Source organism: Microbacterium sp. S308A+ (genome assembly GCF_049800815.1).
Lineage (GTDB): Bacteria > Actinomycetota > Actinomycetes > Actinomycetales > Microbacteriaceae > Microbacterium.
In genome coordinates, this window is the sequence record NZ_JBNAFT010000001.1 from 631199 (window position 1) to 687702 (window position 56504).

The 56504-nt window shown below is 69.7% G+C and carries 49 protein-coding genes, 2 tRNA genes and 1 other RNA gene (2 of these 52 running past the window's edge); 19 read left to right on the plus strand and 33 right to left on the minus strand.

The features are described 5' to 3' along the window. The 3 genes from ACP15J_RS02995 to ACP15J_RS03005 all read right to left on the minus strand — a co-directional run. Positions 1-446, minus strand: partial view of a hypothetical protein gene (locus ACP15J_RS02995; RefSeq protein ID WP_424935532.1) — the 5' portion only. Its footprint begins 316 nt before the window's first position; only the first 446 of its 762 coding nucleotides appear in the window; its start codon is at positions 444-446; its stop codon lies beyond the left edge, outside the window. 14 nt (positions 447-460) lie between these two features. Beyond that, positions 461-1024, minus strand: a complete 564-nt coding sequence (locus tag ACP15J_RS03000) for an ECF transporter S component (RefSeq protein ID WP_424935531.1) — start codon at positions 1022-1024, stop codon at positions 461-463. Positions 1025-1098: 74 nt separating this feature from the next. Further along, entirely contained in the window at positions 1099-1878 is a 780-nt protein-coding gene (locus ACP15J_RS03005) for a GntR family transcriptional regulator (protein ID WP_424935530.1), read from the minus strand. A gap of 297 nt (positions 1879-2175) precedes the next feature. Here ACP15J_RS03005 and ACP15J_RS03010 point away from each other — a divergent pair, with 297 nt between their 5' ends. After that, positions 2176-2526 carry an L-rhamnose mutarotase gene (locus tag ACP15J_RS03010; RefSeq protein ID WP_424935529.1) on the plus strand — a complete coding sequence of 117 codons (351 nt, stop codon included), beginning with the start codon at positions 2176-2178 and terminating at the stop codon, positions 2524-2526. Here the strand turns inward: ACP15J_RS03010 and ACP15J_RS03015 are convergent. Beyond that, positions 2523-3650, minus strand: coding sequence for a LacI family DNA-binding transcriptional regulator (locus ACP15J_RS03015; protein ID WP_424935528.1), 1128 nt, complete (start codon positions 3648-3650; stop codon positions 2523-2525). The two genes, ACP15J_RS03010 and ACP15J_RS03015, sit on opposite strands and share 4 nt — an antisense overlap. Before the next feature lie 220 nt (positions 3651-3870). Here ACP15J_RS03015 and ACP15J_RS03020 point away from each other — a divergent pair, with 220 nt between their 5' ends. Genes ACP15J_RS03020 through ACP15J_RS03030 form a run of 3 tightly spaced genes read left to right on the plus strand, consistent with a single transcriptional unit; the run spans position 3871 to position 6794 of the window. After that, positions 3871-4812: a carbohydrate ABC transporter permease gene (locus ACP15J_RS03020; protein ID WP_424935527.1), complete on the plus strand. Its 942-nt coding sequence runs from the start codon at positions 3871-3873 to the stop codon at positions 4810-4812. After that, the gene (locus tag ACP15J_RS03025; protein ID WP_197220331.1) at positions 4809-5681 is read left to right on the plus strand and encodes a carbohydrate ABC transporter permease; all 873 of its coding nucleotides are present in this window, start codon (positions 4809-4811) and stop codon (positions 5679-5681) included. Before ACP15J_RS03020 ends, ACP15J_RS03025 begins: the two co-directional genes overlap by 4 nt. Positions 5682-5711: 30 nt before the next feature. Continuing rightward, positions 5712-6794 (plus strand): hypothetical protein, encoded by a 1083-nt coding sequence (locus ACP15J_RS03030; protein WP_424935526.1) that lies wholly within the window; start codon positions 5712-5714, stop codon positions 6792-6794. A gap of 98 nt (positions 6795-6892) precedes the next feature. Here ACP15J_RS03030 and ACP15J_RS03035 read toward each other — a convergent pair whose 3' ends face one another. The 3 genes from ACP15J_RS03035 to ACP15J_RS03045 all read right to left on the minus strand — a co-directional run bounded on the left by ACP15J_RS03035 (position 6893) and on the right by ACP15J_RS03045 (position 15806). After that, positions 6893-11416, minus strand: a complete 4524-nt coding sequence (locus ACP15J_RS03035; protein WP_424980834.1) for a discoidin domain-containing protein — start codon at positions 11414-11416, stop codon at positions 6893-6895. Between the two features lie 173 nt (positions 11417-11589). Continuing rightward, positions 11590-12888 carry an ABC transporter substrate-binding protein gene (locus ACP15J_RS03040; RefSeq protein ID WP_424935524.1) on the minus strand — a complete coding sequence of 433 codons (1299 nt, stop codon included), beginning with the start codon at positions 12886-12888 and terminating at the stop codon, positions 11590-11592. A 383-nt stretch (positions 12889-13271) separates the two neighbouring features. Further along, positions 13272-15806, minus strand: coding sequence for a lamin tail domain-containing protein (locus ACP15J_RS03045; RefSeq protein ID WP_424935523.1), 2535 nt, complete (start codon positions 15804-15806; stop codon positions 13272-13274). A 315-nt stretch (positions 15807-16121) separates the two neighbouring features. On the opposite strand from ACP15J_RS03045, the gene ACP15J_RS03050 reads away from it, so the two are divergent. Further along, entirely contained in the window at positions 16122-17342 is a 1221-nt protein-coding gene (locus tag ACP15J_RS03050) for a twin-arginine translocation signal domain-containing protein (protein ID WP_424935522.1), read from the plus strand. Beyond that, on the plus strand, positions 17282-17581 hold the full coding sequence (locus ACP15J_RS03055) for a hypothetical protein (RefSeq protein WP_424935521.1): 300 nt from the start codon (positions 17282-17284) through the stop codon (positions 17579-17581). The genes ACP15J_RS03050 and ACP15J_RS03055 overlap by 61 nt, the downstream gene beginning before the upstream one ends. A gap of 119 nt (positions 17582-17700) precedes the next feature. Here the strand turns inward: ACP15J_RS03055 and ACP15J_RS03060 are convergent. The 4 genes from ACP15J_RS03060 to ACP15J_RS03075 all read right to left on the minus strand — a co-directional run bounded on the left by ACP15J_RS03060 (position 17701) and on the right by ACP15J_RS03075 (position 21563). Beyond that, a tRNA-Gln gene (locus ACP15J_RS03060) sits at positions 17701-17775 on the minus strand. Between the two features lie 141 nt (positions 17776-17916). Further along, the gene (gltX, locus tag ACP15J_RS03065) at positions 17917-19422 is read right to left on the minus strand and encodes a glutamate--tRNA ligase (RefSeq protein WP_424935520.1); all 1506 of its coding nucleotides are present in this window, start codon (positions 19420-19422) and stop codon (positions 17917-17919) included. 120 nt (positions 19423-19542) lie between these two features. Beyond that, entirely contained in the window at positions 19543-20790 is a 1248-nt protein-coding gene (locus ACP15J_RS03070; RefSeq protein WP_424935519.1) for an MFS transporter, read from the minus strand. Continuing rightward, the gene (locus ACP15J_RS03075) at positions 20787-21563 is read right to left on the minus strand and encodes a fumarylacetoacetate hydrolase family protein (RefSeq protein WP_424935518.1); all 777 of its coding nucleotides are present in this window, start codon (positions 21561-21563) and stop codon (positions 20787-20789) included. Before ACP15J_RS03075 ends, ACP15J_RS03070 begins: the two co-directional genes overlap by 4 nt. A gap of 146 nt (positions 21564-21709) precedes the next feature. Here ACP15J_RS03075 and ACP15J_RS03080 point away from each other — a divergent pair, with 146 nt between their 5' ends. Further along, entirely contained in the window at positions 21710-23083 is a 1374-nt protein-coding gene (locus tag ACP15J_RS03080) for a DUF222 domain-containing protein (protein WP_424935517.1), read from the plus strand. Between the two features lie 62 nt (positions 23084-23145). On the opposite strand, the gene ACP15J_RS03085 is transcribed toward ACP15J_RS03080, so the two are convergent. The 3 genes from ACP15J_RS03085 to ACP15J_RS03095 all read right to left on the minus strand — a co-directional run bounded on the left by ACP15J_RS03085 (position 23146) and on the right by ACP15J_RS03095 (position 27027). Next, a complete protein-coding gene (locus ACP15J_RS03085) occupies positions 23146-24234 on the minus strand; it encodes a branched-chain amino acid aminotransferase (RefSeq protein WP_424935516.1) in 1089 nt (362 codons plus the stop codon). Positions 24235-24299: 65 nt separating this feature from the next. Continuing rightward, positions 24300-25355 (minus strand): 3-isopropylmalate dehydrogenase, encoded by a 1056-nt coding sequence (locus ACP15J_RS03090; protein ID WP_424935515.1) that lies wholly within the window; start codon positions 25353-25355, stop codon positions 24300-24302. A 121-nt stretch (positions 25356-25476) separates the two neighbouring features. Further along, the gene (locus ACP15J_RS03095) at positions 25477-27027 is read right to left on the minus strand and encodes an MFS transporter (protein ID WP_424935514.1); all 1551 of its coding nucleotides are present in this window, start codon (positions 27025-27027) and stop codon (positions 25477-25479) included. Between the two features lie 115 nt (positions 27028-27142). Between ACP15J_RS03095 and ACP15J_RS03100 the strand changes: the two genes are divergently transcribed. After that, the gene (locus tag ACP15J_RS03100; RefSeq protein ID WP_424935513.1) at positions 27143-27691 is read left to right on the plus strand and encodes a TetR/AcrR family transcriptional regulator; all 549 of its coding nucleotides are present in this window, start codon (positions 27143-27145) and stop codon (positions 27689-27691) included. Between the two features lie 28 nt (positions 27692-27719). Here the strand turns inward: ACP15J_RS03100 and serA are convergent, their stop codons facing one another. The 3 genes from serA to ACP15J_RS03115 form a co-directional block, all read right to left on the minus strand. Continuing rightward, positions 27720-29324: a phosphoglycerate dehydrogenase gene (gene serA, locus ACP15J_RS03105; RefSeq protein WP_424935512.1), complete on the minus strand. Its 1605-nt coding sequence runs from the start codon at positions 29322-29324 to the stop codon at positions 27720-27722. Between the two features lie 202 nt (positions 29325-29526). Next, positions 29527-29907 (minus strand): hypothetical protein, encoded by a 381-nt coding sequence (locus tag ACP15J_RS03110; RefSeq protein ID WP_424935511.1) that lies wholly within the window; start codon positions 29905-29907, stop codon positions 29527-29529. Beyond that, entirely contained in the window at positions 29904-30473 is a 570-nt protein-coding gene (locus tag ACP15J_RS03115) for a hypothetical protein (RefSeq protein WP_424935510.1), read from the minus strand. Before ACP15J_RS03115 ends, ACP15J_RS03110 begins: the two co-directional genes overlap by 4 nt. Positions 30474-30580: 107 nt before the next feature. Between ACP15J_RS03115 and ACP15J_RS03120 the strand changes: the two genes are divergently transcribed. Continuing rightward, positions 30581-31516 (plus strand): hypothetical protein, encoded by a 936-nt coding sequence (locus ACP15J_RS03120; protein WP_424935509.1) that lies wholly within the window; start codon positions 30581-30583, stop codon positions 31514-31516. Positions 31517-31762: 246 nt separating this feature from the next. On the opposite strand, the gene ACP15J_RS03125 is transcribed toward ACP15J_RS03120, so the two are convergent. The 8 genes from ACP15J_RS03125 to ACP15J_RS03160 all read right to left on the minus strand — a co-directional run bounded on the left by ACP15J_RS03125 (position 31763) and on the right by ACP15J_RS03160 (position 42061). Beyond that, complete coding sequence (locus ACP15J_RS03125; protein WP_424980835.1) at positions 31763-33025, minus strand: alpha-L-fucosidase; 1263 nt, start codon at positions 33023-33025, stop codon at positions 31763-31765. A gap of 125 nt (positions 33026-33150) precedes the next feature. Next, positions 33151-34179: a ketol-acid reductoisomerase gene (gene ilvC / locus ACP15J_RS03130; protein WP_424935507.1), complete on the minus strand. Its 1029-nt coding sequence runs from the start codon at positions 34177-34179 to the stop codon at positions 33151-33153. Positions 34180-34210: 31 nt separating this feature from the next. Beyond that, a complete protein-coding gene (gene ilvN / locus ACP15J_RS03135; RefSeq protein WP_197220435.1) occupies positions 34211-34720 on the minus strand; it encodes an acetolactate synthase small subunit in 510 nt (169 codons plus the stop codon). Positions 34721-34723: 3 nt separating this feature from the next. Further along, positions 34724-36526 (minus strand): acetolactate synthase large subunit, encoded by a 1803-nt coding sequence (locus tag ACP15J_RS03140; protein WP_424935506.1) that lies wholly within the window; start codon positions 36524-36526, stop codon positions 34724-34726. A 90-nt stretch (positions 36527-36616) separates the two neighbouring features. Continuing rightward, complete coding sequence (gene ilvD / locus ACP15J_RS03145) at positions 36617-38350, minus strand: dihydroxy-acid dehydratase (protein WP_424935505.1); 1734 nt, start codon at positions 38348-38350, stop codon at positions 36617-36619. A gap of 9 nt (positions 38351-38359) precedes the next feature. Beyond that, positions 38360-39229 (minus strand): trehalose-phosphatase, encoded by an 870-nt coding sequence (otsB, locus tag ACP15J_RS03150; protein ID WP_424935504.1) that lies wholly within the window; start codon positions 39227-39229, stop codon positions 38360-38362. Positions 39230-39254: 25 nt separating this feature from the next. After that, positions 39255-40691, minus strand: a complete 1437-nt coding sequence (locus ACP15J_RS03155) for an alpha,alpha-trehalose-phosphate synthase (UDP-forming) (protein ID WP_424935503.1) — start codon at positions 40689-40691, stop codon at positions 39255-39257. A 131-nt stretch (positions 40692-40822) separates the two neighbouring features. Continuing rightward, a complete protein-coding gene (locus tag ACP15J_RS03160; protein ID WP_424935502.1) occupies positions 40823-42061 on the minus strand; it encodes an MFS transporter in 1239 nt (412 codons plus the stop codon). A 136-nt stretch (positions 42062-42197) separates the two neighbouring features. Here ACP15J_RS03160 and ACP15J_RS03165 point away from each other — a divergent pair, with 136 nt between their 5' ends. Continuing rightward, positions 42198-42467 (plus strand): hypothetical protein, encoded by a 270-nt coding sequence (locus ACP15J_RS03165; protein ID WP_424935501.1) that lies wholly within the window; start codon positions 42198-42200, stop codon positions 42465-42467. 37 nt (positions 42468-42504) lie between these two features. Here ACP15J_RS03165 and ACP15J_RS03170 read toward each other — a convergent pair whose 3' ends face one another. Genes ACP15J_RS03170 through ACP15J_RS03180 form a run of 3 tightly spaced genes read right to left on the minus strand, consistent with a single transcriptional unit; the run spans position 42505 to position 45198 of the window. Beyond that, the gene (locus tag ACP15J_RS03170) at positions 42505-43719 is read right to left on the minus strand and encodes an acetyl-CoA C-acetyltransferase (protein WP_424935500.1); all 1215 of its coding nucleotides are present in this window, start codon (positions 43717-43719) and stop codon (positions 42505-42507) included. Then, positions 43716-44387, minus strand: a complete 672-nt coding sequence (locus ACP15J_RS03175; RefSeq protein ID WP_424935499.1) for a 3-oxoacid CoA-transferase subunit B — start codon at positions 44385-44387, stop codon at positions 43716-43718. The genes ACP15J_RS03170 and ACP15J_RS03175 overlap by 4 nt, the downstream gene beginning before the upstream one ends. Before the next feature lies 1 nt (position 44388). Continuing rightward, positions 44389-45198, minus strand: coding sequence for a CoA transferase subunit A (locus tag ACP15J_RS03180; protein ID WP_424980837.1), 810 nt, complete (start codon positions 45196-45198; stop codon positions 44389-44391). Positions 45199-45318: 120 nt separating this feature from the next. Here ACP15J_RS03180 and ACP15J_RS03185 point away from each other — a divergent pair, with 120 nt between their 5' ends. From ACP15J_RS03185 to ACP15J_RS03200, 4 genes are all read left to right on the plus strand, one after another. Beyond that, on the plus strand, positions 45319-46113 hold the full coding sequence (locus ACP15J_RS03185) for an IclR family transcriptional regulator (RefSeq protein WP_424935498.1): 795 nt from the start codon (positions 45319-45321) through the stop codon (positions 46111-46113). A 45-nt stretch (positions 46114-46158) separates the two neighbouring features. Then, positions 46159-46590, plus strand: coding sequence for a MarR family winged helix-turn-helix transcriptional regulator (locus ACP15J_RS03190; protein WP_424935497.1), 432 nt, complete (start codon positions 46159-46161; stop codon positions 46588-46590). 80 nt (positions 46591-46670) lie between these two features. Next, positions 46671-47873, plus strand: a complete 1203-nt coding sequence (locus tag ACP15J_RS03195; RefSeq protein WP_424980873.1) for an MFS transporter — start codon at positions 46671-46673, stop codon at positions 47871-47873. 29 nt (positions 47874-47902) lie between these two features. Continuing rightward, on the plus strand, positions 47903-48178 hold the full coding sequence (locus tag ACP15J_RS03200) for a hypothetical protein (RefSeq protein ID WP_424935495.1): 276 nt from the start codon (positions 47903-47905) through the stop codon (positions 48176-48178). 70 nt (positions 48179-48248) lie between these two features. Here ACP15J_RS03200 and ACP15J_RS03205 read toward each other — a convergent pair whose 3' ends face one another. Further along, positions 48249-48914 (minus strand): SIMPL domain-containing protein, encoded by a 666-nt coding sequence (locus tag ACP15J_RS03205; RefSeq protein ID WP_424935494.1) that lies wholly within the window; start codon positions 48912-48914, stop codon positions 48249-48251. 142 nt (positions 48915-49056) lie between these two features. Between ACP15J_RS03205 and ssrA the strand changes: the two genes are divergently transcribed. Further along, positions 49057-49426: a transfer-messenger RNA gene (ssrA, locus tag ACP15J_RS03210) on the plus strand. 376 nt (positions 49427-49802) lie between these two features. On the opposite strand, the gene ACP15J_RS03215 is transcribed toward ssrA, so the two are convergent. Together ACP15J_RS03215 and ACP15J_RS03220 are read right to left on the minus strand one after the other, a co-directional pair. Then, positions 49803-50348: a hypothetical protein gene (locus ACP15J_RS03215; RefSeq protein ID WP_424935493.1), complete on the minus strand. Its 546-nt coding sequence runs from the start codon at positions 50346-50348 to the stop codon at positions 49803-49805. Position 50349: 1 nt separating this feature from the next. Next, on the minus strand, positions 50350-51216 hold the full coding sequence (locus ACP15J_RS03220; RefSeq protein ID WP_424935492.1) for an inositol monophosphatase family protein: 867 nt from the start codon (positions 51214-51216) through the stop codon (positions 50350-50352). Positions 51217-51312: 96 nt separating this feature from the next. Here ACP15J_RS03220 and ACP15J_RS03225 point away from each other — a divergent pair. From ACP15J_RS03225 to ACP15J_RS03235, 3 genes are all read left to right on the plus strand, one after another. Beyond that, a tRNA-Lys gene (locus tag ACP15J_RS03225) sits at positions 51313-51388 on the plus strand. Positions 51389-51635: 247 nt separating this feature from the next. Continuing rightward, on the plus strand, positions 51636-52841 hold the full coding sequence (locus ACP15J_RS03230) for an acyltransferase family protein (RefSeq protein WP_424935491.1): 1206 nt from the start codon (positions 51636-51638) through the stop codon (positions 52839-52841). Positions 52842-53006: 165 nt separating this feature from the next. Next, the gene (locus ACP15J_RS03235) at positions 53007-54059 is read left to right on the plus strand and encodes a hypothetical protein (protein WP_424935490.1); all 1053 of its coding nucleotides are present in this window, start codon (positions 53007-53009) and stop codon (positions 54057-54059) included. Between the two features lie 67 nt (positions 54060-54126). Here ACP15J_RS03235 and hflX read toward each other — a convergent pair whose 3' ends face one another. Beyond that, the gene (gene hflX / locus ACP15J_RS03240) at positions 54127-55632 is read right to left on the minus strand and encodes a GTPase HflX (protein WP_424935489.1); all 1506 of its coding nucleotides are present in this window, start codon (positions 55630-55632) and stop codon (positions 54127-54129) included. 64 nt (positions 55633-55696) lie between these two features. Between hflX and ACP15J_RS03245 the strand changes: the two genes are divergently transcribed. Continuing rightward, positions 55697-56338, plus strand: coding sequence for a class I SAM-dependent methyltransferase (locus ACP15J_RS03245; RefSeq protein WP_424935488.1), 642 nt, complete (start codon positions 55697-55699; stop codon positions 56336-56338). A gap of 24 nt (positions 56339-56362) precedes the next feature. Here the strand turns inward: ACP15J_RS03245 and dapF are convergent, their stop codons facing one another. Then, positions 56363-56504, minus strand: the final stretch of a protein-coding gene (dapF, locus tag ACP15J_RS03250) for a diaminopimelate epimerase (RefSeq protein WP_424935487.1). It continues 731 nt past the right edge of the window; only the last 142 of its 873 coding nucleotides appear in the window; its start codon lies beyond the right edge, outside the window — the gene reads right to left on this strand; its stop codon occupies positions 56363-56365.

The following is a 56504-nucleotide window of genomic DNA, read 5'->3' on the forward strand; positions in this document are numbered from 1 at the left end:
GTGGGCTGCCCGAGGAGGAGGACACGCTCGCCGGACGATGCGGTGCCCGCACGCAGCGCGCCCGCCGTCGCAAGCACCGTGACACCGATGCCGGTGGCCGCGGAGGGCACGTTGTCCTCGGTGCTTCCGGTCACACGTTCGGGACCGAGACCGAGCGACGCCGCCAGGGCGAGCAGCTCGGCGATCATCTCGGCGCCCGTCGGGTCGAGCTCCACGCTCAGGGTGTCGACGATGATCTCCGGTGTCGCGCCGGCGGCCATCGCCTCGACGAGGGGAACGCGCGCCGCGAAGTGGGCGACCGTGCGCGCGTCGGCCGCGTAGGCGTCGGCGCTCTTCGGTCCGATCGAGCCCACGGAGTCGCAGGCGATGACCCAGGTGGGGCCTTCCGCAGCGTCCACGACGGTGAGGTCGCGGACCCTGCGCACGGTGAGGGAGGTCTGGGACATCGCTCTGTGGCCCGTCAGGCGGCCGGGGGCGCGTCGAGCTGCGCGGCCTTGTCGCGCTTGCGCCGGGAGTTCTCGGACAGGCCGGTGGCGTCGAGCACCTTCACCACCGCGACGGCGATCACCACGTTGATCGCGGAGCCCACCAGCAGGGGGAGCACGAGGGTCGCGAAGATCCCCACACCGTAGATGGGGATGAGCAGTGCCGCACCGCCGACGCCGTTGAGGATGATCCCCACGGGAATCGCCACCCACACGTTGATCCGGCGGGCCACGAACCCGAAGATCCAGATGAAGACGATCATCGAGACGGCGACGAGGAGGTGGATCGGGAGCCCCAGGGGGAAGCCGGTCACGAGCGCGGAGAAGAGGTGCCCGATCGCGCCGACGATCGCGCCCTCCCCCGGGCTGAACGCGGCCGCGGCGACGAACGCGGGAGCCGAGTCGAGGGCGACCGTGCCGGTCGGACTCGGGATCTTGATGAACGCGCCGACCGCGCTCAGCGCGATGAGGATCGCGACGCGCGCGATCCTCCGCGGGGTGAAGAACGGCTGACGGGGTGACGGGGTAGAACGGGACATACCGGGTTCCTCCTTTGGAACATCGGGCGAGGAGAGCATTGCGGGGAGGGAGCGGGTGACGAGTCGGGTTCTCGTCACCCGCCGCTTTGTTCGAGATCGAGGTCGGTGGAGAACGAGAAACGGTCGGCTCGCAGAAGGCTCTTGACGGCCTCGATCGGCCGGCCTTCGACGTCCCGTGTGCTGCGTTCGACCAGGAGCGCGGGATCCCCGGGACGCCGGTCGAGCTCGCTCGCCTCGAACTCGTCGAGGAGCGTGGCGGAGAGCCGTTCCGTCGCCCTGTGCGGGAAGACGCCGAGGGCGTCGCGCAGGACGACATAGAGCGAGCGGTCCTCCATCCGCATCTGCAGGAGCGGCGCGCAACGGTCCGCCGGAAGCCAGACGGTCTCGAGGGCGGCAGGCGTGCCGTCCAGAGACCGCACCCGGCGCAGCATCACGGCGCTCTCGCCTGCGGACGGCAGTTCCAGCTGGGCGGCGATCGTCGCGGAGGGCGTCACGAGGCGCAGGTCCAGCACCCGGGAGCGCACTCGCATCCCGCGCTGGGAGAGCTCAGAGGTGAAGCCGCTCAGATGGCGGAGCGATCCCTCGACCCTCGGCTGGGACACGTAGGTGCCGTCCCCCTGACGCCGGAAGACCAGACCCTCGCGCTCCAGCCGGCCGAGCGCGTGCCGGACGGTCTGCCGGCTGACCCCGAGCTCTTCCGCGATGGTCCGTTCGGTGGGGAGCTTCGCTCCGGGGGCGAACGGGGCGAGGCCGAGAAGCGCCCGGATCGCCTCGAACAGCTGGTAGTAGGCGGGGACGGGGCTGGACGTGTCGATCTCGATCGCGCGGAGCCTCTCCACCGTCTCATCCGTCATCACGTCGTCACCTCCCCATCGAGCCAGCCACCTTATTGGGCCTTGATTGGGTTCAATGAAAGACCATTAAGAACCCAATGTCAAGGATCACGCCAGAATCTTTTCCCGGCCTCTCCGCGAACGCGGAGCGACCCTCACTGCGAGGTCCCGCCGGTGCGAGGCGGTTCCCCGGCCGTGTAGCGTGAGCATCATCGGATCGACCGGGGCACAATCCGGACGAGCCAGTCAGCCCCGTCCGCGCGTCCCGACAGCGGAGGCACGACGGGGACGCCCGCTCGCGACGAAGGAGACGCACCGATGCGCTACGCCTTGCATTCGACTCTCATCCCGGGCCAGGAGAGCGCCTACGAACGGGCCCACGCCCGCATACCGGCAGACCTCGAGGAGAGCTTCGACCGCCTCGGGATCCACGACTGGACGATCTGGCGCAGCGGCTCGCACCTCTTCCACCTCGTCGAGGCCGACGACCTCGACGAGGCGATGAGGGCGCTGGAGAACGACCCCGCCAACGTCCGTTGGCAGAGGTCGATCGGCGTCCACCTCACCCCCGCCGACGTCGACGCGCGAACCGGCCGCCCGGCGACCCCCGCCCCGCTCGGCCGGGTGTGGCGGCTTGCCGACCAGTCAGACGAGACCACGGACTCTTAGGAGACTCCTCGGCCCTCCGCGACGGAGGGCGCGTCCTCACGACGGGAGACCGGGCCGGTGCTCCCCCGAACGACGAACTCCACCGGCGGCAGACGGTTCGGCGCCGGCTCCTCCTCCTCGACGATCGAGACCAGCGTCCGCGCGCAGGCGCTCCCCCACTGGAAGACATCCTGGCGCACCGTCGTCAGCGGCGGGATGACGTAGGGAGCCAGCGGGATGTCGTCGAAGCCGACGATGGAGAGGTCGTGCGGAACACGGATCCCCCGGTCGATCGCCGCGGAGATCCCCGCGATGGCCATGATGTCGTTGGCATAGATGATCGCGGTCGGCGGGTGGGGATGGTCGAGCAGCTCATGCGTCGCCTTCGCCCCCGCCGCGCCGGTGAAGTCGGCGAGGGCGATCGGTCCGGCCTCCAGCCCCAGCCGCTCCATCTCATCCGCCCACGCGTCTCTGCGCACACGGGAGTGCACATAGCCGTCGGCGCCGGAGACATGGGCGATCCGCTGGTGCCCGAGCGCATGCAGGTGCCTCACCGCGCGCCGGATCCCCGCCGCGTCGTCCAGGCCGATCAGTGGCGGGCCGCCCCCTTCACCGGAGCCGAGCAGCACGCACGGCAGGCCGAGGTGCGCGAGCTCGGCCGGACGCTCGTCGTCGACCCGCATGTCGGTGAGGAAGACGCCGTCCACACGGGCCTCATGCGCGAACCGGGAATAGGCCTCGCGCTCCGCCTGCGGACCGTCGACGACCTGCAGCACGAGCGCGTAGCCGACCCCGGACAGGGTGCTCTCGACACCTGCGACGAACTGGGGGAAGAACGGGTCGGTGCTCAGCAGCTCCGCCTCCCGCCTGATCACGAGCCCGAGGGCCTGCGCCCTGCTGCGGGACAAGGCCCGCGCTCGCGCGTCCGGCCGCCAGTCCAGTTCCCTGGCCGCCTCGAGGATCCGCTGCCGGGCGGTCTCACCGACTCCGGGGCGGCCATTGAAGACGAAGGAGACGGCACTCTTGGACACCCCCGCACGGGAAGCCACGTCCCCGATGGTGACCTTGCGATCCCGCGGAGCGCCCTTCGAGCCGGAGGACACAGCGGGCGCGGCGTTCCCGTCGCCGGGGCGTGTGGCAGTCATGCGCCCGAGTATAGCGGACTGTTTAGCACGATTTAGCTTCGATAGCATCCTCGATGATCCCGCCCGAGGCCCGCCCCTGGCGCATAAGCCGGACAACCCACCCCGACGAGTTGACCCTTCGAGTCAAAACCGGTTTACTAAAGGGGTCGTCACCGGCGGGAGCAGCCGCCGGACCGGAGGCGCAGGCCGCCAGCCGGTCGGATCAACGAGGAGCAGAGCGATGGGCAGGGCCGCAACGGCGCACGATTCCACGAGAGCCCTCCCCCGGCGTGCGGGCGGCACCCTGCGACGCTGGCTCGGGGAGAATCCCCTCGGCATTCTGCTGAGCGCTCCCTACACCGCGTTCGTCGTCGTGGTCTTCCTCATCCCCTTCGCGTTCGGGGTCTGGATGTCGTTCCACGATTTCTTCTTCACCGCACCCGGCGTCGTGGTCTCCCACCCCTTCGTGGGCTTCGAGAACTTCGCTGTCGTCCTTGGCGATCCCGTGGTACAGCGCGCCTTCCTGAACCTGCTCTTCTTCCTCGTCATCAACGTGCCCCTCACCGTCGTGCTGGGGCTCCTCCTCTCCTCCGGGCTGGACGCCGTGGTGCATTGGCGAGGCTTCTTCCGGGTCTCGTACTACATCCCGTACGTCACGGCGTCCGTCGCGACCGTCTCGGTCTGGATCTTCCTGTTCAACGGCAACGGCGTCGTGAACGCGCTGCTGGGCGGCCTCGCCCCCGAGCCCTCGTGGCTGGCGAATCCCGCACTGATCATGCCGCTGATCGCCGTCTACGTGACCTGGAAGAACCTCGGGTTCTACATCCTGCTGTACCTCGCCGCGCTGCAGAACGTGCCGAAGGAACTGCACGAGGCCGCACAGCTCGACGGCGCGGGGCGCTGGCAGCGGTTCCGATCGGTCACCCTGCCCGCCGTCCGCCCCGTGACCTCGCTGGTCGTGCTGCTGTCGATCATCACCACCGGGCAGATCTTCACCGAGCCTTACCTGCTCACCGGCGGCGGCCCCAACGGCGCGTCCATGACGCCGGCTCTGCTCATGTACCAGCAAGGCATTCAGCAAGGGAAGCCCGACATCGCCGCCGCGATCGGGATGATCCTCGTCGTCGCCGTGATGATCGTCTCCCTTGTCTCACGCCGCCTCACGGAAGGCAAGTCCCGATGACCGCCTCGACCGCTCGTCCTCACGATCGCGCGCGCGGAGGACGCACGCTCGCCACCCTGCGCTTCGTCCTGTTGCTCCTCGGAGCGCTCGCCGCCCTCGCGCCCTTCTACTACATGGTCGTCGGAGCCCTCCAGCGCAGACGCGACACCAGTCCGATTGGCCTCCTGCCGTTGCCCGGCAACCTGACGCTGAACAACTTCGCCGAGATCAACGAGTCGGTGAACCTCCTCGGCTCCCTGATGAACTCGCTCGTCTTCACGGCGGGAGTGGTCGGCTGCACGCTGGTATTCGGCCTGCTGGTCGGCTATGCGCTGGCCGTGCTGTCGTTCCGCGGGCGCGGCGTCGTCTTCGCACTGGTGCTCCTGGTCCAGGCCATCCCGTTCCAGCTGCTCATGATCCCGCTCTACGTCATGGTCGTACGCTACTTCGGCCTGGCTGACAACTTCCTCGGGATGATACTGCCGTTCGCCATCAACTCCGTCGCCGTCCTCATCTTCCGGCAGTACTTCCTGCAGATCCCCCGGGACGTGTTCGACGCGGCGCGGATCGACGGCGCGAGCGAGCTCCGCATCCTGATCTCCATCGCCGTCCCCCTGGTGCGCCCCGCCGTGCTGACCGCGATGTTGGTGACTTTCATCGGTCCCTGGAACGAGTTCCTCTGGCCCTTCCTGGTCACCAAGGACGCGTCGATGCAGACCCTGGCGGTGAGCCTGGCGAACTTCTCGCAGACCAACGGCGCGTTCCTGGACAACCCGATGGGCGCGGTCCTCGCCGGCGCGTGCGTGCTCGCCGTCCCGGTGGTCGTCCTTTTCCTCCTGTTCCAACGGCACTTCACGTCCGCGAACCTCGGCTCCGCCATCAAGGGCTGAGCCTCCACCCCGCACACAAGGCAAAGGCTGATGACCGCACTCCCGCAGACCGCTCCCCTGATCCCGATCCCCTACGCCATGACCCGCAGAGGGACGATCATGACCGCGCGGCCTGGCGACCCGTTCGAGGCCGAAGGCGTGCTCAACCCCGGGACGGCCTGGGGCCAGGACGGCGATCTCTATCTGTATCCGCGCGTGGTCGCCGAGGGGAACGTCTCGCGCATCGCGCGGGCCAAGGTGATCGTCGAGGACGGGGTCCCCGTCGCCGTGGAACGGCTCGGCATCGTGCTCTCCCCCGACGAGAGATGGGAGCACGGCCGACGCAACGCCGGCGTGGAGGATCCTCGCATCACCTTCCTCGAGCCGCTCGGCCTGCACGTGATGACCTACATCGCCTACGGCCCCCTGGGACCGAGGCCCGCACTGGCGATCTCCCACGACACCGTCACATGGGAACGGCTCGGGCCGATCCACTTCGCCTATCAGCCCGAACTGGCGAGCGATCTGAACCTCTTCCCGAACAAGGACATCGTGTTCTTCCCCGAACTCATCCCCGGCCCGGACGGCGCCCCGAGCATTGCGCTGCTGCATCGCCCGATGTGGGACCTCGACTGGCTCCGACCCGGCGAAGGCGCGCGCACGCCCGCCGGTATCGACGACGACCGCCCGTCGATCTGGATCGGCTATGTCGACGCCCGCGCCGCTGCCGCAGATCCCTCGGCGCTGACCCTGGTACGCGACTCGTCGATGATCGCCGGCCCCGAGATGTCCTATGAGTCGGCGAAGATCGGCGCCGGCCCCTCACCCCTTCGGGTGCCGGAGGGGTGGCTCATTCTGCATCACGGGGTGTCCGGTGCGACGCCGAAGGGCTTCGAGCTGGCGCACGGCTCCCAGTACTCCGCCGGGGCCATCCTTCTCGACGCCGACGATCCCCGCCGTGTCCTCGCCCGCACCCCCGAACCCCTCCTCGCCCCGGAGACCGTCGAGGAGACCGAGGGCACGTTAGCCAACGTCGTCTTCCCCACGGCGATCGAGGAGATCGATGGCCGGCGTTTCGTCTTCTACGGAATGGCCGACTCCTCGATCGGGGTCGCAGAGCTCAGCCGGCTCTGATCCGCACGAGCCCTTCGTCCCCGCCGACACCCCGTCGGCGGGGACGTCTCCGCGGGCAGAAGCGCCGCCCCGTCGGGGGCGGCGCGTCAGCCGGCGAGTCAGCCGGCGCGGCGCCAGCCGCAGCGCACGAGGATACCTCCCACGCCCAGGAGGAGCAACGCCGTGCCCGCCGCCCACGGGAGCCAGCCCAGACCGCCTCCGGTGGCCGGAAGAGCGCCCTCTCCCCTCCCCGTTCCCGGCTCGGAACCTCCCGGTCCGTCGCCGGCGGCCGCGATCCTCACGTGCGTCGAGGCGATGTCCCGCCCGTCCTGTGTCGCGACCACGGTGTGCTCACCCACGGCATCCGCCGGGAGCCGGCCCTCGAGGAGGAAGGAGCCGTCAGCACCGGCGGTGATCTTGCCCAGCTCGACCGGCCTCGATCGCAGCTCGATACGGTACTCGACCCCGGCGGTGAAACCGGTGCCGGAGACCTCGATCCCGCCGCCTGCCCTCAGCCCGTCGGCGACGTGCAGCTCGGGGAGCGGCGAGACCACGGGGTCGACGAGGACAGTGACCGGCTCTGATGCGACGGACCATCCGCCCGCGTTCTTGGCTCGGACGCTGACGGCATGCTCACCCGGCTCGACACCGGGAATGCGGACGTGCAGCACGGCCCCCTCGGTCTGGACGACGAGGCGCTCGCCGACGGCGACCTCGTAGCCGACCACGGCGGACCCTCCCTCGCTCTCCGGCGGCGACCACCGCGCCTCGACCGTGTCACCGGTGGCCGACGCGCTCACCCCGAGCGGGGCGGAGGGCACCGCGTCGAGTCGGACGAGAGCCGCCAGGACGGCGGCCAGAGCGGCCTCGGCCGCATCCACCTGTTCCTGGGACGAAGAGATCACGCTCAGCGTCTCCTTCGCCGACTCCCGCGCACCCAGCACCGGAGCCCAGCTGTCCGGGGTGTACTCCCGGCTGTCCAGGCCGTCGACGGCACGCAGACGTTCCTCGAGCCGTGCGCTGTCCGCGACGACGTTCACCGCACACCACGCCGTCTCCTCGCCGAGAGCGTGGGTGAGAAGCAGCGAGGTCGCGCCGATCGCGTGAGTGGCGACGTCGACCTCCACCCGTCCGTCCGCTCCCGCCCGCGGCGTGCCGTCCACCGAGGCGACGGCGGTGTCCGTCGACGCGGCTTCGAATCCGTCGCGAGGGTCCTGGGGCGAGACCGTCGCCGCCACGGTGGCCTCGCCGTCCCGGACCGTGGTCGCCGTGGCGACGCACTCGAACGTGAATCCGCCGTAGACCTCAAGCTCCCAGATGTTCAGGCCGTACTTGGTGGCGGGCATGCCGGCTACGCGGATGTAGCGCACGTCGGCGGGGTCGAAGTCGTGGACGTGCCGCAGAGAGGGCTGCACGGCCGCGACTCTGGCGAGCTCGGTCCAGGTCGAGCCGTCGACCGAGCCCTCGACACGATAGTCGTTCGACGTCCCGGTCTCCCAGTTCACCACAGCCCGCGACACCGACCGGACGCTTCCGAGATCGACCTGCAGCCAATGCTCGCGGTTCTCCCGGCCAGACGACCATTTGGTGGCGAGCGACCCGTCTGTCGCCTTCGCCGCGACGATGGTGGGGTTGTCGTTGTGGACGCTGTCGGCGGTGGCCGGACGCCCTAGGGCGAGGTTCCCCTTCCCGTCCGTGACCGGCTGCGCGTCGGCCACGGACCGGTCGGCGAACACCTCGAGCTCCCACAGCGAGGGACCGGAGTCGAGCGCGCGCTTGACCGTCTGCATCCGGACGAAACGTGCGGCCTGCCCGTCGAGGGTGATCACGTCGAGGCCGCCGTCGCTCCCGGCCGCAGGCGTCGAGAAGACGTCGCGCCAGCTCGTGCCGTCGTCAGAGAGCTGGATCCGGTACGACCTCGCAAAGGCCGCCTCCCAGTGCAGCCGCACGGTGGAAACCGGCTGTGATGAGCCGAGGTCCACCTGCGCCCAGGCGTTGTCGGAGTTGTTCCCCCGCCACCGGGTGGCCCGGTCGCCGTCGGCGATGTTGTGCACGAGGTTGTACCCTGCATAGCCCGACGCCCGGCTCCCCGCGTCGACGGCGAGGTTGACCGTGGACGCCACCGTCAGCTCGCGGACACCGTAGCGCTCCCCCACTCCGTCGAGGAGGACCACGCGCACCCGAGAGGCCGCGGTGGGCGCGATCGGCACCTCGCTGACGCCGCCCGTGCCACCGGTGATACGGGCCTGATCGGTCCAGGTCCTGCCGTCCGACGACGTCTGCACGAGGAAGTCGCTGGCGAAGTCGTCCGCCCAGTCGATCCCGACCTTCGTCGCCCAGGAGCCGCGCGGGAGCTCCTCTGCGATCCACTGCAGACCCGCCCCGTCCGATTCCCAGAGCGTGCCGGGGTCACCGTCGCCAAGAGCCTCGACGGCGCGATCGGGAGCGGTGCTGCTCGCGGAGTGCGCGGAGGAAGGTGCCTGGCTCCCTGCCACGAGCGGCGCAGTGACGGTCTTGCCCGTGCTCGCGCCGGCGCCGAGCGCGAACGTCCCGTTCCACTCGGTCTCGCCGCCGGTCAACGTCACCACCAGGGTGAGACCGGGTCGGTCGGGATTGGCGATGCTGACCACCGGCGTGTCCCCGCGTTCGTCGAGGAGGACGAGCGCGGGCTGGTCGACGGTCAGCGCGCGGCCCTCGCCGAGGTCGAGGGAGCCGGCCGCGGCGAAGGTCCCCATGGTGATCCCGAGCCCGTCGTGACGCACGGCCTGCACCTCGGCATCGTTGCGCAGGGTCCGCACGGCCGGCTGCGCTGCATAGGCCTCGACCTCCGCAGGCGTCGCGGCGGGGAGCACGGTGTAGTCGTAGGTCGCCGACTCCGGGGCGACGCCGTGGTCGACGTACACGGTGTAGGCGTCGCGGCTGACAGGCTCCTGCCCCTCCCAGCTCCCGGTCTGGCTCTTGTTCGAGACCTTCACGTCCTGGTCGGCGGCGAAGACGTATCCGACCTCGTCGTTGTAGGCCCAGCGCGCGCCTTCCGCGCTCTGCGCATCGGTGCCGGGGACGACGGGACGCCCGTCGACGACGGCGTTCGGCTTCGCCACAGCCTGGTTCACGGTGGTGTGGACGGCAGCGTCCGCGGTGGAGCGGATCCCCGCGCCGAGGGCGACCATCTGATCGTCGAAGGAGAAGTAGCTCTTCTGAGCGGTGGTCGCGGCGCTGTCGAGGGTCAGCACGCTCATGCCGTACCGCCCGTTGGAGACGCCTCCGGTGAAGCTCGCGCCGTCGCCGTTGCGGCCGCGGTTCTCGACGCCGCGTTCGGTCCGTTTGGCGTCAGGGGCGGTCACCCCCGGGTAGTGCCACCAGTCGAAGGCCGGGCCGAGGTCGAGGTACTCCCGGTTGTTCACCTGGATCGCCGTCGACCCCATGGCGTTCCAGTAGACCGGGTTGCCCAGCTCGTCCCGATAGGACGTGCGCAGCTCGGCGCCGAAGGTGCGCGAGGAATTCAGCCGCGTGAAGATGCCGTAGTCATCCCGCAAATGGGAGCTGAACTCCGAACGCCAGAAGTACTTGTTCCCGGTGACGCCGTTGTCGCGGGTGGTGCCCAGGATCCCGTCCAGCACGGCCTGGTATGCCGTGGCGTACAGCGGATCGGTGCGGGCCATCCGCTGCAACGGCTCGATGAACTCCGAGGAGTGGCTGGTCACGCCCTGGATCGTCTTCGGCGGCCGGTAGTTCAGGTAGAGCATCCCGATCTCGCCCCGGATGAGCCAGCGGGTGCCGCCTGCGATGTAGAACGCGATCGAGTCCAGCTGATCCCTGGTGAAGGCGAGCGCCGTTCCCCGGGCGACATCGGCCCAGAGCGCAGCGTAGGTGAACAGCACCATGCCGTATCCCTCGCTGTACAGCTGTGCTCCGTGCGCCCAGAAGCTGGCGTCGGGCTGCACGGCCTCCTTGACGGTTCCGGAATCGTCGACGGCGATCGTGGCGACGATGGTGGCGAAGCCCTCTGTCACCTTGTCGAGGTCCCGTGTCGCCAGCGCCTCGAAGATGTAGTTCGAGGTGCGCCAGGCGCCGTTGGCGCCGACCGGGTCGAGCTTTCCTGTGTTGTGCGCGAGGCTGACCTGGAAGGCCTCGTCGCTGAGCTCCTCGCCGAGGAACATCGAGATGCGTCCCATCGCGATGGACTCGCCGATCTCGGTCTCCCACCAGTTCTGGTTTCCCGGATCGACCCGGTCCCAGTGACGCAGCGCACGGTCCACGGCGTCGACGAGCCGCCGGTCGCCATGGCCCTTCGCCGCGGGGTCCCGATAGGCCTGGGTCATCGCGAGCATCCGGTACAGCGCGATATAGGCCGACCAGGTCTTCCCGTTGGCCGAGCTGGTCCGGTCTGCATAGTCCACATCCGCCCACGACCCGTCCTCCTTCTGCGAGGCGGCGTAGTCCAGTGCCTCCGAGGCGCGGGCCAGGTAGATGCCGTTGGCGATGATGATCTGATCGCCCTGGCCGAGATAGTACTGCTCCAGGCGCGAGACGACCGTCCCGACGTCGTCCGCGGGGGCCGCGGCGGCGGGGACGGCGGCGAATCCGGATGCGCCGATGACGGCGACGACGATGAAGGCGATCAACGAGGTGATGCGTCGCATGGCTGGGCTCCTTTGCCGGGCTGCCAGGGAAGGGGGCGCGGGTACGCGAGTAGACGGGTACGGATGCCGCCCGCGACGGGCTACGGGACGGCTCCCCGGACGAGGCCGGGATCCGCGGGGCTGGCTCCCGGGCGTGGATCGAGAGGAACGGCGATCCGCGCCCGGGAAGAGGGTCAGCCCTGGGAGATCAGGCTGTCGACCTTCTCTGCGGCCGTCCTGAAGGTCTGTTCGAGGTCGCCTTCGCCAGCCTGCACCGCCTTGCCCCAGGCGTCGCGGAAGGTCTGCCAGATCTCCGTGGCGTCGGCGATGTTGGGCACGTCGACCGTGAGCGGGACAGAGGCGGCGAACGCCGCCAGCACAGGACTCCCGGCGAGGACGTCACCGGCGATCTTGTCGACATCTCCGCGGACCGGGAACTGCCCTGTGGTCTCCAGCAGCGCCCGGTCGTTGTCCGCGTTCATCGAGAACTTCACGAAATCCCAGGCAGTCTGCTTGTTCTCGCAGGAGGTGTAGAGGCCCACGTTCTTCGAGTCGCCGAAGGTGTAGGTCTCGGCGGCGGGGACGCCGTCGGCGGTCGGCAGGGGCACGATGCCGTAGTCGACCTTGCCGTCGAACGCGCCGGCGCCCCACGGACCCGCGATGCCGAAGGCTGCGACGCCGTCGGCAAAGGGGCCTGCCCACGCGTCGCCGCTATACGCCTCGGCGGACGAGTAGCCGTCGGCGTACAGCGTCTTCCAGAAGGCAAGAGTCTCGAGCCCCTTCTCGCCCGCGAAAGCGGCCTTGCCATCGCTCACGAGTTGGGTGCCGCCGGAGTTGGCCAGGAAGAACGGATAGAAGTCGAACAGCGCGTTGGTGTAGTCGCCCGACGCGGGCGGATAGAGGACGAACTGCGCCGCCTTGCTGTCCTTGATCGCCTTAGCCGCTGCCAGGACGTCGGCGTAGGTCGACAGGGCCGGCTTGTCCGGGTCCAGGCCGGCCGCCGCGAACACCGCCTTGTTGTAGTAGAGCATGAAGGGGTTGGCCTTCCAGGGAACCTGATAAAGGTCCCCGTCCGGGGAGCGGAATCCGTTCGCCGCGTCCCCGGAACGCTCGGCGATGAAGGACTCTCCGTCGTCGAAGGTCTGGGAGATGTTCACGAGGCCGCCCTGCTTCTGGAAGGCAGGGACGGCGGCCGGCGCGGTGTTGTACACGAGACACGGCGTGTTGCCAGCCGTGATCGCGGCGCCGATCGCGTCCTCCGACGACTTGCCCGAGGGGATGGCTTCCGCGGTGACCTTCTCATCCGGATGCTCGGCGTTCCATGCGTCGACGACCGCCTCAGCCCAGGCGATCTCCTGCTCGTTGGTGGAATACCAGATGGTGACGGGCCCGGACTTCGGCGCGGCTCCCCCGGCGGGAGCACCGGTCGCGCCGCATGCGGCAAGGGGCAAGGCGATGGCGGCCAGGACGACGGCACCTGCGTAGCGCTTCATTGCGAGAACTCCTTCGTTCGGAGCCGCTCACGCGGCCCCTGCTGTGCTGAGGATCCTTCGCCCGCCGCGGAGCACGTCTGCGGGTAACGTGCTCGCGTCCTTCGGGGGAGGACTGAACACGGCTAGTAAACCGGTTTTGCAAATCAAAGTCAACCTGTTCGGCCATACCCGATACGAGAACCGCTTCCTGGGAGATATCGGCGCTGTTCACACCTTCCCGGACAAGGACCAGGGACGCTAAACGTAACTAAATCACTGCCCGGCTCACACAGGATCCGCCAGAAGGCGGACGCGTGCGACGCCGTCGACGCGAGGAGGGCACGCCCTGTGACGGCAGACGTGCCCTCCCCGCCGACGCGGCGCTCCCGCGCGAACAGTCGCGCTCAGCGCACGTCGGAGCCGGTCCGTCGGAGCCGACGGACGAGGAGCGTCGTCGCGCCGAGAGCCGCAAGTGCCATGCCGATCGGCACCAGCACGCCTGTCGCCTCGTCGGGGCCGGTCACCGCGAGGGCCGACGACGGGCCCGCGCCCTGATCTGTCGTCCCCGGCGCGCCACCGGCCGAGCCACCGGTGCCAGGGCCACCGGGCTCAGGCGCGCCAGGACCGCCGACCGCCGGGCCAGGCAGCGTCCCCGCTCGCAGGGCCGCCGGCTGCTCTCCGTCCGCGAACCACCAGACGGGCCGTGTCGTGCCTGCCGCGCTGACGGCGGTGCCGAGTGACGCGGGCGCGGTCGCGAACCCCTCGTTGTTGAGGTTCGGCATGCCCGAGGGACGAGCGAGACGGCTGACGGCCGGCTCCCCGCCGGTGAAGGCGATGCGGGCGGCGGCGCCGTCGCACCCGTTGTCACAGACCGCCCACAGCTCGCCCAGGACCGTGTCGTAGTCGAGCGCCATGACACCGCCGAGACCGGGGTCGATCGCCGCCACCTGCGCGATCGAGCCGTCGGCCCCGAGCGCATAGGCGTAGACGACGCCGTCGTCCTCCACCGCGACGAAGAACAGACCGTCCCCGTGGGCCGGATAGTCCGCCGGGTCGTAGCCGGATCCGGTGCGCTGGTCGACGAGCCGGCCCGCGAGCGCTCCGTCCGGCACCCACTCGACCGCCTCGATGCCCGTGTTCGCCGCGACCTGCGGCAGCGAGGCGGTGAGGTCCCATTCCTGCTCCGCGACCACGTCGGGGCCCGGTGCGTCGGGATCGAGGGCGAGGACCGTGTTCTGGTTCACGCCCTTGTTGCCGTTGTCGCGCTCCGATGCGATGTAGATCCGCCCGTCACCGCCGACGCTGATGCCTTCGGCATCGGGGCCCTTCGCCGCAGGGTTGCCCGCGTCGCGGGCGAACCGGGCGCGCTTGCCCTTCTCCCAGCCGTCGGCGAAGGCGACCGAGCCGTCGGCGTGTGCGGCGAGCTTCCAGAACGTGCCGGTGCCGTTGTCGACGGCCCACAGGAAGGTGCCGTCGGCCGTCTCCTGCGTGTCCAGGCCCGAGGAATCCTTCAGGAACATGGCGGCCTCGTCGACGACGGCGACGTCACCGCCGCCGGGCCAGAGGGCGGCCGGCTCCCCGCCCGGATTCCCGGGATTGCCCGGATCCCCGCCGCAGCTGTTCGGCACGCCCTTGGTCGCGGTCGCGACGTCGATGAACGCGACGCCGTCGCCGCAGCGCGCCCAGGTCCCCGCCGCGTGCGTGGTCCAGGCGTACTCGGCGACGGCCATCCCGACGGCGTCGCGGATCGTCGCCCGGTCGTCCGCGCCGAGGCCGAAGCCGAAGTGGAGCGCGCCGTCGAAGACGAAGAACGCCCCGGGGGCCAGCACGATGCCCGCAGCCACCGGGGTCACGTCCTTCGCGTGCCCGATCGGGTCGTTGTCCATGAGGGTCCAGCCCGACAGATCGACCGCCTCCGTCCCGGTGTTCACGACCTCGACCCAGTCGGACGCGTCGCCGTTCGACTCGACCTCGTTGACCGCGATCGCCGGCGGCACGCAGTCATTGGCCGCCCCGAGCGTCACCCTGGCCAGCCCCCATGATCCGGTGGCATCGGGGCACCGCGCGTAGCTGGCTGCGGCCTCGTCCCCGTCGATGGCGGGGTGCCTCGTCCACGAGTACTGATCGAGAAGGACGCCGTCGGGCGAGAGAAGGCGGATCGCGTCCGATCCGCCGATGCCGATCGCCGCCTGGAACTCCTGTGTCGCGCCGGCAGCGTCCGCGCCCAGGGTCGAGGCCTCCACGACGAGCCGCTCGCCGGCCCCGATCGACGTCCCGGGAGCGAAGAACCAGCGGTGGTCGTCGGAGTTGTCCCTGACCTCGTGCCCGGACAGGTCGAACGCCTCGTCGCCGGGGTTGATCAGCTCGATCGCGTCAGCGGGTCCCGAGTCGATCTCGTTGAGCAGCACGCTGCCGGGCTCAGCCGGCTCCACGACCGGCTCGCAGACATTGGAGGCGCCGAGGGTGATCGCCGTCGCGGGAGCCCAGGAGGCGTCGACACCACAGCGGGACCAGTCCCCCAGCGGCGCCGTCCCCGTGTACGCGTAACCGTCGATGACGACGCCCGCCGCGTCGAGGAGCACGACCTCGTCGCCCTTGCCGAGACCGAACGGGAAGCCGAGCGGCCTCCCGTCCTTCATCAGCACCAGGAACGCCCCGGGCGCGAGCACCGTTCCCGCCGGGAGGACCCCCGTCTTCGCCGGGTCGCGCTTGTCGTCCTGCACCGACCAGCCCGACAGGTCGACCGGCGCGCTCGACGGGTTGTGGAGCTCGATCGCGTCAGGACCGCCCTGCGGGTCGTCGTAGACGATCTCGTTCACCACGACCCGTGACGAGGACGGATCTGCGGCCCGAGCGGGGCTCGTGACGAGGACGGATACGGCGACGGCGACAGCGGCGACGCACAGCGCCGCGATGCGACGCGGGGCGGGGACGGGCATGCGGATGCTCCAGACGACGGGGGACTCGGGTCTCCCGTCACTCAACCCGGTGACGACGACGCTCAGGCCACCGGCACGTGAACAGACGGTGTCCGCCGGGCCCCGGACTCTTCCCTACCCCTTCAGGCCGGAGTGCGCGAGGCCTTCCACGAACTGCCGTTGAGCGATCACGAACACCACGAGCATGGGCACGACCGTCATCGTCGCGGCTGCGAGCTGGGTGTTCCACATCTCACCCCCGTACGCATCGGGACACCCGTTTGATAATACGTATTCGCAGCGCGCCGTCGCCGTCGCCCAGAGAAGGAGTCGACGATGTCGTCCACACCATCGAGCCCCCAAGGCCTCAGCCGCCGCGGGTTCCTCGGCGCGAGCCTCGCGGCCGGAGTCCTGCTGGTCGTCGATCCCTCCCCGGTGTCGGCGAGCGCCAGCGCCGGAGACGTGACGCTCGCCGCCGCCGGCATCAGCGTCGTCGCGAGCGTCGGCGGCCGTATCGCCATTCGGGACGGAGCGGGCGTCATCCGCTCTCAGGGCTCCCGCTTCCAGGTGAAGGACTCGGCGACCGGTATCCACGTGTCCACCGGCGGTCAGCCGACTCTCGTCACCACGGCGGACGGTCAGCCGGCGATCCGCATGGAGTACGTCTTCGCCGCGGCGGCCGGCCCGGTCACCGTCGTCGGCACCGTCACCGTCTCGACCGATCGCGCCCACCTGGAGTGGCGTGTCGACGGACCTTCGACGCTGGTCCCCGACGGCTTCCTCTTCAGCAGGGCGATCCTCGCCGCGACCGAGCCCGACGACTACATCGCGGTGACGACCTGGACACGGGACGCCGGCGGAGGCATTCCCTACGAGAAGCCCGCAGGGGTCGCGCACACGTCCGCCTGGGGCGCGCAGCACGGCATGTTCCTCCTCGAGCGCTCACGTCAGGCATGGACGAACTCCACCTGGATCCACTCCCCCGGCACGGCGCTCGACGGCGGCGGGTACCTCAGCCGCGCCGACTTCTTCTTCACCGCCACACGCCCGTCTGCCACGGCGTCGATCGGGCTCGGCCACGCCCTCGGCGTGGACCTCTCGACCGACCGCGACTTCAACCTCCTCGCGCCGAACGACCCGCCGATCGCGCTCACCGCGCTGATCGCGAACGGCACGGCGTCCGGCCAGGACGTCGAGGTGCGCGGTGGGCGCGCGACCTCGACGGCCAGGTCGTCGCCGAGGAGACACGGACCTCGGTCTTGCCTGGGTGGGGGCGCTCGCCGAGGCCGCCGACTGGGATCCGCGGTATCTGCCCGCGGCCGAGCGCGCGGGCCAGTGCTACGCCGCGTTCGTGCATGCGGAGAACCTGCACGGCGCCCCGGAGAACGTCAACCTTGCGCCCACGAGCGAGGACAGCTACGTCGCGGTCATGGCCTACCTCGCACTCTACCGCGCAACGAGCGACGACCATGCGCTTCGACGACGCGGCTCTGGCGATGCGGCACGAGCAGGCCCTGGAGAACGGCGCCCACGCCATCGACTCGATACAACGGCTGACCGATCCTCGCCGCTTCGACGTGCCCACGACGGTCATCGCGACCGAGTCCCGCACCGCCGACGTGAGACGCTGGATGGCCGCCGACCGAGACCCGGCACGCGAGCTCGCCCACATGCGCACCCTCCGCCTGCTCGATCTCCCCTCCGGACGGTGGCCGCAGATCGAACGCAGCGATGCGCTGGCCGCGCTGCTGCTCGACGTGCTCCCCGTTCCGACGGGGCAGGAGGCCGCGGTGTAGGCCGATCCTCGGCGTGGAGCGCGGCTGATCGCCAGCGGCTCCCAGATGATCAGACCTCCTGCCGGGAATGGCAGAGGCCCGGACCACCGATTTCCTCAGTGTTTCCGGGCCTTCTCTGCTGGCTGGGGTACCTGGACTCGAACCAAGAACAACTGAACCAGAATCAGCCGTGTTGCCAATTACACCATACCCCAAGGGCGAAACCGGAGCCCCGCACCGAGGTTCAAGCTTACCCGAGCACGACGCGGAAGCCAAAACAGCGGCCCCGCCCCGAACCCGGGCGCGTCGCCCGCGCGAGGCCCGCTGGCCCCGGTACGACGCCAGGTTCCGGCCCGTCAGCTCCGCAGCGCGGCGAGCGCGCGCAGGCGGCGCAGGGTCTCGTCCTTGCCGAGGAGCTCCATCGACTCGAACAGCGGAGGCGAGACGCGACGACCGGTGATGGCGACCCGCGGCGGGCCATAGGCGACGCGCGGCTTCAGACCGAGCCCTTCGACGAGGGAGGCGGCGAGCGCCTCCTGGATCGCCTCGGGAGTGAAGGTCTCCAGCGGCTCGAGCGCGGCGACGCAGGCGTTCAGCACCTCGGCGGCGTTGTCGGGCAGCCCCTTGAGGGCGTCCTCCTCGTAGGCGACCTCGTCGTTGAAGAGGAATCCGATCATCCCCGGCACCTCGCCCAGAAGCTGCACGCGCTCCTGCACGAGCGGCGCGGCACGGAAGGCGAGGACGATCTGCTCATGGGTGGGCTCCCCCTCGAACACGCCGGCGGCGGCGAGATACGGGAGCGTCCGCTCGGCGAAGTCCTTCACGTCGAGCATGCGGATGTGGTCGCCGTTGATCGACTCGGCCTTCTTCTGATCGAAACGGGCCGGATTCGGGTTGACGTTCACGATGTCGAACGCCGCAGTGAACTCCTCCAGCGAGAACACGTCGCGGTCGGGACCGATCGACCAGCCGAGCAGGGCGAGATAGTTGAGCAGCCCCTCATGGATAAAGCCGCGTTCCCGGTGCAGGAACAGGTCGGCCTGCGGGTCGCGCTTGGACAGCTTCTTCGTGCCGGTCTCCCCCAGCACGAGCGGCATATGTGCGAAGCGGGGCACGAAGGTCGTCACGCCCGCGTCGATCAGCGCGCTGTAGAGGGCGAGCTGACGGGCGGTGGACGGCATGAGGTCCTCGCCGCGGAGCACGTGGGTGATGCCCATGAGCGCGTCGTCCACCGGGTTCACCAGCGTGTAGAGCGGCGCGCCGTTCGGGCGCACCACGACGAAGTCGGGGAAGGAGCCGGCGGGGAAGGTCACCTCGCCGCGGATGAGGTCGACGTAGGTGATGTCCTCGTCCGGCACGCGCAGGCGCAAGGCCGGCAGACGCCCCTCGGCGCGGAACGCCGCCTTCTGCTCCTCGGTGAGGTCGCGGTCCTGGTTGTCGTAGCCGAGCTGCTTCGCACGGCCGTTGGCCTCGTTGCGAGCGTCGATCTCCTCCGCGGTCGAGAAGCTCTCGTAGACGGCGCCGGAGGCGACGAGCTTGTCGATCACCTCCCGGTAGATGTCGTGCCGCTCGGACTGGCGGTAGGGGCCGTGCGGACCGCCGACCTCCACGCCCTCGTCCCAGTCGATCTTCAGCCATGTGAGCGCGTCGACGAGCTGGCGGAAGCTCTCCTCGCTGTCCCGGGCGGCGTCGGTGTCCTCGATGCGGAACACGAGCTTGCCCCCCGTGTGGCGCGCGTACGCCCAGTTGTAGAGGGCGGTGCGGACCATCCCCACGTGCGGGAGACCGGTCGGCGACGGGCAGAAGCGCACGCGGACGTCGGATCCGGTGGCGGTCGTGGTGCGGGGATCAGGAGTAGCCATAACCCTTCGATTCTAGGGCGCTCTCCCGCGCTCCCCCGGCCGGGTCCCCTTGCCGAACAGCTCCCCTGCGCCGGCGCCACGCCTCGCGCTCGCAGGCCTTCAGCGCCTTCGTGTCGCGGTCTAGCGTCGGGCGAGCGGGGAGAAGACCACGATCGCGACGACGATGACGAGAGCGGCGGCGCCGAGCCCGCCGTAGCCGAAGTTCGTGAGCACGACACCTGCCCCCGATGCTCCCGCGGCGGCGGTCAGGCTCATGAGCGAGTCGCTGACGCCCTGCCGTCGGGGACGCCGGGCGACGACGGACGCCTCCGTGAGCAGGGCGGCGCCGGCGACGGTCGCGGCGCTCCACCCGAGGCCGAGCAGGATCAGCGCCACCATCACCCCGATCGGGTTCTCACCGGCGATGATGGCCGTGACCAGGGACGCGACGAGCATGCCCTGCCCCAGCAGGATCACGCGGACACGGCCCCAGCGGTCCGCGAGGATGCCGAACACGGGCGAGAGCCCGTACATGCCTGCGACGTGCAGCCCGATCGTCATGCCCACGAGCAGGGTGACGTCGGCGGTCGACGTGCCATGCTCGCCGTGCGCCATGTGCGCGAGGTGCACCGGGGTCATCGCCATCACGGACGCCATGACGGCGTGCGAGCCGGCCACGGCGAAGATCGCGTAGCGGGCAGCGACGGGGCGGTCCCTCTCGGCGCCGATGGCCGCGGCCGATACCGCCCCCTGAGCCGCACGCTGAGCGGTGAGCAGCGGGTCGGGCCGCAACGCGACGAGGTAGAGGATCAGCGCGAGGCTCTGCCCGACCAGCGAGAAGACGTAGGAGCCGGTGAGCGGCGGCATGCCCAGGAGCTGCCCCAGCTGTTCGCCGGGCGACAGCAGGAACGGACCGGCGACCCCTCCGATCGTCGTCGACCACACCACGACCGAGAGGTCGCGCCCGCGGTGCTCGGGCGTCGCCAGGTCGGTCGCCGCGAACCGGGACTGCAGGTTCCCGGCGTTGCCCATCCCGATGAGGATGATGCCGGCGAGGAGCAGCGGGAAGGAGCGCACCGAGGCGGCCGTGATGACGATGGCGACGCCGGCGAGGGCCAGCACGTTGCCCGCGGTGAGGGCGAGCCGGCGGCCGAAGCGGGCGGCCGCCCTGGCGAGAGGGATCGCGCACAGCGCGGCGCCGAGCGTCACCGACGCTGTAGCGAGACCGGAGAGGGCGTCGTCCCCGGAGATGTCCGCGGCGAGCAGCGCCCCCAGCGACACGGTCGCACCGAAGGCGATCCCGCCCAGCACCTGACCGAGCGCGAGCACGCCGACCGTACGACGCTGGATCGCAGCGATCTGCCCGGTCGTGGGCGCGATCGCCGTCATATCGCCGGAAGGGCGTCGCGGGCGGAGTTGCGCAGCGTGCCGATCCCGCTGATCTCCACCTCGATCGCGTCGCCGGACACGAACGCGCCGACCCCTGCCGGCGTCCCCGTCATGATCACGTCGCCGGGGAGAAGCGTGAAGGCCGCCGACGCGTACGCGATGATGGCCTCGACCGAGTGGATCATGTCGGTCAGCGGGGCCTGCTGGCGGACCTCGCCGTTCACGCGCGTCTGGATCGTCGCCTGCGCGATATCGAACTCCGTCTCGATCAAGGGACCGAGCGGACAGAACGTGTCGAAGCCCTTCGCGCGGGCCCACTGCCCGTCCTTGCGCTGCAGGTCGCGCGCCGTCACGTCGTTGCCGACCGTGTAGCCGAACACGTAGTCGAGGGCGTCCTCGGCGCGGACGTTCTTGGCTATCCGTCCGATGACGACGACGAGCTCGCCCTCGTGCTCGGTGCGCTCCGAGAGGGTGGGGCGCACGATCGTGTCCCCAGGACCGATCACCGCCGTGTTGGGCTTCAGGAAGAGCAGCGGCTCGGCCGGGGCCTCCCCGCCCATCTCGGCCGCGTGGTCATGGTAGTTCTTCCCGACGCAGACGACCTTCGAACGCGGGATCACCGGCGCGAGCAACGCGGCGTCGGCCAGAGGAATGCGCTCCCCCGTCGTCTCGAAGCCCGCGAACATCGGATCGCCGGCGAGCACCACCAGCTCCTGCTCGTCGACGATGCCGAACTGGATGCCGCCGTTGTGGCTGAACCGCGCGATCTTCACTCTCCCAGCCTATCCAGCGGTGCGGCACCGAGCCCCATCCCGTCGGGAGCCGGCTCGCGCCTGCACCGACATAGGTCGAATTTTTGTCTTCCTGTATAGACGATGGTCTCTGGTCTGATTCGTCCTTAGATTCTAAGGTTGGAAGCATGGAAGCCCACGACGACTCGTACGTCTCTCGCAACGGCGAGATCGTCGACGAGTGCGCCACGCTTCGCGCAGAGATCGCTCGTCTCGAGTCTCGGATCACCACGTTGCTCTCCGAGCGCGTCTCCCGGCTCCTCGCGCAGGTTCCGCCCGGATCTCCCAGCTTCGACGCGGCTGAGCGTTCGATGCTCTGCGAGGTGGCTGCGGGACTGCACATCACCAAGGCCGCCGCTGGGCGCGAGCTGGGCGCAGCGTGGATGCTTCACGACCGATTCGCTCGCACCACGACGGCGTTGGCGGAGGGGTCGATCTCGCTCCGGCACGCGACGACGATCGCGGAGTCGGCGGCAGCGATCCCGGCAACGGATTCTGCAGCACTGTCCGACTACGAGCGCCAGGTCGTCCCGTTCCCGGCCGCGGAGACGGTCGCGCGGACCGCGGCCTTCGCGCAGTCGGTCAGCGCCTCGCTCGTCCCCGAGGACATGGCCGAGCGCCATCGACGCGCCCGTTCTGGGCGCAGGGTGACCGTGACCGATCTCGACGACGGCATGGCCCACCTCTCGGCGATCCTGCCCGCGGTCCTCGCGCACGCGATCCACGATCGCCTCACCGCGACGGGGCACCGCCTGCGCGACGACGCCAAGGCCGAGCTCCGCGCCAGACACAGCGACGCCGCTAGCGATCCCCGCTGTCGCGACGCCGAAGCTCCCCGGAGCCCAAGCCACCGAGGCGGGCGGTCCGCCCAGGGCGATCTCGGCTCCGCCATCGGCTGCGACGATGCCGATGAGCGCACACTGGACGAGGTCCGCGCCGACATCCTCGCTGATCTGCTGCTCACCACGGCTCCGACGTCCACCAGCAACACGGCGCTGGAAGCGATCCACGCGACCGTACAGGTCACGGTCGCGGCGACGACCCTCGCGGCGAGAGACCAGAGGATGGCAGAGCACGACGGTCACGGCCCGCTCCTCCCCCAGGCGGCGCGACTGCTGGCGGGGATGGCGACGACGTGGACCCGCTTGTTCCTCGACGCACACGGGATGACGGTCCGCACCGACTCCTATACGCCGACGGCAGAGATGCGCCGGTTCCTGCGCGCACGCGATCGGCACTGCCGATTCCCGGGCTGCCGACGCGCTGCGCGACGATGCGAGATCGACCACAACTACGACCATGCGAAGGGCGGCCGGACAGAGATCAGCAACCTCTGCTGTCTCTGTCCGACCCACCATGCGCTCAAACATCCCGACCACGACCAGCGATGGCGATGGCGCGCGATACAGCGCCCCGGAGGAGTCATCGACTGGATCAGTCCAGCCGGCAAGGTCTATACCGACGCCGCTCCCCCGCGCGTCCAGTTCGTCCCGAGTTCATAGCCCGAGCACGCCCAGTTCCCGCCGACAGCACGGGATGAGGAGACTCTGCTCTCAGCTCAGCTTCAGGTGTCGAGCCGGACGAGCCAGCCGTGCTTGTCCTCGCGGCGGCCATACTGGATGTCCGTCAGCTCCTCGCGCAGCGAGAGGGCCAGCTCGCCCTGCGGCTGGACGTCTTCGAAGCCCTCGCCCTTGAGCACGCCGATCGGCGTCACGACCGCGGCGGTGCCGCAGGCGAAGACCTCGACGATGTCGCCGTTCGCCACGCCGTCGCGCCATTCCTGGAGCGAGACCGGACGCCGCTCGACCGTGAGCCCGCGGTCCTCGGCGAGCTGCAGCAGCGAGTCCCGGGTGATCCCCTCGAGGATGCTGTCGGACTCAGGCGTCACCACGCGGCCATCCTTGTACACGAAGACGACGTTCATGCCGCCGAGCTCCTCGACGTTGCGGTCCTGGTCGAGGAAGACGACCTGGTCGCAGCCCTTCTCGTACGCCTCGGCCTGCGGCAACAGGCTCGACGCGTAGTTGCCGCCGGTCTTCGCGGCGCCGGTGCCGCCCTTGCCCGCACGGGCGTAGCGCTCGCTCAGCCAGATGCTGACCGGCTTCACCCCGCCGGAGAAGTACGATCCGGCCGGGCTCGCGATGACGTAGTACGCGACCTTCTTCGCAGGCCGGACACCGAGGAAGGCCTCCTTGGCGAACATGAACGGCCGGAGATAGAGGCTCTGATCCGCACCGGACGGCACCCAGTCGCCGTCGACCGCGATGAGCTCGCGCAGCGACTGCACGAAGTGCTCCGTCGGCAGCTCCGGCAGGGCCAGCCGACGCGCGCTCGCCCGCAGCCGGGCCGCGTTGCGGTCCGGGCGGAACGTGTGCACGGAGCCGTCCGCATGGCGGTAGGCTTTGATGCCCTCGAAGATCTCCTGGCCGTAGTGCAGCACGGCGGCGGCGGGGTCGAGCGGGATCGGCCCATAGGGCTGGACACGCGGCCGGTGCCATCCGCCGGCCTCGGACCAGCAGATGTCGACCATGTGATCGGTGAAGGTGGTGCCGAACCCGGGATCCTTGAGGATCTCCTCGCGCTGGGCGGGCGTCTTGGCGGCCAGGTTCTTCGTCACGGCGAAAGTGAGCGAAGCGGTTGCGGTGTCGGTCATGTCACATCCTGCGGTCGGGTGCGAGCGGCTTCGCTCGCGTCTTCAGTTCTCTCGCGTTCCCCAGATTACGCCGCCGACAGGCGCGCGATGATCGCGTCGCCGATCTGCTCTGTCGTGCGCTGTCCCCCGCTGCGACCGGCGATGTCCTCCTCCACCGCACGTTGGAGACGTGCGGCCTCGTCGCGCAGCCCGAGGTGATCGAGCAGCAGCGACGCGGAGAGGATCGCGGCGGTGGGGTCGGCCTTGTGCTGACCCGCGATGTCGGGTGCCGAGCCGTGCACGGGCTCGAACATCGACGGGAAGGCACCGTCGGGGTTGATGTTCCCCGAGGCGGCGAGGCCGATGCCACCGGTGACGGCGCCGGCCAGATCAGTGAGGATGTCGCCGAAGAGGTTGTCGGTGACGATCACGTCGAAGCGCGAAGGGTGGGTGACCAGGAAGATCGTGGCCGCGTCGACGTGCAGGTAGTCTACGGCCACTCCGGGGTGCTCCTGCGCCACCTCGTCGACGATCCGCTTCCAGATCGAGCCCGCGTGCACGAGCACGTTGGTCTTGTGCACGAGCGTGAGCTTCTGCCGGCGGCGCTCGGCGAGCGCGAACGCGTAGCGCACCACGCGCTCGACCCCGAAGGCGGTGTTCACGCTGGTCTCGTTCGCCACCTCGTGCGGCGTCCCCCGGCGGATGCTCCCGCCGTTGCCCACGTAGGGTCCCTCGGTGCCCTCGCGCACGACGACGAAGTCGATGTCGCCCGGATCGGCGAGCGGTCCGGAGGCGCCCGGGTAGAGCTTCGCCGGCCGGAGGTTGACGTAGTGGTCGAGCTCGAAGCGGAGCCGGAGCAGCAGCCCCCGCTCGATGTTCGCGTCCTTGAGCCGCGGGTCTCCTGGCACGCCTCCGACGGCGCCGAGGAGGATCGCGTCGTGGGCGCGGATGGCGTCCAGGTCCGCGTCGGTGAGGGTGTCGCCGGTCTCGAGGAACCGCGCGGCCCCGAGCGAGAAGCGCGTCTTCTCGAAGACGACCCCGCTCCCCGCCGTCACCGCGTCGAGCGCCTTCTCCGCCTGGGCGACGACCTCCGGACCGATGCCGTCACCGGGGATGACGGCGAGCTTCACGACACGGGACATACGACTCCTTGCACGAGAGGAAAGGACGGGCCTCCAGCGTATCGGCCGCGCACGAGGAATCGGGCCCACGCCCGCCCGCAGCCACACCGACATCCGCCTCCGCCGGAGCGACGTCAGAGGCCTACGCGGACTCCTGGGTCTCGCTGCCCGAGCGGCGCAGCATCACGGCCGCGACCACCGCGGCGACCGCCACGAGGCCTGCGCCGATGAGCGAGGTGACCGTCACGCCGGAGCCAAACGCCGCCGCAGCGGCCTCCCAGAGCTGGCTCCCGAGCGGCTCGGGGAGCCCGTGCGACACCGTATAGGCGCCGCTCAGCGTCTCCGACGCCGCCTCGCGTGCGGTCGCGTCGAGCCCCGCGGGCAGGACGAGGGCGTTCCGGTAGAACGCCGTGATGAGGCCGCCCAGCAGGGCGGTTCCGAGGACGGCGCCCAGCTCGTACGCGGTCTCGGAGACCGCGCTCGCCGCACCGGCCTTCGCCGGAGGGGCGTTGGTCACGATGAGCTCGTTGGAGATGGTCTCCGCCGCGCCGATCCCGATGCCGAGCGTGACGAACGCGATCACCAGGGGCAGGACACCGTGGTCGCTCGTCGACAGGGCGACGATGAGGTAGCCCGCGAACGAGAACACCAGGGCCGCCGGGATCAGGATGTGCGGCGGGACCCGGCGGGCGATGGGCACCACACCGAGCCCGGAGACGATCATCGCCGCCATACCGGGAACGAGCGCGAGACCCGCCTGCATGGGCGAGAGCCCGAGGACGAGCTGCACATGCTGCGAGACGAAGTACAGGAAGCCGACCAGCGCGACGACGCTGAGCAGGTTCACCAGGATGGCGCCCGAGAACGAGCCTCGGCGGAAGAGCTGCATGTCGAGCATCGGGCTCTCTGCCGCAAGCTGCCGCCGGACGAAGAGGACGCCCATCGCGACGCCGCCGAGGAGCCAGAGCACCGGCGCGACGCCGAAGCCGTGCACGGCGAAGGTCTTGATCGCGTAGACGACGGGGATCATGGTCGCCATCGAGAGCGCGATGCTCACGAGATCGATGCGCCCCGGAGCCGGATCGCGGCTCTCCGGCACGAGCAGGGGCGCGGCGATCAGCAACGGCACAAGCACCGGCACGGCCAGGAGGAACACCGAGCCCCAGCTGAAGTGCTCGAGGAGGAAGCCGCCGACGATCGGGCCGAGGGCCGATCCCGCGGAGAACGCAGACGCCCAGACGGCGATCGCGAAGCGACGCTGCTCGCGATTGCGGAAGAGCGAACGCAGAAGCGAGAGGGTCGACGGCATGAGCATCGCCCCGAAGACACCGAGCAACGCACGGGCGACGACGAGGAGCATCGCGGTGGGCGCGAAAGCAGCCAGCACCGACACCGCGGCGAACCCGGTCGACCCGATGAGCAGCATCTTCCGGCGCCCGAAGCGGTCGCCGAGTGTGCCCATCGTCACCAGGAGACCTGCGAGGACGAGCGGGTAGACGTCGATGATCCAGAGCTGCTCGATGCTCGTCGGGGCCAGCGCCAGGGAGATCTCGGGCAGGGCGAAGGACAGCACCGTGTTGTCGACCGAGACGAGCAGCACGGGCAGCATGAGCACGGCCAGGGCCGCCCATGCCCGTGCGCCGGCACGGGGCGCCTCGGCCTCGACCGTCTCGTTCGTCGCCGTGGTGGACATGATCTCTCCTCGAATGATGACTCGGCGCAGATGACGACTCGCCCGCTGAAGGCGACGCAGCCGTTACTAAACCGTCCGGCTGGTATAGTAACAGGTGTCGTCGACAAGGAGATCCATGCCCCGTCCACCGCTTGCTCGTGAGCGCGTCCTCGACGCCTTCGAGGACATCCTCGTCCACGACGGCGAGCGCGCCGCCACTCTCGAGGCCGTCGCCAAGGCGGCCGGCGTCTCCAAGGGCGGATTGCTCTACCACTTCGCCTCGAAGGAGGATCTTGCCGCGGGCATCCTCGAACGGCTCGAGGATCAGATGCGTCAGGACGAGGAGCGGATGGCCACGGCGCCTGAGGGTCCTGTCGCCTATTTCATTCGCACATCGGTGATGACGGACGACCCGCTTGACCGGGTGATCGTCGCGACGTCGCGCCTGGCGCAGGGCGGTCACTCCCCCAGCGTCGACGCGCTGTTCGGGATCCGCGAGCGCTGGGCAGCGGGCATCCGGCCGCACGTCAGGGACCAGGCGGCGCTGGACCTCGTCATGCTCCTCAGCGACGGCCTCTACTTCAACAACGCGCTCACCCCGGTGACGACCGGCGTTCCCTCGACCGTGCCGACCGGTGCGGCGCTCGACGCGCTCATCGAGCTCGTCCTCCGTGCCACGACCTGAGCGCAGCACGCACGGACGCGGAAGCGCCTCAGACCTCGCGGATCTCGATCTGCCGGAACAGGTCGGCATCGATCGCAGTGCGAACCTCGTCGAGCAGCTCGTCGGAGACCGGCGAGTCGAGTGTCAGGACGCTGAGCGCCTGGCCGCCGGCCGCCTGCCGAGCGATCTGCATGCCGGCGATGTTGATCCCTGCCTCGCCGAAGCGCTGGCCATATACCGCGACGATGCCGGGGCGGTCGGCGTAGAGCATCACGACGTGGTGCTTCTCGATCGGCAGCTCGACCGCGTACTCGTTGATGCCGACGAGCTTCTCCGTCTGCTTGGGACCGGTGAGAGTCCCCGAGACGGAGAGCTGGGTCCCGTCGGAGAGTGCCCCGCGGAGGGTGATGACGTTGCGGTACTCCTCGCTGACCTCGTCCTGCACGAGACGCACCGCGACACCACGCTGCTCCGCGAGGAGCGGCGCGTTCACGTACGAGACGGTCTCGCTCACGATGTTCGTGAAGACGCCCTTGAGCGCGGCAAGCTTGAGGACGCTCACGTCGTAGTCGTTGAGCTCGCCGTGCACCTCGACGTCGAGGCTCGTGAGTGGCGACGGCGCGAGCGCGGCGAAGATCTGCCCGAGCTTCTCGACGAGCGGGATGCCGGGGCGCACGTAGGGGTCGATCACGCCACCGGCGACGTTGACCGCATCAGGCACGAGGTCGCCGCCGAGCGCGAGGCGCACCGAACGGGCGACCGAGATTCCCGCCTTCTCCTGTGCCTCCTCGGTGCTGGCGCCAAGGTGGGGCGTCACCACGACGTTGGGAAGCGAGAGGAGAGCCTGGGCACTCCCGCCCTCAGCCGGCGGCTCGGACGTGAACACGTCGAGGCCGGCACCGGCGATCTCCCCCGCCACGAGCGCGGCGTGGAGCGCCTCCTCGTCGATGAGCCCCCCGCGTGCCACGTTCACCACATAGGCGGTGGGCTTCATCGCGGCGAACTGCGCGGCGCCGATCATCCCGGTCGTCTCCGGGGTCTTGGGCATGTGGATCGTGAGGAAGTCCGACTCGGCGACCAGCTCGTCGAGGGAGAGCAGCTGCACCCCCAGCTGCTGGGCGCGAGCGCTCGTGACGTACGGATCATAGGCGACGACGCGCATGTCGAAGGCGGCGAGACGAGCCGCGACGAGCGCACCGATCCGGCCGAGGCCGACGATCCCGACCGTCTTCTCGAAGAGCTCGGCTCCCGTGAAGGAGCTGCGCTTCCACGCGCCGTCCGAAAGCGATGCGTGCGCCGCCGGGATACGCCGCGCGAGGCTGAGGATGTGACCGACCGTGAGCTCGGCGGCAGAGACGATGTTCGAGGTGGGTGCGTTCACGACCATGACGCCCGCGGTCGTCGCCGCCTTGATGTCCACGTTGTCGAGGCCGACGCCGGCCCGTGCGACCACCTTCAGCCTCGGCGCGTGCCCGAGCGCCTCGGCGTCGATCCGCGTCGCCGAGCGGATCAGCACGGCGTCCGCCTCGGCGAGGGCCGCGAAGAGCGCGGGACGGTCGGTGCCGTCGACGTGACGTACGTCGAAATCCGGCCCGAGGGCGTCGATCGTGGCGGGAGAGAGTACTTCGGCGATGAGCACGACAGGCTTCGGCACGGTGGAGATCCTTCGGAGCGGACACACGACGCGGGGCGCGCGGGACGGGAGGGAATCGACGCGCCGCACACCGTCGGGGCGCGATCGGTCACACTCTACCGGAGGCGACGCCTCCCGCCCGACCGCGTGACGACGCCGCAGGCACCACGGACCAGTCGGTCACGCCCGGGGCTCCGATGCAGAGTCCGGAACCGCTGACGGGTCAGGAGCCGGTCAGGAGAGAGGTGAGGTTCAACGCCGTGTAGCCGATCACGTCGAGCCAGAAGACGGCGACGAGGCCGAGGCCCGCGAGGAGGACGAGCGACAGCTCCCCCACGTTCCGCCGCCGGCAGATCGCGATGGCGGCGACATAGACGAGCGCGGGGAAGAACACCGCGAACAGCAGCGTGAACCACCCGGTTCCGTTGAGCCCCAGCTGCGCGAGCGCGAACAGGTGGGCGATCGCATTCCACACCGCGTAGGCGTAGAGCAGGCCGGCGAGCCCGAGCACGAGGAGCGTCAGCCAGCGCGGACCACGGATCCCGATGGCCCGAGACGATCCGGCGCCGGTGCCTTCGGCCGGAGTTCCCGTCGATTCGGTCATGACCCGAGCACCCCCGTCATCACGAACGGCCACGGGATCAGGAGGACGACCCCGATGACAAGACCGACGATCCGGATCCAGGTCGCACGTCCCCGGGTGAGAACCCAGACGGCGACGAACCAGAGGAACGGGGCGAGGATCACCAGCCACATCCATGGCAAGTACATCGCGTCGGTCACCAGGAACTTCGCGCTCGGGCGCAGATTGCTCCCGCCAACCGCCCAGCCGATCGCGTACAGCAGGTAGACCCCGCCGATCACGCCGAGCGAGATCAGAGAGGCGTTCCCCAGCCCCGGGCGCTCGTCAGAGACCTCCGCGGCCGTGACGGCCTCGACAGCGGGACGGCCGGAGTCGAGGGCGTCGGCGGATCCGGCTTCGGCGACGCGTACCTTCTCGCTCCCCCGCCCCACCGCCGTCCATCCGGCGGGCAGCGACGGCTCTTCCTCCGCTGACGGCACGTCCCCCGCGTCTGCGCTTTTCGCGGGCGCGTCCGCGGCCGTGGCCGGCGCGTCCGTCACCGGCTCGTCGCCGTCCCAGCGCAGGGCGTCATCGGGATCGGATGTCATGGGCCCAGCGTACCGGGCGGGGCATGACGTAGCGGGGCATGACGGCGCGCCGCTATGCTCGCAGCGCGACGATATGCTCGACGTCGTGTCCAGGGAAAGGGAGCACCGTGGCTGAAGAGGGCAACAAGAAGGTCGTCCGGGTGGAGTCGACCAGGCCGGCACGCAAGGGTGCCGCACCGGGTGGCTCGTCCGACGGGCCGATCGAGCCGCCCGCGGATTGGAAGCCGACGCCGGAGGCGAAAGGCAAGGCGACACGCAACCGCTGGATCGCCGCCGCGCTCTGGATCGTCGCCATCGCGGGCGAAGCCTTCGCGATCTTCTGGCTGCTCAAGCAGAAGCCGTTCACGACCGGTCATCTGATCGGTCTCATCGGCGCCTTCGTGGTGATCGGCGCTCTCTCAATCGGCGGCTCTCTGCTGTGGAAGCAGGCGAATCGCCTCGACCCCGCGCGCCGCAGCGAGCCGGTGCGCTTCTTCGTACAGAACCAGCTCGGGCTGATCATCGCGATCCTCGCCTTCGTCCCGCTCATCGTCCTGGTCTTCACAAACAAGAACATGGACGGCAAGCAGAAGGCGATCGCCGGGTCCGTGGGCATCGTCCTCGCCGCCGTCGCGGCATGGTTCGGCCTCTCCCTCAACCCGCCCTCGGTGGAGCAGTACTCCGCCGAGTCGAACATCGTCAAGGAGCTCACCGGCGAAGACCTCGTCTTCTGGACGAAGTCGGGATCCGTCTTCCACGTCTGCCAGGCCGTCCCCGACGTCAACAAGGCATCCGCCGACGGCCAGATCTTCTCGGGAACAGTGGCGGTCGCCCACGAGAAGGGCAAGGAGCGGCTCACCAAGCGCTGGGAGTCCGAGGCGACGAAGTATTGCGGCTACACGCAGGAGCAGGTCGACGCCGTCAAGGCCGCCCTTCCTGGCGACGTCTCGACGCTGAACGGCACCCCTGACGACCCGTCCGACAAGGAGCCGGCGGACGAGTCGCCCGCACCGTCATCGACCCCGTCGCGATCTGCCACCCCGACGCCGGTCGCGACCCGCTGACCGGCCGCGACGGGCGTATCTGCACGGCGCCTACGGGCTCACCGGCGCGACTCCAGGAACGCGTGCCGTGCACCCCGACGCCGTTGCTGCGGAGCCACAGCACGGCATGAAGAGGCCGAGCTCAGCGTCGGGACGCCGCTCCGGCACCCCCGGAGTCAGATACGGCAACGCGGCAGTGCCGAGGGCCGGGCTGGGCCTTCCGAAGTTCATCATGCGCCGCTCGCTGCGCCTCGCCAGAGGCTCTGCTCAGGAGCGGAGCGTCAGCTCGATCACCGGGAGCAGCACGTCGGGGCGCCGCACCGGGAGGTGCACCGTGAGCGTCCCCGGGGCCTCCCCCGCCGGCGTCAGGTAGTCGGCCTGCTGCTCCGGATCTGTCACGGACATGCGCAGCCAGGAGCCGTCGTGCAGGAAGCGCGCGTAGGTCGCCTCGCCCGCCAGCCCCGGCAGGTGCACGAAGCCGAGCGGCCAGGTGAACAGGTGGAGGTACAGACGGGCGCCGCGGCGGGTGTAGACGCCCTCGCGCGGCGGGACGAAGGGCGCATGCCCCGCCCCGACGATCGCCCTCCGGTGCCGTCGCATCCACTCCCCGATCTCGGCCAGCACCGTCTCGTCGCGCGGCGCGAGCGCTCCGCGCCCGTCCGGGCCGACGTTGAGCAGCATGTTCCCGTCCATCGAGACCGAGTCGGCCAACATCCGGACGAGCAGGTCGGCAGACTTCTGGTCGTGGTTGTCGCGGTGATAGCCCCAGGACCCGTTGATCGTCTGGCAGGCCTCCCACACCTGTGGCACGCCGTCCTTCACGATCGGCGCCGTCGGCTGGTACTGCTCGGGCGTGACGAGGTCCCCCGGAATGCCCAGCCGATCGTTCACCAGCATGCCGGGCTGCAGCTCACGGCATAGAGCGAGCAGCTCCTCGGCGCCCCAGTCCTCTGGCCCTTTGCCCGCCCAGCCGCCCTGCTCCTCGGGGTAGGTGAAATCGAAGAACAGATAGTCGATCTCGCCGTAGCCGGTGAGGAGCTCGCGGACCTGGCCGTGCAGATACTCCCGGTACCGGTCCATGTCGCGGTGCGCGTTGCGCTCTCGCTCGGCATCGTCCCCGCGACGCGGGTGGTTGCCGTCCACGGTGAAGTCGGGATGATGCCAGTCGATCAGCGAGTAGTAGAGGCCCACCCGCAGCCCCTCCTCGCGAAGCGCGTCGACATACTCCCGCACGAGATCCCGCCCGCAGGCCTCGACGGACGTGTAGTCGGTGAGGGCCGACTCCCAGAGGCAGAAGCCCTCGTGGTGCTTCGTCGTGAGCACGACGTAGCCCATGCTCGTGTCCTTCGCCCGACGGGCCAGGGCGCGGGCGTCGAAGAGGTCGGGGTCGAAGTGGTCGAAGTACGCCTGATACTCCTCCGCTCCCAGCCGCTCGTAGTTCTGCACCCATTCATGCCTGGCCGCGCCGCTGTACAGGCCGAAGTGCACGAACAGACCGAACCGCGCCTCGCCGAACCACTGCTGTCGCATCATCGCTCCTCGGATCGGAAGCCGCTCGTCCGGCGGCCTTCCCATCCTCACACGGACATCGGATGTCTTCAGAGGCACGAGAACGGGCGCCCCCGAAGGGACGCCCGTTCTGGGTGCTGCACCGGTCAGCGCGCCGCGCTGCCCTCGACGTAGTCCTCGTCAGTCTGCTTCCACGCGAACAGCGCGCGAAGCTCCTTGCCGGTGGCCTCGATCGGGTGCCCCTGCTCTTTCTCGCGGAGGGCGAGGAACTCAGGCGCTCCGTTGTCCTGATCCGCGATGAAGCGCTGCGCGAAGGCACCGGACTGGATGTCGGCGAGAACGCCCTGCATCCGCTCCTTGACGCCGGCGTCGATCACGCGCGGGCCGGAGACGTAGTCGCCGAACTCCGCGGTGTCCGAGATCGACCAGCGCTGCTTGGCGATGCCGCCCTCCCACATGAGGTCGACGATGAGCTTCAGCTCGTGCAGCACCTCGAAGTACGCGATCTGCGGCTGGTAGCCCGCCTCGACGAGGGTCTCGAAGCCCGCCTGCACGAGGTGGCTCATGCCGCCGCAGAGAACGGCCTGCTCGCCGAACAGATCGGTCTCGGTCTCCTCGGTGAAGGTCGTCTTGATGACGCCGGCACGGGTGCCGCCGATCGCCTTCGCGTAGGAGAGGGCCGTCGCCCAGGCGTTGCCCGAGGCGTCGCGCTCGACAGCGATGATGTCAGGGATGCCACGGCCCGCGACGAACTCGCGGCGCACGGTGTGCCCCGGCGCCTTCGGGGCGATCAGGATCACGTCGACGCCCTCAGGGGCCTGGATGTAGCCGAAACGGATGTTGAAGCCGTGGGCGAACGCGAGGGTCTTGCCCGGCGCGAGGTTCGGCGCGATCGACTCGCTGTAGATGCCACGCTGGTGCTGGTCCGGCGCGAGGATCATGACGAGGTCCGCCCACTGCGTGGCCTCGGCGACGGTCTTGACCGGGAAGCCGGCCTCCTCCGCCTTGGTGATCGAGCTCGACCCCTCCTTGAGGGCGATCGCGACCTCGACGCCCGAGTCACGGAGGTTCATCGCATGGGCGTGGCCCTGCGATCCGTACCCGACGATCGCGACCTTCTTGCCCTGGATGATCGACAGATCGGCGTCAGCGTCGTAAAAGATCTCGGTGCTCACTTGTTGTCTCTTTCTCTTCGTCGGTTTCTCGTCAGCCGCGCAGGACGCGCTCGGTGATGCTCTTGCCGCCCCGGCCGATCGCGAGCAGACCCGACTGGGCCAGCTCCTTGATCCCGAAGGGCTCCAACGCCCGCAGCAAGGCGTCGACCTTGCCCTTGTCGCCGGTGACCTCGACCACCAGGGCGTCCGGTGCATAGTCCACGACAGAGGCGCGGAAGAGGTTCACGACCTCCAGGACGTTGGAACGGGTGTTGTTGTCGGTCCGCACCTTCACGAGCATGTGTTCCCGTTGCACGGACGCGGCGGGATCCAGCTCCACGATCTTGATGACGTTGATCAGCTTGTTCAGCTGCTTGGTGACCTGCTCGAGCGGCAGGTCCTCCACGTCGACCACGACGGTGATCCGCGAGATGCCCGGCACCTCGGTCACCCCGACCGCGAGGGACTCGATGTTGAAGCCGCGACGGGCGAAGAGCCCTGCGACCCTGGTCAGGAGGCCCGGAGTGTTCTCGACCAGGAGGCTCAGCACGTGTGTGGACATGGCTCAGATCTCCTCGTCGAAGGCGGGCGCATGGTCGCGCGCATACTGGACGTAGCTGTTGCTGACGCCTTGGGGGACCATCGGCCACACCATGGCGTCGGCGCTGACGACGAAGTCGATCACGACCGGACGGTCGTTCGTCTCGAGCGCGGTGGTGATCGCCGCGTCGAGGTCCTCCTCCTTCTCCACCCGGAGCGCGAGACATCCGTAGGCCTCCGCCAGCTTCACGAAGTCGGGGACGCGGACCGTGCCATGCCCGGTGTTCAGGTCGGTGTGGGAGTGCCGACCGTCGTAGAAGAGGGTCTGCCACTGCCGGACCATCCCGAGCGAGGAGTTGTTGATGATCGCAACCTTGATCGGGATGTTGTTGATCACGCAGGTCGCGAGCTCCTGATTGGTCATCTGGAAGCAGCCGTCACCGTCGATCGCCCACACGACGCGATCCGGCTCGGCGACCTTCGCCCCCATGGCTGCGGGAACCGAGTACCCCATGGTCCCCGCTCCCCCGGAGTTGAGCCAGGCGTTCGGCCGCTCATACTTGATGAACTGCGCCGCCCACATCTGGTGCTGTCCGACGCCGGCGGCGTAGATCGCCTCAGGACCGGTGAGCTCGCCGATGCGCTGGATCACGTGCTGGGGCGCGAGCAGTCCGTCGCTGGTCGGCGCGTAGCCGAGCGGGAACTCCGCGCGCAGCCCGTCCAGATACGACCACCATTCCTCGGTGTCGCCCTTCGCTCCGCCGGTGAGACCCCGATAGGCGGCCTCCAGGTCGGTGAGCACCTCACGGACGTCGCCCACGATCGGGACGTCCGCGGTGCGGATCTTGGAGATCTCCGCCGGATCGATGTCGACGTGGACCACCTTGGCGTGCGGGGCGAAGAGCGAGGCCTTGCCGGTCACGCGGTCATCGAACCGCGCGCCGAGCGACACGATGAGATCCGCCTCCTGCAGGGCGAGCACCGCTGGCACGGTTCCATGCATCCCCGGCATGCCGAGATGCTGCGGGTGTGAGTCGGGGAAGGCGCCGCGCGCCATCAGGGTCGTCACGACCGGCGCGCCGGTGGTCTCGGCGAGGTCCTTGAGCTCGGCCGACGCGCGCCCGCGGATCACGCCTCCCCCCACGTACAGCACCGGCTTCTTCGCCTCGGACAGGAAGGCCGCGGCGGCCTGGATCTGCTTGCCGTGGGCCTTCGTCACCGGCCGGTAGCCAGGCAGGTCGTATCGGGGCGGCCACACGAACGGTGCGGTCTCCTGCTGGGCGTCCTTGGTGATGTCCACCAGGACCGGGCCGGGACGACCGGTGCCGGCGACTTCGAACGCCGCCGCGATGGCGCCGGGGATCTCCGAGGCGTCCTTGACCAGGAACGAGTGCTTGGTGACCGGCATCGTGATGCCCACGATGTCCGCCTCCTGGAACGCGTCGGTTCCCATCAAGGTCGAGAACACCTGACCGGTGATCGCCACGAGCGGGACCGAGTCCATGTACGCGTCGGCGATCGCGGTCACCAGGTTCGTCGCCCCGGGACCGGAGGTCGCGATCGCGACGCCCACCTTCCCCGAGGCCGAGGCGTAGCCCTCGGCGGCGTGCCCGGCGCCTTGCTCGTGACGCACCAGGATGTGGCGGAGGCCCGAGGAGTCCATCAACGGGTCGTAGACGGGGAGGATGGCTCCGCCGGGGAGGCCGAAGACGTCGGTGACCCCGAGGAGCTCGAGGGAACGGACGACGGCCTCGGCTCCCGTCAGCTCGGGAGCGGCGGCGGGACGGGCGGGCGGCCGTGGCACGGCCGGCGCGGTGTCTGCGGTCATGGGTTTTCCTTGCGATCGATGATCGGACGACGGACGACGCGCCGCCGGGGCGGCGCACGGCCGAGCGATCACGGCTCGGCCGGCCGTGGCTCAGCCGGTCGTGGCGCCCTCAGCAGCAGAGCGCACGAGTCGGGAGTACTTGGCAAGAACGCCTCGGGTGTAGCGCGGAGGAAGCGGCTCCCAGGCCTCGCGGCGGGAGCTCAGCTCGGACTCCTCGACGAGTAGATCGAGAGTGCGAGCCGCGATATCGACCCGAATCAGATCACCATCGCGCACGAAGGCGATCGGACCTGCGTCCACCGCTTCGGGTGCTATGTGGCCGATGCACAGGCCGGTTGTGCCGCCTGAGAATCGTCCGTCTGTCAAGAGTAGTACATCTTTTCCGAGGCCCGCGCCTTTGATGGCGGCGGTGATCGCGAGCATCTCCCGCATGCCGGGACCGCCCTTGGGGCCCTCGTATCGGATGACGACGACGTCGCCGGCGACGATCTCCCCCGCGGCGAGCGCGTCCATCGCGCCCCGCTCCCGCTCGAACACGCGCGCCGGTCCTTCGAAGACGTCGGCGTCGAAGCCGGCGGACTTCACCACCGCTCCCTCGGGGGCGAGCGAGCCGTGCAGGATCGTGATGCCGCCGGAGGCATGGATCGGATTGTCGAACGTGTGGATCACCTCGCCGTCGACCGGATCCGGATTCAGCTCGCGGAGGTTCTCGGCCACGGTCCTGCCCGTGACGGTGAGGGCGTCGCCGTGCAGCAGGCCCTCGTCGAGCATCGCCTTCATGATCACGGGAATGCCGCCATGACGGTCGACGTCGTTCATGACGTAGGCGCCGAAGGGCTTCATGTCCGCCACGTGGGGCGTCCTGCTGCCGATGCGGTTGAAGTCGTGCAGGCTCAGGTCGACCTCCGCCTCCCTCGCGATCGCGAGGAGGTGGAGCACGACGTTCGTGGAGCCGCCGAGCGCCATCGCGAGGGCGATCGCGTTCTCGAAGGACTCCTTGGTCAGGATGTCCTTGGTGGTGATGCCCTGGCGCAGCAGGTTCACCACGGCCTCACCCGAGCGATGGGCGAAGTAGTCGCGTCGCCGGTCGGCGGACGGCGGCGCGGCCGAACCGGGAAGGCTGAGCCCGAGGGCCTCGGCGACCGATGCCATCGTGTTGGCGGTGTACATGCCGCCGCACGCGCCCTCGCCGGGAGCGAAGGCACATTCGATGCGCTTCAGGTCCTCCTCGCTCATGCGTCCGGCACGACACGCGCCGACGCCCTCGAAGGAGTCGATGATCGTGATGTCCTTCTCGGTGCCGTCCGAGAGCTTGACCCAGCCAGGGGCGATCGAGCCGGCGTAGAGGAAGACGCTGGAGAGGCCGAGGCGAGCGCTCGCCATCAGCATCCCCGGGATGGACTTGTCGCAGCCGGCGAGAAGGACCGTCCCGTCGAGGCGCTCTGCCATGACGACCGTCTCGACGGAGTCGGCGATGACCTCGCGCGACACGAGCGAGAAGTGCATCCCCTCGTGTCCCATGGAGATGCCGTCCGAGACGGAGATCGTGCCGAACTGCAGCGGATACCCGCCACCGGCGTGGACCCCCTCCTTCGCCCCCTGCGCGAGCCGGTCGAGGCTCAGGTTGCAGGGGGTGATCTCGTTCCAGCTCGACGCGATGCCGATCTGGGGCTTCTCCCAGTCCTCGTCACCCATGCCGACGGCACGCAGCATGCCGCGCGAGGTGGTCGCCTCGATGCCGTCGGTGACGACCCTGCTCCGGGGCTTGATATCGATGTCAGGACGTGCGCCGAGCGCGTCGGCGGCGGGCTCGTTCGAGGACATGCAGGAAGTCTATTCCCGCGTCGATGCCCGCTCGTGCATGAGAGCGACCAGGAGCGGCGCCAGCTGGCGAGGGCTCGCGATCCGGATCTGGGCCGCCGTCTCCCCCGCCCCCACTCGCACCCCCAGGTCGCTCGGCCCGAGTGCGCGGAGCGCGTCCTCGTCGGTCACATCGTCGCCGGCGAACAGCACCGCGGTGGCGCCGTAGTGCGCACGCAGGCGGGCGATCGCGGAGTCTTTCCCCTCGTCCCGCCAGGAGAACTCACGGATATGGTGCCCCGTGCGCCGGCGCCACTGCGGGATCCGATGCTCGGCCCAGGCGTCGACGGCGGCGAACGCGTGCTCCTCATCGGATGCCGCGGCACGCCGCGCGTGGATGCCGAAGCCGAACGTCTTCGGCTCGAAGTCGATGCCGGGGACAGCGAACGCGATCTCCTTCACCTCCGCCTCGATCTCCGCCCTGTCGGCCGGCGCGTCGGAAGACGACGCGGCAGGAGCGGCGGCGTACGAGGCGGCGTCGTCATCCTCGCCGGGGAACCAGAACTCCGCGCCGTGCGACCCCGCGAGCACCACCGGAGAGGCGTCGTCATGTTCGGCGATCTCCCGGAGGTGGTGCAGGCTGCGGCCGGACACATATCCCACCACGGTGTCGGGAAGGGCGGCGATCGCCGCCATGGCCTCTGCGACCTCCGGCAACGCGCGGGCCGCCATCGGGTCGTCCACGTGCGGTGATGCGGTCCCGTCGAAGTCCAGGGCGACGAGGAGCCGGGGTGTCCTGGCCACTGCCGACAGCCCGTCGTCCTCGCTCCCGGGTGTCCAGTCGCGGGTCATGGTCATGGCCGGCCTCTCCTTCTTGTCCTGCTCTCGTCCGGATGCCCTCATGCTGGCCCCCTCGTCGCGCCGGAGGTCATCGCCGGGCTTCCCGGGCCTGCTCCAGCGCGGAGAGGAAGGAGCGCGACCAGGCGTCGACGTCGTTCTCGAGGACGCGCTTGCGCAGCGCTCGCATCCGGCGCCCCTGCTCGGCGGGCGTCATGTCCACCGCGACGGTCAACGCCTCCTTCAGCCCCTCGATGTCGTGCGGATTGACCCGCACCGCCTGGCGCAGCTCGTCCGCGGCACCGGTGAACTCGCTGAGCACGAGGACGCCGCGGTTGTCGACGCGGGTGGCGACGTACTCCTTCGCGACGAGGTTCATGCCGTCACGGAGCGCAGTCACGAGCATCACGTCGGCGGCGAGGTAGAGCGCGGCCATCTCCTCCCGCGGGAACCCCTGGTGCAGATAGCGGATGGCGGTGTGGTCCATCGTGTCGTGGTCGCCGTTGATCCGCGCGACGGAGAGCTCGATCTCGTCCCGGAGGTGCACATAGGCGTCCACGCGTTCGCGGCTGGGGCTCGCCACCTGGACGAGCGTGACGTCCTCCACCGAGAACCTTCCCTGGTCGAGCAGCTCGCCGTACGCCTTGATCCGGTGCCGGATGCCCTTCGTGTAGTCCAGCCGGTCCACTCCGAGCAGGATCTTGCGCGGGTTCCCGAGCCCCTCGCGGATCTCCAGCGCCCGTGCTCGGATGTCGGGCCGGGCGGCGAGCTCCAGGTAGGGGCGGGTGTCGATCGAGATCGGGAACGGGCGGGCGACGACCGTCCTCCGACCTGCCTGCTCACGGGGAGACGGTCCCGTCTCTTCCGGGACGGACACGTGCGAGGCCCGCACCTCGTATCGCAGCCGGCGACGCACGGCGGTGAGGAAGTACGTCGCGTCCTGCGCCCGCTGGAAGCCGATCACGTCGGCTCCGAGGAGCCCGCGCAGGACCTGGTCCCGCCACGGGAGCTGCGCGTACAGCCCGTGGGCCGGGAACGGGATGTGGTGGAAGTACCCGATCGTGAGGTCGGGGCGGAGCTCCCGCAGCATCTGCGGGACCAGCTGGAGCTGATAGTCGTGCACCCAGGCCGTCCCGCCCTCGGCGACGGCGGAGGCGGCCGCCTCGGCGAAGCGGCGGTTCACGCGCACATACGCCTCCCACCACTCCCGGTGATACTGCGGCGGGGCGATCACATCGTGGTAGAGCGGCCAGATCGTGTCGTTCGCGAAGCCCTCGTAGTATTCCTCGACCTCGTCCGAGGACAACCGGATCGGAAGGAGCCGGATGCCCTCGAAGGTGAAGGGGGCGATGTCCACGTCCGCCTGCCCTGCCCAGCCGACCCAGGCGCCGTCGACACCGTGCATGACCGGTTCGAGCGCGGCGACCAGGCCGCCTGGCGACCGCCGCCAGCTCTCCTCGCCCTCCGCGCTCACCACGCGATCGACGGGGAGGCGATTGGCGACGACGACGAACTCGGCGGTGGGCATGGCGCTCCTCCTCGGGGGCGGACGACACCTCCAGGCTACCCACGCCAGCACGATGCCGGGACACGAGGACGGAACGGCGGCCGGCGCCGTCGGTCAGCGCATGATCCGTTCCGTCCGTCGAGGCAGAGCCGTCAGCGTATGCCGCGGTTGAGGAAGAAGTTCGCCACGCCCGCGGCGACCACGAGCGCCGCCGCGACTCCGGGGAGGGCCAGAGCCGCCGCCGCTCCCGCGTCCTGCGCCACCGCGCCCGTGACGGCGGCGCCGGTCGACTGTCCGACGATGACGCCGGAGCCGAGCATCGTCATCACGGTCGCCGAGCGTCCGACCGGGCTGAGCGCGGCGCCGAAGCTGTACTGCGTCACCAGGGTCGGCCCGATTCCGATCCCCATGATCGCCAGCGCCAGGATCATGCCGGGCACATCGTGCACGATGAGCAGCTGCAGCGCGCCGGCAAGGAGGACGCCGGAGAAGAGGAGCCACCGGGCACGGAGCGTGAACCGGGCGGGCAGCGCGGCGACGCCCAGAGCGAGGATCGCCGAGCCGATGCCCATCACGCCGTAGAGGAGTCCCGCCCGTTCGGAGTCGCCGCGCTCCGCCATGAAGGCGGTGAGGGAGGTCAGCATCGCGCCGAAGAAGAGGCCGACGCCGACGATGCCCACCACGACCACGAGCAGACGCGGCCGAAGAAGCTCCGAGACGGGCGAGGCGGCCCTGCCGTCCTCTCCCCGATGGGCGGAAAGGAGCGAACCGCTCGGATGCAGGGCGAACGCCCCGACGAACAACACGGTCAGGCCGGCACCGATCAGCAGCGGCGCGGCCGGGGAGATGAACGAGGCGAGGATGCCGACGAGGAACGGCCCGATCACGAAGACGGTCTCGTCGGCCGCCGACTCGTAGGCCATCGTCGACGAGACCGTCTTCGGCCGCCGCGGCTCCGGCACCCGCTCGGCGATGATCGTCATCAGGCGCGCTCGTGACATCGGCGACACCTGAGGAGCGGTCGCGCCGATCGCGAACGCGCTGAGAAGCAGCACGGGATCGGGAAGGGTGCCGTAGGCGACGATCGCGAAGAGCGCGAGCGCCGCCGCGTTCGCCCCGGCCAGAAGGAGCAGGACCCTGCGCTGCCCGAAGCGATCGGCCGCGGCCCCGAGAAGAGGACCGAAGAAGAAGGTCCCGAGGCCGACCGCCGCGGAGGTGAGACCGCCCAGCGAGATCGAGCCGCGGGCGGCGACCGCGAGCGTGAGAACGCCGACCACCATCATGGCGAAAGGCAGTCGCGCGACGAACGCGATCAGGAAATAGGGCAGCCCGGCCAGGCGGAAGAGGCCGGGCGACACGGAGGTCGTCGGTGCAGTGTGCGTCGAAGTCATGGCTCTCGCGCGTCACGGGACGCGGGTCGGGTGCCGCCGTTCCCGTCGGGGTGCCGACAGTTGGTAGATGCACGGATGCGGAGGGCGCCGAGCGCCGCTCGCCCGACATTCTAGCGCAGGCGGGTAGCGTGTTCCCATGCGCAACTACCTCTTCGGAAGCGGCCTTTTCGCCGCCGTGACCAGCGGGATCGCTCTGCTGCGGGGGTCGAAGGACACGCCGATCACCTGGCGCGCGCTGCTCGCCTGGCTCAGCTGGGGCATCACGCTCGCCCTCGCGATCGGGGCGATCGTCGACATGCGCCGTGATAGCCGCGGCGTCGCCGTGGCACCCGACTCCCCCGTCGCCGCCGCGCAGATCAAGCGCGCGAAGAAGGAGGCGAAGCGCGTCACCAAGGCCGAGCGGTGAAGCCGTCCGCGGAGCGCGGTCCGATCCGGTGACGTGGTCACCGAGTGAGGATGAGCGCGTCCCCTTGACCCCCGCCGCCGCACAGCGCGACGACCGCTGTCCCGCTGCCCCGCCGCGCAAGCTCGTGCGCCATGTGCACCACGAGACGGTTCCCTGACGCCCCGATGGGGTGTCCGATCGCGATCCCGCCGCCGTGCACGTTGACGACGTCGTCCGAGAGTCCCAGCTCGATCTGCGACCGGGCGACGACTGCGCCGAAGGCCTCGTTGATCTCGACCAGGTCGAGGTCCGTCACGCCGATCCCCTGCTTCTCGAGCGCCTTCTCGATGGCCCGGGCGGGCTGCGCGTGCAACGAGTTGTCCGGGCCCGCGGTCTGGCCGCTCGCGCCGATCGTCGCCATCACGGACCAGCCGCGATGCTCCGCGTTGGCGCGCGTGGTGACGATGACCGCGGAGGCGCCGTCCGAGATCGGCGAGGAATTTCCCGCCGTGATCGTCCCGCCGTCGGCGAACGCGGGGCGGAGGCCGGCGAGCGTCTCCATGGTGGTCTCGGGGCGCACGCCCTCGTCGGTACGCACGACGAGCGGGTCGCCCTTCCGCTGCGGCACCGTCACCGCGACGATCTCCGCCTCGAACACTCCGGCCTCACGGGCGGCGGCCGCGCGCTGGTGCGAGCGGACGGAGACCGCGTCCTGCGCTTCCCTGGCCATCTCGAAGCGCGCGTTGTGTCGCTCCGTCGACGCTCCCATGCTCTCTCGGTCGTAGGCGTCGGTGAGTCCGTCGTAGGCCATGTGGTCGAGCACCTCGACGCTGCCGTACGCCCAGCCGTCGCGCGACCCCATGAGCAGGTGCGGCGCGCGGGTCATCGACTCCATCCCCGCGGCGACGACGGTCGTCGCGTCGCCGGTCCTGATCATGCGGGCGGCGTCGATGACAGCGGTGAGGCCCGAGAGGCACACCTTGTTCACGGAGTGCGACGGCACATCCCATCCGATCCCCGCACCGACGGCGGCCTGTCGCGCCGCGTTCTGGCCGGAGCCGGCGGCGAGCACCTGGCCCACGATCACGGCGTCGACCTCGTCCGGTGCGACGCCGCCCTGTTCGAACGCGCCACGGATGGCGATGGCGCCGAGCTGCGGCGCCATGAAAGAGGCAAGCTGACCCTTCAGCCGTCCCTGCGGCGTGCGCGCGGCCGCGACGATGACGACGTCCTCCGGCCCGTGGCTCCCGGCGTTCTCCGATGCGATGCTCATGCCTTCTCCTGTCTTGCGTGTTCGCGAAGGTCCTGTCCCGTCACCATCAGCGGAGGCTCGGTCGCGTTGATCACATCCTGCGCCGAGACGCCCGGGGCGGTCTCCACGAGCAGGAGGCCTTCTGGCGTCACGTCGATCACGGCGAGGTCCGTGATGATCCGGTCGACGACCCCGCGACCGGTCAGCGGCAGCGAGCACGTGTTCACGATCTTCGCCGTGCCGTCCTTCGCGACGTGTTCCATGAGGACGATCACACGGCCCGCGCCGTGCACGAGGTCCATCGCCCCGCCAGGACCCTTGACCATCTTGCCCGGGATCATCCAGTTCGCCAGATCGCCCGTGGCCGAGACCTGCATCGCGCCGAGGATCGCCGCGTCGATCTTGCCGCCGCGGATCATCCCGAAGCTCGTCGCCGAGTCGAAGTAAGCGGCGCCGGGGAGGACGGTGACCGTCTCCTTCCCCGCGTTGATGAGGTCGGGGTCGACCTGGGACTCCTCGGGATAGGGCCCCACACCGAGGATGCCGTTCTCGGACTGCAGCACGACCGTCACCCCGGGCGGCACGTGGTTGGGCACGAGCGTCGGCAGCCCGATTCCCAGGTTCGCATAGGACCCGTCGACCAGCTCGGCCGCCGCGCGGGCCGCCATCTCCTCGCGAGTGCGCGCCATGTCAGTTCCCCTTCCCGTCCGGACGCACCGTGCGACGTTCGATGCGCTTCTCGATGTCGGTCCCGACCTCGATGATCCGATGGACGAAGACGCCGGGGAGATGCACGCGGTCGGGGTCCAGCTCGCCCGGCTCGACCAGCCGCTCGACCTGGGCGATGCAGATGCGCCCTGCCATCGCCGCGAGCGGATTGAAGTTACGCGCCGCCTTCGAGAACACGAGGTTGCCGTGCCGGTCTCCGAGCGCCGCATGCACGAGCGAGAAGTCGGTGGTGATCGCCTCCTCTAGGACGAAGTCGCGCGGGTTCCCCTCGACGGCGAAGGACCGGATGTCCTTCGGCGGGGAGGCGACCGCGACCGTCCCGTCAGCCGCGTAGCGCCGAGGCAGGCCTCCCTCGGCGACCTGCGTGCCAACGCCGGTCTGGGTGTAGAAGGCGGCGATGCCGGAGCCACCCGCGCGCAGCTTCTCGGCAAGCGTGCCCTGAGGGGTGAGCTCGAGCTCGAGGCTGCCCTTCAGGAACTGGCGCTCGAACTCCTTGTTCTCTCCCACATACGAGGAGGTCATCTTGCGGATGCGCTTCGCGGCAAGGAGCACGCCGAGCCCCCAGTCGTCCACGCCGCAGTTGTTGCTGACGATGCTCAGATCCGACGTCCCCTGCGCGAGCAACGCCTGGATCAGCGCGATCGGATTGCCGGAGAGCCCGAACCCGCCGACCGCGATCGAGGCACCGTCACGGATATCGGCGACGGCATCCGCCGCCGACGGCCACTGCTTGTCGATCCCGGGCTTGTCGATGCCGCGCTCGTCGTCCACTCCGCACTCCTTCGTGGTGGCGCTCCCCGTCGTGGGCTGTCCTCCCAGCTTCCGCCTCCGCCGAGGCTCTGCCAAGCCGTTGGTTGCGATGTGGTCGCGATCGTCGCTACCGTCCACATTGTGGAACGAGATCCTTCCTCCCGGCGCACGGTGCCCGGCGCGCAGGCCGTTGCCCGCGCCGCGGAGCTTCTGCGGCTCGTCACCGCGGCTCCCGACGGCGCCAGCCTGCAGAGCCTTGCCAGCGCATCGGGACTCAGCCGCTCGACCGCGCACCGCCTGCTCACGGCGCTCCGCGTGGAGGGCCTGGTCGACCAGGACGAGGCGACGACACGATGGATGCCCGGTCCCGAGCTCTACCTCATGGGATCGGTGGCCGCGGCGCGCTATGACGTGACCGAGCTCGGCCGCGACATCGTCCGATCCCTGGCGGTGCGAACCGAGGAGAGCGCCTTCCTCTCCGTGCGCCGCGCCGACGAGACCGTCTGCCTGCTCCGTGAGGAGGGCGCCTTCCCCATCCGCTCGTTCGTCCTGAGCGAGGGGGTGCGCTTCCCACTCGGCGTCGCGAGCGCGGGGCTCGCCATCCTGTCCTTCCTTCCCGACCACGATGTGGATGCCTACCTCGACCGTCACCCCGAGCTCGCCGACAGATGGGGACGCCCGCACGGAGAGCTGCCGCTACGCACCCGACTCGCCGAGACGAAGGCCCTGGGCTATGCGGTGAACCCCGGCCTCATCGTGGAGGGCAGCTGGGGCATCGGCGCCGCAGTGTTCGATCGCCAGGGTCGTCCCGAGTGGGCGCTGAGTCTCACCGGCGTCGAGTTCCGCTTCGGCCCGGAGCGCCTGCCGCTGCTGGGACGGACCCTGCTGGCACACGCCCATCAGCTGTCCTCGCGGATCGCCGGCGCTCGACGCTGATTCGACATCGGAGCCATTTCAATGCCGTAGGTATATACTTTGGGCATGCAACATGGCGAGACCATCCTGTCGATCGTGTTCTCCGCGCATGCGCTCACCAGGATCGCCGCCCAGGTGACGGGGAATGAGGCACCCGCCGCGCAGTGGCGAGCGCTCAGCCTGCTCGACAGCGAAGGACCGCTCCGCGTCGGCGAGCTCGCGCGGGCGAGCCGCACGACCCAGCCCGGCATGACGAGGCTGATCGGGCAGCTGGACGAGGAGGGACTGGTCCAGCGCGGTGCCGATCCAGAGGACTCCAGGGCGACCGTCGTGACGATCACCACGGACGGCCGCGCCGCGATCGCCGCCTGGCGACAGGAGATCCAGCGGGCGCTGGAGCCCCGGTTCGCCGACCTCGACCCCGACGACTGGGCGACGCTCGCCCGTGCCGCCGAGATCCTCCGCCTCCACACCCTCTCGGAAAGGAACGTCCGGTGACCTCGTCTTCCCTTGCCGCCCCGGAGAGCACCCCAGGGCGCACCGACGAACCCGTCACGGGAGGATCCGTCTCGCCGTCGATCTGGCGCCAGCCGGCGCAGGTGTGGGCCGTGGCCTTCGCCTGCGTCGTGGCCTTCATGGGTATCGGCCTCGTCGACCCGATCCTCCCCGCGATCGCGGAGGCCCTGAAGGCCACGCCAGTGCAGACCGAGCTGCTCTTCACGAGCTACCTCCTGGTGACCGGGCTCGCCATGCTCATCACCAGCTGGATCTCCAGCCGGATCGGCGCGAAGGCCACGCTGCTGACAGGTCTCGGGCTGATCGTCGCCTTCGCCCTGCTGTGCGCGCTGAGCGACAGCGTCGACGCCGTCATCGGCTTCCGCGCGGGCTGGGGACTCGGCAACGCCCTGTTCATCTCGACCGCCCTGGCCACGATCGTCGGCGCGGCGAGCGGGGGCAGCAGCGCCGCCATCGTCCTGTACGAGGCGGCTCTCGGACTGGGGATCGCCGTCGGCCCGCTTCTGGGCGGGCTTCTGGGAGAGCAGAGCTGGCGTGGTCCGTTCTTCGGGGTCGTCGCCCTCATGGCGATCGCGTTCATCGCGGTCCTCGTGCTGCTCCGCGGACCTCGCGAGAAGCGCGATCCCGTGCCGTTCGCTGCCCCGTTCCGCGCGCTGCGCCGCCCGGCGCTCGCCGTCCTCGCCGTCACGGCGCTGTTCTACAACGTCGGCTTCTTCGTCCTGCTCGCCTTCTCGCCGTTCCCCCTCGGCTTCGGCGCGATCGGCATCGGGCTGACCTTCTTCGGCTGGGGCGTCGCCCTGGCCCTCACGAGCGTGTGGGTCGCGCCGATCCTGATGCGCCGCATGTCGATGACCCTGATCGTCCTGCTCGCGCTCCCCCTGCTGGCCGTCGATCTGCTCATCGCCGGCCTCCTCGTCGCCTCTCCTGCCGCACTGGTGACGTGCATCGTCATCGGAGGTCTGCTGCTGGGCATCATGAACACCGTCCTCACCGAGGCGGTGATGGAGGCGACAGACCTCCCCCGCGCGGTCGCCTCGTCCGCGTACTCGGCGGTGCGCTTCCTCGGCGGCGCCGTGGCCCCACCCCTCGCCGCACTGCTGTGGCACACGTTCACGGCCACCGTGCCGTATCTGTTCGCCGCCGTCTCCATGCTCCTCGCCGCCCTGGTGATACTGCTCGGGCGCCGTTCCCTCGCCCACATCGATCGCGGTTCGCACGACGTCGCGGAGGACGCGGAGGCAGTCCTCATCGGTGACGCGACCTGAGGCCCCGCGAGCAGAGCTAGTCTGAAGCCATGCTGATCGGCCTCATCCGCCCTGTCGAGTCCAAGACCGTCACCGTGCAGGGGCACGAGCTCGACGAGATCCAAGAGCTCCTGGCGGCCCAGACTCCTTCCGGATGGGCGCTGGCGTCCGCACCGGTGTCGATGGCGAAGAAGGACACACTCCTCACTGCCGAGGGCACGATCGTCCGCCGCGACGGTGTGCAGGAGATCGAGGCGGACGACATGGCCGCGCTCGAGGCGAAGGTCCCCGAGGGATACCGCCTGCTCTCCGTGCGCCACGTCTGAGCCTCCGTGCGCCACGTCTGCGGAAGAGCGCGCGAGCGTCAGCGTCTCTGCCCGCCAGCGCGCCTGTCGGTCAGCGCGCGACGAAGCGGCCCTCGACCGTCGCGGAGACGACGATGTCCTGGGGATGGAACGCCATCGCCGCGGTGTCGGCCATCGGAGCGGCGAAAGCGACCGTACGCAGCCCTCCGCCTTTCGCACGCGGCTCGAGGGCGGAGATGAGGCCCACATCGGCGATCTCGACGGCCTCGACCGCCTGACGGCCCAGTGCCTCGCCGTACGCCGTGGCCCTGGCCACCGCCGCGCCAATGGCCTCGGCGGCGACCTCCCGCTCGACACGCGCTCGCGTCTCCGGGGTCAGCCGCCATTCGGTCGATTCCAGCGAGACGCCTTCCCCGAGCGCGACCTCGGTCGCCCAGAGCGACAGCTCGGAGAGGTCGGCGAACGTGGCGGCGAAGTCGACGGACGCCGTGTAGACCACCGCCAGCCGTCTGCCTTCGCTGTTCCACGGCCGCTCGGCGCGAACGGACAGCCGAGTGCTCGACCACTCTGTGACACTCCCCGCTTCCGCCCGTGAGGCCAGCCCTTCCCGGATCGGCTCGGCGAGAGCCAACGCACGGGAGACGACCTTCTCCCGCTCGTCCCCTTCGTCGGCCACGGACAGACGGACGACCGCTCGTTCCGCCACCACACGTGTCTCGTGCTCGCCTCGGACCGTGATCGTGACCTCGCTGCTCATGGACGCGACTCTACGGCACCAAGGCGACAGGTCACCGGAATAGCGTCGCACCTCGAAGCGTTGTAGTCTGTGATGCTCGGGGGTCTCGGCGCCCGGTGACAACTCCACAGCGCGACAGCGGCTCCTTCGAGAGAAGGACCACGGGGCTGATCGGTTTCGACAGCGCCTGTGAATCCACGAGAAGCGGGCCGAGGATGCAGGGTTATCTCGTGAACGCCCCCTGCAAAACAATAAGTGCCAATGCAAAGCGCACTGACTTCGCCCTCGCTGCCTAAGCGAGCCCGATAGTCCGTCAGACCGTATGTGATTCCGGTACGGGTCCTGGCGTCATCTAGGAATCTTGCTGTGCGGCGGCGTCTGGACGCCGTACGGGACTCTTCCCAGACTGGGCCTGTCGACTTAGGTGTCTGTGACAAAGGTCGGGGCCGAGCAGAACGTCTTCGCAGACTGCGCCCGGAGAAGGCGTGGAGACTCAGCGTTGGACGGGGGTTCGATTCCCCCCAGCTCCACCATCCGCTGTCGCCGGTGGGAAACCCCCTCGACCCGTGGGAGCACGGGTCGAGGGGGTTTCGTCATGCTGCCCGACGTGTCCGACGGGCGCCCCATCCGGCCATGAACGGAACCCTGTCCAGAGAGTTGAACCCTGTCCGAGGGTTCCAGGGTCCTCGTCCTCTGCCCCCCAGCATCAGGACGAGGGCGTCACCTCTACCGATCCCGGCTCTTTCGTCCCCAACGAGGAGCCTTCGCGCAAGATGCGTCCGTGCCCTCCATCCTCCGCGATCGGAGAAACGGCGTAAAGCCTCACACGCGACAGGCATCTCCGCGAAAATGCGACATGACTGCGCCTGAGGTCGCCTTCCGCTCGCGACCTTCTTCCGCCGAGAGATCTCACCCCGGAAGGTCGATGAGAAGCAAGCCCTGCTTGGTGTCCGAGACCGTCACCCATCCGTCGCCGAAGAGATAGGTGGTCCCATAGCCGTCCTCGTCTTTCACGAAGGCGAAGGCCGGATCGACCGTGACATAGACTCCATGGTCGCTCTCCTCGAGGATCCACCCCTGAGAGACCAGCTCCTTCTGCGCGTTCGCAGCGACCTCCGCCGAGATCGGCGCCCATCCGTAGAGGAGGCCCCGATCGGGAGCGCTCCCGTAGTCCGACCATGGGCACTCGAGACCGCCGGGGATCACGTCAGGGCCGATCGAGAACTCCCGCTGTCGTGCCGTCCACCCCTGCTTCCGGAGGGTGTCGACGGTGGTGGGGCCGATGAGCGTCTCGCACGTGGGAGATGCGGAGGGAGCGGGCGATCCCGAGGCCTCGGGGGATCCGGCCGCGCTGGAACCGGAGGGACTCGCCGCCTCCCCGCCACCGGGCGTGCACGCCGCAAGCCCGGCCGCGAGCACCAGGAAAAGGACCGGGACGAGCGCGCGTCGGCTCATCTCACGCGCCCTCGACACCTGCCGGGATGCCCTGGTCGTCGCCGGCCGAGGCGTCGCCGCCGTTCGCCAACATGGCGAGGAACTGTTCGTGGAGGACGCCGTTGGTGGCGAGAACCGATCGATCAGACAGCGTCTCCGCTCCCCCGACCGCCGTCGCCCGTCCTCCCGCCGCATGCACGATCGCGACTGCGGCGGCGATGTCATACTCCTTCACGTCGAACTCGGCGACCATGTCGATCCGCCCCTCCGCAAGCAGCATGTAGGAGTAGACATCACCGTAGGCGCGATCACGCCAGACGCGACGGCTCAGAGCGATCAAGGCGTCGAGGCGCCCCGCCGCGTCCCACTGTGCGATGCTCTGAAAGCTGACGCTCGCCTCATCGAGCACGGAGACCCTGGAGACCCTGATCCGGCGCGACGAGCCCGCCTCGCCGTCCGTCGGCCCGGTCCAGGCGCCGTGACCGACCACACCCCACCAGCGGCGACCGAGCGCCGGCATGCTGACCACGCCGATCCGAGGGTTCCCGTCGACCGCGAGCGCGATCATCGTGCCCCAGATCGGCACGCCCCGGAGGAAGTTCGCCGTGCCGTCGATGGGATCGACGATCCATTGCCGTGCCGCGTCACCCTCGCTGCCGAACTCCTCGCCGAAGACGGCGTCCAAGGGACGCTCCGCGCCGAGGACCGCGCGGATCGCGCGCTCGGCCGCGAGATCCGCATCCGTGACGTGCGAGCGATCGGCTTTCCTCGAGACGCGGAGATCTGCGGCGTCGAACCGCGCGAGAGACTCCGCATCGGCGGCTTCCGCGAGGCGGAGGGCCAGGTCGAGGTCGGCCTGGAGATCAGCGGGGAGGGCGGCGTCTGGCACCCCTCCAGGATAAAGGGCGCGCCTGTGCCCGCCCCGATTTCGTGTCGCGAGCATCCCCTGGTAACGTTGTTCCTCGGCCGGGGGCACACCGGCCACGCACCTCTAGCTCAATCGGCAGAGCAACTGACTCTTAATCAGTGGGTTCAGGGTTCAAGTCCCTGGGGGTGCACCAGCTAAGACGAAAAGGCGCCTGATCAGGACGAGTTCCCTGCCGGGCTTTCTCTTCTCCGTATCCACCTTGTCAGGATTCATCGTCTGTTCTCCCTCGACGTGTGGCGAACGCCAGAGGAGAGGAATGCGGCGCGGTCAGGTGGGCTTTCGCGACAGGCGATCTGGCCGGTGTCCGCGCGGTGGGAAGGTGACTGACGGTGCGCCCTGCGTCACCGGATCACGATCCATTCCCCGGGCGAGGAGCGCAGGTGGGCAAAGGACAGAACCGCGCCGGGACCGTCACCCGTATCGCCGCGCTGGAAGGCGTGCGCGGTACGGCGGCAGCGGTCGTCGTGCTGCACCACGCGTTGTTGACCGTCCCTGTCCTTGCGCTGCCCTACTTCGACGCCGCACGGTCGCGGGACACCGCAGGGTGGCTCGAGGGCCTGATCATCCATTCGCCGCTGCACATCCTCTGGGAGGGCACCTCCGCGGTCTTCGTCTTCTTCGTGCTCAGCGGCTATGTGCTCTTCCTCTCCATCCGAGAGCCCGCAGGTTTCGACTGGGGGGCCTACTACCCGAGCCGCCTCATCCGGCTCTATCTCCCTACTCTCGCCGCTCTCGCCCTCGCCGCCCTGCTGGTGTCCCTCACCGGTCGCGCAGACGGAGGCCAGATGGCCAGCCTCTGGGTCCAGAACCGACCGGATGCGGTGAGCGCGAACGTGCTCCTCCGGGATGCGACCCTGCTGTTCGGCGCCGGGGGCACCGCTTCTCCCCTGTGGTCCCTGCAGTGGGAGATATGGTTCTCCCTGCTCCTGCCCCTGTTCGTCTTCCTCGCGAATCCCCGCGCGAGACAGCAATGGCTCTGGGTCGGCGGCACCGCGCTTCTCGCCGTGTTCATGCTCCTCACCGTCAACGGCAGCCGGTTCATGCTCCTGTTCCTGCTCGGCGCCCTCCTCGCCAGCAATCAGGATCGTCTCGCAAAGGCCGCGGCGTGGGCGAACGCCCGCGCGCGCCGCGCGGTCCCCCTCTGGGGAGCGGCGATCGCGTTCGTGGTCCTCTTCATCCCCGCGTCATGGACCCTCCCTTTCTTCCTCACCATGCAGAACGAGAGCGTCCGCCGTGCCGCCGAGATCGGCGCGGCATCCGCCGCCGCCACGGTCCTCCTCACGCTGGCCCTGTACTGCCCGCCCGTGCGCGCCCTCTTCGAGCGTCGCGCCCTCCGATGGCTCGGGACGATCTCCTTCAGTCTCTACCTGGTCCACGAGCCGATCATCGTCGGCATCGCCAAGATCGCCGGCGACGGCTCCTCCTGGTGGTCCATCCCAGGGGGGATCGCCGTCTCCCTCCTCGTCGCGATCGCCTTCCATCGATGGATCGAGGCGCCCTCGACGTCGCTCGCCCGACGCATCCGCTCGAGGATCAAGGCCCATCGGGCCACGCGGTCTCCGGATCACCGCCCGTCCCAGGCCTGACGGGTCTCGGGCAGAGCCGCAGAGGAGTGGCCCGGCCGGCCCGGGCGGAGGAATGTCCCCCCGGACGGTCGGGTTTCTCCCCGGAATCCCGTCCTGGGAGACGCACCGACGCGAAGTCCGGGTCAATAGGAGGACGAAGCCCTCGCTCAGGGTTCCCCATCCCCCATGGAAGGTCCTCTCGTCGTGGAGAAGAACACATCCCCCACCCCCGCCAGCGACCCCGAACCCGGAAACGGACGCATCGTCGGTCGTCGGACCATCGTGAAGGGCGTCGCCTGGTCGGTCCCTGTGATCGCCTCGGCCGTCGCCGTCCCCACCGCCGTCGCCTCCCCCGGCTGCGTGGGCGGCCCCATCTCTCTGACCAGCTATGAGCAGAGCACCACGGTCGCCATCCCGGCCTGCGCGAGCACCGTCACCTTCGAGATCGCCGGCGGCGGAGGCGGCGCATGCCTGGCCAGCCCGAACCCGCAGGCCACCGGCGGCTCGTCGTTCGTGCACAGCGGCGTCCTCGTCGGAGTCGCCGGCCAGACCCTCACCCTCACGGTCGGCAACGGCGGCGTCACAGGGACCATCCTCGGAACTGCGAATCCCGGCGCGCCCGGCGGCGCGGGCGGTCGCGGCTACAGCAACGGCGGACCCGGCGGACCCGGCCTCTCCAGCACGGTGGCGGCCGCGGGCGGCGGTGGAGGCGGAGGCTCATCGGCCATCCTTCTCGGCACGACCCCCGTCATCGTCGCCGCAGGAGGCGGAGGCGCCGGGAGCTCGTGGAGCCCCTCGCCGCTGGTGGTCGGGACCGGCGGCTTCGCCGGAGGCGCTGGGTCCGCATCGATCGCCGGAACCGTCGTCGCACGAGGCGGCGAGGCCGGCACGGCCTCGGCCGGAGGCGCCGGCGGAACCGGCAATCAAGGCACCGGCCCGTCGGGGTCCTCCACGGCGAACGGCGGCCACGGCGCATGGGGTCTGGGATCGGGCGGCACCCACACCGTCGGCTCCGGCGGAGGCGGAGGCGGATACACCGGCGGTGGTGCCGGTGGCATCTCCGCCGCCCCGGACGGCCGCGGGAGCTCAGGCGGAGGCGGAGGCGGATACAGCTACGTCAACGGCACCCACATCCCCGGTGGCGTCAGCACCAGCCTTGCGAACAACCAGGCGATCCCGAGCAGCCCGCTCGACGTGCGCGCCGCGGGGAACGGCTGGATCAAGATCAGCTGGACCTGATGCGGGCCGGGCGCCGGAGGGCTGCCGCCGGTCTCCGGTTCAGGCGCCCCTTCGCTCCCGGCTGCATTCAGATCTCAAACGGTGAGAGCTCGGCGGCCAGCCGCTCCGAAACGTGCGCATGGAGGAGGGTGCCGTTCTCCTCGTGCTCCGCCGACAGGAGCAGCCCTGTCTCGTGCACGGCCGACACGAGATCGCCACGGTCGTAGGGCACGAGTGCGCGGATCTCGACAGCGGGCCTGGGCAGGGCGTCGTCGATCGCCGCACGGAGCCCCGCGATCCCCTCGCCCGTTCGCGAGGAGACGAAGTGCGCCCCGGGGACGAGCCCGCGAAGCACGAGTCGTTCACCCTCGCCGAGAAGATCGGCCTTGTTGAACACCACGAGCTCCGGGACGTCGCGTGCCCCGACGTCGCCCATCACGTCGCGAACGGTCTGAAGCTGCCCTGCGGGATCGGGATGCGCGCCATCGACGACGTGCACGACGACGTCGGCGTCGCCGACCTCCTCGAGCGTCGAGCGGAACGCCTCGACCAGCTGATGCGGCAGGTTGCGGACGAACCCGACGGTGTCGGTGAGCGTGTACACACGCCCGTCCGCGGTCTCCGACCGGCGCACGGTGGCGTCGAGCGTGGCGAACAGCGCGTTCTCGACCAGCACCCCCGCGCTCGTGAGAGCGTTGAGAAGGCTGGACTTCCCGGCGTTGGTATAGCCGGCGATCGCGACGGATGGGACCGTGTTGCGTCGTCGCTCCGCGCGTTTGGCCTCGCGCGCCGGAGCGAAGTCGCGGATCTGCCGGCGCAGCATGGCCATCCGCGTGCGGATGCGACGGCGATCCAGCTCGATCTTCGTCTCTCCGGGCCCTCGAGAGCCCATGCCCGCCCCTCCGGCGCCGACCTGTCCTCCCGCCTGGCGGCTCATCGACTCACCCCACCCGCGAAGGCGCGGGAGCAGATACTCGAGCTGAGCAAGCTCGACCTGGGCCTTGCCCTCGCGGCTCTTGGCATGCTGGCTGAAGATGTCGAGGATCACCGTCGTTCGGTCGATGACCTTGACCTTCACGACGTCCTCGAGCGCCCGGCGCTGGCTCGGAGCCAGCTCCGTGTCGGCGATCACGGTGTCGGCTCCGACGGCAGCGACGATCTCCTTGAGCTCCTGCGCCTTGCCCCGACCAAGATAGGTGGCCGGATCCGGATGCGGTCTGCGCTGTAGGACACCGTCCCGCACGACGGCGCCCGCCGTCTCAGCGAGAGCGGCGAGCTCGCGCAGGGAGTTCTCGGCGTCGTCCTGAGCGCCCTGAGGGTACACGCCGACGAGCACGACGTTCTCCAGCCGGAGCTGGCGGTACTCGACCTCGGTGACGTCCTCGAGCTCGGTGGACAGGCCCGCGACCCGACGGAGCGCGTGGCGTTCCTCGAGATCCCACTGCTCGCCGTCGGCCGCCGTGTGCGCCGCGGTCGACTGATCCTGCAGCGCCTGTGCCGTCCCGAAGACGCGCACCTCGCTTCTCCGCTCGCCGGCCGCGAGGATCCGCTCGACCGCGTCATCGTGATCGTCATGTGTTGTGGACTGCGTCATCCGCGCCTTTCTGCTGCTGTACAGCACCTTAACTTTAGCGGGGCCGCTCCGCTACGCTCGCACTATGGGGTCCGACCACTATTTCACCGCGGCCCCCGCAAGCCCTGAGAGCCTCCGGCGGATCCGGGTCCTCCTTGCGGGCCGAGAGCTCGAGCTCACCACCGCCGCCGGCGTCTTCAGCCCAGATCATCTGGATGTCGGCACCTCTGTGCTGCTCACGAACACGCCCCCTCCGCCACCGGGAGGGCATCTGCTCGACCTCGGCTGCGGCTGGGGGCCGATCGCGCTCTCCCTCGCCCTCCGGTCACCTCACGCCACGGTCTGGGCGGTCGATGTGAACGAACGCGCCCTCGACCTCGTCCGCCGGAACGCGAAGGAGATCGGCCTCGACAACGTCAACGCCGTCAGACCCGAGGATGTTCCCCAAGACGTCGTCTTCCGGACGATCCGCTCTAACCCTCCGATCAGGGTGGGAAAGAACGAGCTCCACGGACTCCTCGAGCGCTGGATCCCTCGGCTCGACGAGCGGAGTGACGGCTGGTTCGTCGTCAGCAGGAACCTCGGCGCCGACTCACTCCAGCGATGGCTGGCGGCGACCTTCGCGGACGGCTATAGCGTCTACCGCACCGCGACCGGCCGCGGCTTCCGCACCCTGAAGGTGCGTCGCCACGGAACCCCGCCGACCGAGGCGATCGAGACCGTCTGACCTCCGGCGAGGATCGCCGAGCCGTCAGGCAAGCTCGATCTCGCCGTGAAAGACAAGCTGGGCGGGGCCGGACAGGGCGACGTGCTCGCCGTCCTCGGCGGGGAACATGCGCACACCGAGTGTCCCTCCCGGGACCTCCACCCGCCAGTTGTTCGGGGCGGCGGGG

Bases quoted from the DNA above. Each gene is read 5' to 3' on its own strand.
- ACP15J_RS03000 (WP_424935531.1), bottom strand. From the start codon at position 1,024: ATGTCCCGTTCTACCCCGTCACCCCGTCAGCCGTTCTTCACCCCGCGG.
- ACP15J_RS03005 (WP_424935530.1), bottom strand. From the start codon at position 1,878: ATGACGGATGAGACGGTGGAGAGGCTCCGCGCGATCGAGATCGACACG.
- ACP15J_RS03010 (WP_424935529.1), top strand. From the start codon at position 2,176: ATGCGCTACGCCTTGCATTCGACTCTCATCCCGGGCCAGGAGAGCGCC.
- ACP15J_RS03015 (WP_424935528.1), bottom strand. From the start codon at position 3,650: ATGACTGCCACACGCCCCGGCGACGGGAACGCCGCGCCCGCTGTGTCC.
- ACP15J_RS03020 (WP_424935527.1), top strand. From the start codon at position 3,871: ATGGGCAGGGCCGCAACGGCGCACGATTCCACGAGAGCCCTCCCCCGG.
- ACP15J_RS03025 (WP_197220331.1), top strand. From the start codon at position 4,809: ATGACCGCCTCGACCGCTCGTCCTCACGATCGCGCGCGCGGAGGACGC.
- ACP15J_RS03030 (WP_424935526.1), top strand. From the start codon at position 5,712: ATGACCGCACTCCCGCAGACCGCTCCCCTGATCCCGATCCCCTACGCC.
- ACP15J_RS03035 (WP_424980834.1), bottom strand. From the start codon at position 11,416: ATGCGACGCATCACCTCGTTGATCGCCTTCATCGTCGTCGCCGTCATC.
- ACP15J_RS03040 (WP_424935524.1), bottom strand. From the start codon at position 12,888: ATGAAGCGCTACGCAGGTGCCGTCGTCCTGGCCGCCATCGCCTTGCCC.
- ACP15J_RS03045 (WP_424935523.1), bottom strand. From the start codon at position 15,806: ATGCCCGTCCCCGCCCCGCGTCGCATCGCGGCGCTGTGCGTCGCCGCT.
- ACP15J_RS03050 (WP_424935522.1), top strand. From the start codon at position 16,122: ATGTCGTCCACACCATCGAGCCCCCAAGGCCTCAGCCGCCGCGGGTTC.
- ACP15J_RS03055 (WP_424935521.1), top strand. From the start codon at position 17,282: ATGCGGCACGAGCAGGCCCTGGAGAACGGCGCCCACGCCATCGACTCG.
- gltX (WP_424935520.1), bottom strand. From the start codon at position 19,422: ATGGCTACTCCTGATCCCCGCACCACGACCGCCACCGGATCCGACGTC.
- ACP15J_RS03070 (WP_424935519.1), bottom strand. From the start codon at position 20,790: ATGACGGCGATCGCGCCCACGACCGGGCAGATCGCTGCGATCCAGCGT.
- ACP15J_RS03080 (WP_424935517.1), top strand. From the start codon at position 21,710: ATGGAAGCCCACGACGACTCGTACGTCTCTCGCAACGGCGAGATCGTC.
- ACP15J_RS03085 (WP_424935516.1), bottom strand. From the start codon at position 24,234: ATGACCGACACCGCAACCGCTTCGCTCACTTTCGCCGTGACGAAGAAC.
- ACP15J_RS03090 (WP_424935515.1), bottom strand. From the start codon at position 25,355: ATGTCCCGTGTCGTGAAGCTCGCCGTCATCCCCGGTGACGGCATCGGT.
- ACP15J_RS03095 (WP_424935514.1), bottom strand. From the start codon at position 27,027: ATGTCCACCACGGCGACGAACGAGACGGTCGAGGCCGAGGCGCCCCGT.
- ACP15J_RS03100 (WP_424935513.1), top strand. From the start codon at position 27,143: ATGCCCCGTCCACCGCTTGCTCGTGAGCGCGTCCTCGACGCCTTCGAG.
- ACP15J_RS03110 (WP_424935511.1), bottom strand. From the start codon at position 29,907: ATGACCGAATCGACGGGAACTCCGGCCGAAGGCACCGGCGCCGGATCG.
- ACP15J_RS03115 (WP_424935510.1), bottom strand. From the start codon at position 30,473: ATGACATCCGATCCCGATGACGCCCTGCGCTGGGACGGCGACGAGCCG.
- ACP15J_RS03125 (WP_424980835.1), bottom strand. From the start codon at position 33,025: ATGCGACAGCAGTGGTTCGGCGAGGCGCGGTTCGGTCTGTTCGTGCAC.
- ilvN (WP_197220435.1), bottom strand. From the start codon at position 34,720: ATGTCCACACACGTGCTGAGCCTCCTGGTCGAGAACACTCCGGGCCTC.
- ACP15J_RS03140 (WP_424935506.1), bottom strand. From the start codon at position 36,526: ATGACCGCAGACACCGCGCCGGCCGTGCCACGGCCGCCCGCCCGTCCC.
- ilvD (WP_424935505.1), bottom strand. From the start codon at position 38,350: ATGTCCTCGAACGAGCCCGCCGCCGACGCGCTCGGCGCACGTCCTGAC.
- otsB (WP_424935504.1), bottom strand. From the start codon at position 39,229: ATGAGGGCATCCGGACGAGAGCAGGACAAGAAGGAGAGGCCGGCCATG.
- ACP15J_RS03155 (WP_424935503.1), bottom strand. From the start codon at position 40,691: ATGCCCACCGCCGAGTTCGTCGTCGTCGCCAATCGCCTCCCCGTCGAT.
- ACP15J_RS03160 (WP_424935502.1), bottom strand. From the start codon at position 42,061: ATGACTTCGACGCACACTGCACCGACGACCTCCGTGTCGCCCGGCCTC.
- ACP15J_RS03165 (WP_424935501.1), top strand. From the start codon at position 42,198: ATGCGCAACTACCTCTTCGGAAGCGGCCTTTTCGCCGCCGTGACCAGC.
- ACP15J_RS03170 (WP_424935500.1), bottom strand. From the start codon at position 43,719: ATGAGCATCGCATCGGAGAACGCCGGGAGCCACGGGCCGGAGGACGTC.
- ACP15J_RS03175 (WP_424935499.1), bottom strand. From the start codon at position 44,387: ATGGCGCGCACTCGCGAGGAGATGGCGGCCCGCGCGGCGGCCGAGCTG.
- ACP15J_RS03190 (WP_424935497.1), top strand. From the start codon at position 46,159: ATGCAACATGGCGAGACCATCCTGTCGATCGTGTTCTCCGCGCATGCG.
- ACP15J_RS03200 (WP_424935495.1), top strand. From the start codon at position 47,903: ATGCTGATCGGCCTCATCCGCCCTGTCGAGTCCAAGACCGTCACCGTG.
- ACP15J_RS03205 (WP_424935494.1), bottom strand. From the start codon at position 48,914: ATGAGCAGCGAGGTCACGATCACGGTCCGAGGCGAGCACGAGACACGT.
- ACP15J_RS03215 (WP_424935493.1), bottom strand. From the start codon at position 50,348: ATGAGCCGACGCGCGCTCGTCCCGGTCCTTTTCCTGGTGCTCGCGGCC.
- ACP15J_RS03235 (WP_424935490.1), top strand. From the start codon at position 53,007: ATGGAAGGTCCTCTCGTCGTGGAGAAGAACACATCCCCCACCCCCGCC.
- hflX (WP_424935489.1), bottom strand. From the start codon at position 55,632: ATGACGCAGTCCACAACACATGACGATCACGATGACGCGGTCGAGCGG.
- ACP15J_RS03245 (WP_424935488.1), top strand. From the start codon at position 55,697: ATGGGGTCCGACCACTATTTCACCGCGGCCCCCGCAAGCCCTGAGAGC.